The following is a 57,671-nucleotide window of genomic DNA, read 5'->3' on the forward strand; positions in this document are numbered from 1 at the left end:
CCGGTTCGCTCTACCATACAAGTAGATGGTGGACAGGGGAGGATTCGAACCTCCGTAACTCGCAAGGAGTGGCAGATTTACAGTCTGCTGCCATTAACCACTCGGCCACCTGTCCGTAACCGTGTTGTCGCTGCCGGACGGCAACCCTCCCAATATAACGCATCAGCGGTCATTTTGCATCAAACAATCGTGCGTGAATTTGTTCTAATCCACCTCCTTGCGTCCCGCCGCGAAGGATGGTACCAACAGTAGTTCAGGACCCTGCCGCACACCACCCATGCGCCGCCATAAGAGCCTCCACCCGCTGTCCCACCAGCACCACAACGGACTCGCCCTCTGTGTGCTCATTGAACGCGGTCTCGCCAGGGATTCTTCCGACGCCAACATCCAACGCCTCGCCGCCAAATGCGCCGACCGCTTCGATCTTGAACTCGTGAACCACTTTGAACTCGAGGAACAGGACCTCTTCTCGGCCATCCTCTCCGAGCTCGGCCCCAACGCCCAGGTCGACGCGCTGGTCGCCGAACACCGCCGCATGGAGCAACAGATCGCCCAGCTCCGCGTCGAACCCACCATCGAGCGCCTCCAGGCCTTCGGTGCCCTTCTGCGGGCCCACATCCGGAGCGAGGAGAATGAACTCTTCGAGAGCGTCCAGGACCGCCTCAGTGACGCCACCATGCAGCGCCTCGGCGACACCTTCGAAGCCCGCGCCGTTCGCGTCTGCCTCGAGCCCTGATTTCAATCAATATTCCGATGAGCACCCTACTTCAAACCAACATCCCCAGCCTCCCGTTGATCGCCCGTGGCAAGGTCCGCGATGTCTATGCCGTCGGCGACGACAAACTGCTGATGATCGCCACCGATCGCATCTCCGCGTTCGATTGCGTCCTCGGCTCACCCATTCCAGACAAGGGCCGGGTTCTCACCCAGCTCTCTCTTTTCTGGTTCGATTTCCTGAAGGACGTCGTACCCAACCACCTGATCTCGGCCAACGTCAGCGACTACCCGGCCGACCTGCACCAGTACAGCGACCAGCTCGAAAGCCGCTCCATGCTCGTTAAACGCGCAGAGATGGTGCAGATTGAATGCGTCGCCCGCGGCTACATCTCCGGCTCCGGCTGGAAGGAGTACAAGGCGGATGGCACCGTCTGCGGAATCCAGCTCCCCTCCGGACTCAAGGAGAGCGACCGCCTGCCCGAGCCCATCTTCACGCCCGCTTTCAAGGCCCAGTCGGGCCACGACGAGAACATCAGCTTCGAGAAGGCCGCTCAAATCGCGGGCCAGGACGTTGTCACGCGCCTGCGCGACCTCACCTTGGGCATCTACTCCAAGGCCGCCGGCTACGCGCTCACCCGCGGCATCATCCTCGCCGATACCAAGTTCGAGTTCGGCTTCATCGGCGACACGCTCACCCTCGGCGACGAAGTCCTCACGCCCGACTCCTCGCGCTTCTGGCCGGCCGCCGATTACAAGTCCGGCGGCGCGCAGCCCTCTTTCGACAAGCAGTTCGTACGCGACTACCTCGAAACGCTCTCCTGGAACAAGCAGCCCCCCGCTCCATCGCTGCCGGCCGACGTAATCGAGAAAACGTCCGACAAGTACCGGGAGGCGTACGAAAAGATCACTGGTAGCAAACTGTGAACTGGCTCGACATCTTCTTCCTGGTTCTGCTCGGGATCTTCGTGACGCAAGGCATTCGCCGGGGCTTCACGCGGTTGGCAATCGGCCTGGCATCCACGATGCTGGGCCTTTTCCTCGCAACCTGGTTCTATGGCTCCGCCGGAGCCTACTTCCAGCCCTACCTGAGCTCCCGTGCGCTCTGCAACATCGTAGGCTTTATGCTCGTCTTTGTTGGCGTTCAGGCGGTGGGAGGCCTTTTGGGCTGGGGCCTCTCCCGCATCTTTAAGTGGACCGGCCTCAGTTGGCTCGACCGCATGCTGGGCGCCCTCTTCGGCCTCATCAAGGCCACCCTGATCGGCGTGGTCTTCATCATGATGCTGCTGGCCTTCCCCATCAAGCCGGTGCCCGACTCCGTGGCCGATTCCACCGTCGCCCCCTACCTCGTCGAAGCCTCACACGTCCTCGTCTACCTCGCCCCGCGAGATCTCAAGGACGGTTTCCTGGCGACCTACGAGCGGGTGAAGAAGCTCTGGACCGGCGTCCGGCATGACGCCGAACACGAAACTCCACCCAAGGCGAGCAACTAGCGCGCCGTGATGCCCACCAGGCAGACGCCGCCAGCCGCGCCGATTCGTCTTCGCCAAAGTCATAACTGCTTGAAACTAAAAGCGATCTGAGCCCCTCTTGCCTGCCCCTGCGCCAGCTGCCTAAAATCCTCCAAGAAAATACTTGACGTGTCAACTAATGTCGTGTAATTTAAAGTCATGGCACGCAAGACAAGCCGCCTCCAAGAGGAACTGAAGCAGACGAAACCCTTCAGCTCCATCTACCAGGAGGCGTCTCTGTCCATCCTGAAGACCGCGGACGTCTTCCGGCGTGACACAGCACGCTTCCTGGAACCACACGAGATTACGCCGCAGCAGTACAACGTATTGCGCATCCTGCGCGGCGCAGGTGCCGAGGGCATTCCGACCTTGGCCATCGGCGAGCGTCTCCTCGAAGAGACGCCGGGCATGACCCGGTTGCTCGACCGAATGGAATTCAAAAGCCTCGTACGCCGGGTTCGCTGCGAAAAAGACCGCCGCCAGGTGCTCTGCTACCTCACCGAAGAAGGTGCGCGCCTGCTGGCCAGCCTCGACCCGTTGGTCGCGGAAATCGATCAGAAGATGGCCGCGGGGCTCACCCCCGATGAGGCCGAAACCCTGGTGGAACTACTGGAAAAGATACGGGAGACAAGACAATGACTATCGCTGAACTCGACGCCAAACTGAACGACGCCATCCTCACCGGCAAGGCACTGGAAGCCTTCGAAGAACTCTACGACGAGAACGTCGTCATGCAGGAAAACTCGAACGAGCCGTTCGTCGGCAAGGCGGTCAACCGCCAGCGCGAAATCGACTTCTTCTCGAGCATCGAAGCCTTCCACGGCGCCTTCGTCCTCTCATCCGCTGTGAACGGCGACGTATCCCTCTCTGAGTGGCTTTACGACGTCACCTTCAAGGGTGGGGTTCGAATCCAACTCGCCCAGGTCGCGGTCCGCCGCTGGAAAGACGGCAAGATCGTCAACGAGCGCTTCTACTACTCCAAGTAAGCCGGCTCATCCCCAGCAACAGAGACCAAGAACCAAATCCAAGAAGGAACAAGAATCATGAACTGGAAATCCGTCCTCGCCCTGTCCCTGCTCACCGTGCCTGTTGTCCTGGCTGATGAGTACAAGATCGACACCTCACACTCCAAGGCCGCCTTCACCGTCAAGCACCTCATGGTCAGCAACGTTCGCGGCGAGTTCAGCAAGGTCACCGGCACCATCGTCTACGACGAAAAGAACCCCACCGCCATCCGCATCGACGCCACCATCGACGCCACTACGGTAAACACCAGCGAACCCAAGCGTGACGAGCACCTGCGCAGCGCCGACTTCTTCGACGTCGCGAAGTACCCGACCATGACCTTTAAGTCCAAGAGCGCCAAAAAGACCGCCAACGGCCTGGCCGTCACCGGCGACTTCACCCTCCACGGCGTCACCCGGCAGATCGTCCTGAATGTCGATAACTCTGGTCCGGAAGTGAAGGATCCGTGGGGACTGCTGCGCCGCGGCGCTTCCGCCACCGTCACCATCAACCGCGCCGATTACGGCCTCACCTGGAACAAGGCCGTCGAAACAGGCGGAGTGGTCGTGAGCGACGAAGTGAAAATCACCATTGACGTGGAAGGCACCCGCACGGCCACCGCGCCCGCCACCAAGTAACCAGCGCCCACTCAAACTACAATCTTCGTTCAGAGCAGTCGCAACAGGGGCCCCCTAAAAAGGGCCCCCTCCTTCATTTCACCCTCCACGCTTTAGTACCCTGCAAAGTACGCCTGCAAGGTATTCCCACGATGCTTCTCTCCCGACGTTCTCTCCTGGCCTCCTCCGCCGCCCTAGCCTCCGCCCAAGGCCAATCCTCCACCCCCGCCCTCTCGAACATCAGCCTCACGCCCGAGTACTACTGCGGCTGGCCGACTCTCGCCCGCCGCGCCAACGGAGAGTTGCTCGTCGCCTACTCCGGAGGCCGCGAAACCCACGTCTGCCCCTTCGGCCGCGTGGAACTCATGCGCTCCACCGACGACGGCCAATCCTGGAGTTGGCCCGAAGTCCTGCTGGACACGGTCATCGACGATCGTGACGCCGGACTCTGCATCACGCCCACCGGAGCCATCCTTGTCACCACATTCACGTCCCTGGCGTACGAAGCCACCCTGCAGCGCGCCAAGGACTGGCCAGACGACCGCATGGCCCGCTGGCAGGCCGTCCAGCGCCGCTCCACCCAGGCGCAACGCAACGCCCTTCTCGGCACCTGGATGCTGCGCTCCGCCGACGGTGGCATGACCTGGTCCGCGCCCTACCGCGTCCCCGTCAATTCTCCGCACGGTCCGGTCGCCATCTCGGGCAACCGGCTCATCTATCCCGGCAAGGAACTGTGGGAGCCCGGGCAGAAGGCGCGCGTCGCCGAATCGACGGACGACGGCCAGACCTGGCGGATCCTCTCTGACATCCCCCTCCGCCCGGGCGACCGCTACGAGGACTATCACGAACTCCACGCGGTGGAAACGTCCGGCCACAACCTGATCGTGCACATTCGCAATCACAGCAAGGTCAACGAAGGCGAAACGCTCCAGTCCGAATCCAAAGACGGCGGAAGAACCTGGTCCGGACCCCATGCGATTGGAGTCTGGGGTCTTCCCTCCCATCTTCTGCGCCTGCGCGACGGCCGCCTCCTGATGTCCTACGGCTACCGCCGCGCGCCCTTCGGCAACCAGGCCCGAGTCAGCGAGGATCAAGGCCGGACGTGGTCGCAGCCCATCCCGATTTCGTCAGACGGGGTAAGAGGCGACCTGGGCTACCCCTCCACAGTCGAGCTGGCCGGAGGAGCCTTGCTGACTGTCTGGTACGAGCAGCAGGTCGGCAACCCCAAAGCAGTCCTCCGCCAGGCCCACTGGCGCCTATAGAGGAACCGGGATTGGTGGGGCGAGCCACCAGGCTTGCGGGCCGGCTCTCGAGCCGGCCATCTTCCGGCCTTACTCTCCTTCCGCTGGATACGCCGACGACCATCGGTACTCCTCAGGTCTGCGAGCCAACCCCGCCCGCACCGGATTCCGCTCCACATACCGCGCGATCCGCTGAAACTCCTCTTCGTTACGGACCCAATGATCGTACGATTCCCTCTCCCAGAATGGCTGGCCCGTCCGCCCGAGCATCAGATTCGCTTGACGTGCAGTGAATCCCTTGAGGGATTGCGCTAAACGGCGAAGCTCAATCATCGGGGTGATCAGAAGATGCACGTGGTTCGGCATGACACTCCAGGCATGCAACCGATACTGTCTCAACTCGCGTTCACCCAACCGGATCGCCTCGGACACGAATTCGGCAATGTCGTGGCGGCTCAGCCATAAGGGGCCGCACTCGGCCCGATCCAGATACCGGTCGATACAGGCAAAGGACTGACCGCTGGTCAGCCCTGCTGGATCAACATAACGGTGAGGCGGCAAAGATCCAAAGTTCCTCCACGTGATAAACAGGGAAGCCCCTTCTGGATGCCAATGCGGAAGCCTGCGCCGGTAAAAGCTCACAACAACTGAAGTGCCGGTGAAACCAGGATTCCTCTCAGCGCCGGCCTGGAAATCTGCCTGCAAAGTCCAACTCCAGACCTGCAGCCAAGCGCCCCATCCCTGGCCCAGATTCGATCCTCACTGCCCCAATCCAGCACAGCCTGCCGCCCGGTGCCCCTTCGGCCGGAAGCTCCGAGCCATGAATTCAATCGCCTGCCCATCCTCTGGTCTCGCCGATTCCATATAGAAATTCGCGCACCCGGAGTCGGGGAAAGTCACCGCGAAGTTCGAAACCCGGCCAGCCGGCCCGCCGGACAGGTCCCGCCGGACCACCCAGACCCGTGCGCCGTCCACCACAGTCTCCCGGAAGGCGATCGCCTGCTGGTCCCGCCTCGCCCAAGTGTCGGCATGACGCCCGATATCGTGCGAAATCACTACCTGCCCATCTCGCGATGTGAAGCGGCCCACAAAGGTGTCAGTACCCCAGTCCGGCAGGTAGCTGAAGCCGGGAGGCACCGCCAACTCTCCCTCCGCCCAGGAGAACTTGCCCGACGCGGCGTCCCAACTCGCGTCCTTTGGCATCGGCGGACTGCTGGCACAGGAAGAGCACAGCATGGCACACGCAGCCAACAGCGTAGTCAGTATCCAACTCGAAGTAATTCTGGTACCCATCGCAAACTGGAAAACGAGCCGGCTTCGTGAATCGGAGCCCACAACAAGGTGGACGCCACCAGAGGCGAAAAGTTCCACCAGGCCAGCCGCAAACGGAGCCGCGAACGTAAGTGCGCGGATAGCCGCCGAAAGGTTCCACTCAGCGCAGCATCCGCCCCCTACCCCGCCAACCCCTCAATCTGCGCCCGCAACTGCACCAGCAGCACCCCCGGCGCCGCCGCGGGATCCAATGGCACTCGCAAAATCCCCGCCGGAGTAAACTGCGCCCCCGCCGTCTCACTCACCAGCCGCATCAGCGCATGCGGATCCACGGCCGATCCCGGATGGAACTTGATGTTCACGCCGCCGCCGCGCCGGTCGATCGCCTCGATCCCACACCGCGCCGCCATCGTCTTCAACTGAGAGAACTCCACCAGGTGCCGCACGCTCTCCGGCGCCGCGCCATACCGGTCTTCCAGCTCCTGCAGCAGCGCCACCGCCTTCGCCGGATCGCCCGCATCCGCAATCCGCTTGTACGCCTTCAACCGCTGCTGTTCATCGGCGATGTAATCAGTTGGAATCCGGATATCCAAACCAAGATTCAACGACGAGTGCACCTCAGGAGCCACCGTTTCGCCCCTCAGCTCCCGCGCCGTTTCATCCAGCAGCTTCACGTACGTCTCATACCCGACCACCGCCAGATGCCCGTGCTGCTCACCGCCCAGCAGGTTCCCGGCCCCGCGCAGTTCCAGATCCAGAGCCGCAATCTTGAAACCGGCGCCCAGATCCGAGAACTCCTTCAGCGCCGCCAGGCGCTTCCGCGCCACCTCGGTCAAATCCACATCGGTCGGCACCATCAGGTACGCATACGCCCGCCGGTTGCTGCGGCCCACACGCCCGCGCAACTGGTACAACTCCGACAACCCGTAGTTCTGCGCGTTCTCGATGATAATCGTGTTCGCCAGCGGAATGTCCAGGCCGTTCTCCACAATCGTCGTACAGACAAAGACATCCGCCCCGCGATGCATGAAGCTCAGCAGGACCTTCTCGAGCTCGGTTTCGCCCATCTGCCCGTGACCCACCGTCACCCGCGCGCCCGGCACAAGCTCCTGAATCGTCGCCGCCCTCGTCCAGATCGAATCCACGCGATTGTGTACGAAATACACTTGGCCGCCGCGTTGCACTTCCTGCTCAATCGCGGTCTTGATCAGGTCCGGATTGTACTTCGCCACCACCGTCTGGACTGCCAGCCGGTCCTTGGGCGGAGTCTCGATCACACTCATGTCCCGCAGGCCCAACAGCGACATGTGCAACGTGCGAGGAATCGGCGTGGCCGACATTGTCAGCACATCCACACTCTTCTTCATCTGCTTCAGCCGCTCTTTGTGCGCGACGCCGAAGCGCTGCTCTTCGTCCACCACCAGCAGGCCCAGGTCCGGGAACTCCAGGTCCTTCGACAGGATCCGGTGCGTGCCCACCACCACGTCCACCTTGCCGGCTTTCAGATCCGCCAGCACCGCCTTCGTCTCTTTCGGCGACCGGAACCGGCTCAGCATCTCAATCCGCACCGGGAATGCCTGGAACCGCTTCTGGAAGGTCTCGAAATGCTGCAGCGCCAGCACCGTCGTCGGAGCCAGCACGGCCACCTGCTTGCCATCGCCCAGCGCCTTGAACGCCGCCCGCATCGCCACTTCGGTCTTGCCGAAACCCACATCGCCGCACAGCAGCCGGTCCATCGGATGCGGGCTCTCCATGTCCCGCTTGATCTCCGTCACCGCCTGCAACTGGTCGCGCGTGGCTGAGTACTCAAAGGCATCTTCAAACTCGCGCTGCCAATTTGAATCCGCCGAAAACGCGTACCCCTCGCTCATCTTGCGCTCGGCGTAGAGCTTCAACAGCTCCTCCGCCATATCGCGCATCTTCGCCTTCACCCGCGACTTCGTCTTCGCCCAGGTGACGCCGCCCAGCTTGTCCAGCGACGGCTTGCCTTCGTTCGCGCCGCGGTACTTCTGGATCAGGTCCAGCCGCGTCAGCGGAACATACAGCTTCGATTCCGCCGCATACTCCACCACCATGAAATCTTCCATGGTGTCGCCGCCCGAAATCTGCCGCAGCCCCGTAAACCGCCCAATGCCGTGCTGCGCGTGCACCACATAGTCGCCGATCTTCAGATCCAGCGATTCGGGTGTAAACAGCGCCACATGCGACCGCGCCCGGGCAGGCTGCGCCGCATAGTCCGACGCCTCGAACAGATCTTCACTGCCGATCAGCGCAAACTGCGCCTCCGGCAAGGTGACACCGCGCCGCACCTGCCCCTGGATCAGGTAGACGCTCGCCGTCTGCATCGCCATGTAGGCGCGATCGGCCAGGTACTGCGGCGTCGACCCGGTCAGTTCCATGCCCAATTGGAAGGGCAGCGAATACTCGCCCAGGATATCGGCCAGCCGCTCCACTTCGCCCTGCGCCGCCGCGAAGAACGCCACCCGGTAGCCCTTGTCCACGAGGGTGCGTGCTTCACTCACCGCCGCCGGCATGTTGTTCCGGAACGCCATGCCCGGCTGCGACCGGATCTCCAGCGGAGCATCGCCCGCGTGCGTATCGCCTTCCAGCGACAGGTTCCGCAACTCAATCTCACGCCGGTCCGGATGCTGCGCCTGAAACTCACCCCAATGCCGGAATACCTGGTCGGGCGGGCACGGCGACTGCTCAGCCAACCCTTCCAGCCGCTTCCACAACCGCTCCGCCGCCACCTTCAACGCCTCCGGCTCGTCCCAGACGAGAATCGGCTTCTCAATCAGGTTTTCGATGGAATCGTTGCGCGGCCGCAACAGCGGAGCCGCGAACTCCCACCCCGGAAACGTCTCCCCCGGCACCACATCGTCGGCCTGCATTAGTTCGGCCAGCCGCCGCAGGAAGTCGCGCGTCCGCGGAGTCTCCTCCATCGGCAGCAGCGTCACCTCTTCCACCTTCAGGACACTGCGCTGCGTCTCCGGATCGAACCGGCGCAGGCTCTCCACCGTGTCCCCAAAGAACTCAATGCGGATCGGCCGGTGCGCTTCCGCCGGAAAGACATCGAAGATGCCGCCGCGGATGGAGTACTCACCCTCCATCTCCACCGGTTCCCGTTTCTCATAGCCGATGGAATCGAGATGCGACGCCAGGTCGTCCATCGCGATCTCGTCTTCCTGGCGCAGCGCCAGGGCCAGTTGCCGGTAGGCCGCGGCCCCTTCGGTCCGCAGCAGCGCCGACGCGACGGGCGTGACGGCAATCGAGCACTTCCCCGACGCCAGACGGAACAAACCCACGGCGCGCTGAGCTTTGATCTCGGTGTGGGGAGACAGGCCCTGCCCCGGCAGCACATCCAACGCCGGGATGTGAACCGGCGGCCGAGCCCCTCGCCCGGCCAGCAGCAGCCCATGGAACGTTTCCAGCAGCTCGTGCAGAATCTCGGCAGTCCGGTTCGTGTCCGTCACCACCAGGATCGGCTGCTCCAGGTTTTCCCACAGCAGGGTCAGGTACAGGGCTTTGGCAGTGGGCGTAAGCCCGCCCAGCATCGAGCGCGTCGTCGGCTCGTGCGCCAGGCGCCGCACCAGCTCCTGGAAAGCCGGATGTCGCGTGAGGGCCTGGAACTGATCTCGAACCCCAGGGTTGATCACTGCTGGCTCAGGACCTCTTCGACCGTAGCGGTCGTGGAGTATCCGGGCTCCAGCGGCACCAGCACCACCCGGCCCCCGGCGGCTTCCACCTCTTCCCGGCCCGCCACGAAATGCGCCCAGTCGCTGCCCTTCACCAGGATGTCCGGCAGCAGCGCGGCAATCAGCTCCCGCGGAGTGTCTTCCTCGAACAGCGTCACCGCGTTCACGGCTTCCAGCGCCGCGGCCAGCGTGGCGCGCTCCTGCTCCGGCAGGATCGGCCGTGTCGGACCCTTCATGCGCGCCGTGCTCGCGTCCGAATTCAGCGCCAGCACCAGCACATCGCCCAGGTTCCGGCACGACTCCAGCGTCCGGATGTGACCCGGATGCAGGATGTCATAACAGCCGTTTGTGAATACCACGGTCAAACCGGCCTCGCGCCAGCGCGCGCGCTGCGCCACCAGGTCTGCCCGGTTGTAGATGATCGCCATCGAATACGACGCTCCAGGCTCTAGTGTAGCGGTGGTGCGGGATGGAGGCTATTTCAGGAAGCCGCTGCGTCCGCTACCCTCGGCGCACAGCTGATCGTTCAGCGCATCGTCCAACGCCAGCAGATACCGCGTCAGCGACGACAGCCGGGCCTGCGTCTCCGCGCTCAATAGCTTCTTCTGCCATTGCTGCTGTGGCTGGTCGCGCCGGACGTAAAACGCGTGCAGCGCCCGCCGGTGCCGCTCAGTCTGATTCGCCGTCCCGCCATGCCAGATATGGGCGTTGTAGATCGCAACCGACCCGGCCGGAGCCAGCACCAGAACCTCCTGCGGATGCGGAGCCTTTGGGTCCTTCAAAACATCCTGCGGCAGCCGCCCCCACAGATGCGATCCCGGAATCAGCCGCGTCGCGCCGTTGTCTTCCGTGAAGTCATCCAGCAGCCACACGGAATTGAAAACACACGGTCCGATCTCGTCCGGCAGTAAACCCATATCGGCGTGCAATGGCTGCGCTTCCGGCGCGTAAGGATTGGTCGACCGCGCATTCAGGCTGCTCAACTTGAAACTACTGTTCAGTACATGATCGAGATAGACGAGAAGCCGCGCGTCCGAAACCACCTGTTCGAAAATCTCGCCTTTGTCGACAAGATTGGCCAGCCGCCGCGCAAAGGGCTCCTGCCGGAACTCGTGTCCGGCGTTCTCGCCCTCTTCTTCAAACAGCTGCTCCACCCGCACGCGCAACTCATGCAGCAGGTACTCATCCATGAACCCGGGCAGGATGATGTAGCCTTGTTCATCCAGTTGCCGCTTCTCGGCTTCCGTCATGCGCCCTATTCTATAAGCTTGGAGAACATTTTAGTAAGAGCGACAAACTGGGTTGGCGACGCGGTGATGAGTTTGCCGGCTTTGGCTGCGGTGCGCGCACGGTTTCCCGCGGCAAAAATTCACGGTGCTGGCCCGGCCGTGGGTCGCCGGCCTTTACCGCAAGGAACCCTTTGCCGACGAGATCCTGCCCTATCAGCCGGAATCTGTACTCGATCGTTGGAAAACCGCGTCCGAGCTCCGCAAGCGCAAATTCGACTGCGCCCTGCTCCTCCAGAACGCCTTCGATGCCGCGCTCGTCACCTTTCTGGCCGGCATCCCGCGCCGCATCGGCTACAACCGCGACGGCCGCGGCCTGCTGCTGACGGACGCCGTGCCGGTGCCCGCCAAGGGCTCCATCCCGCCGCACGAAAGCTTTTATTATCTGGAACTTCTGCGGCAAATCGGCTGGCTGGACAAGCTGCCTTCGGAGCCGCTGATCCGCCTCGCCGGCCAGCGCGGCAAAATGCGGCCCGTTATCGGAGTCAGCCCCGGAGCCGCCTATGGCACCGCGAAACAATGGATTCCCCAGCGCTTCGCCGCCGCCGCCTTGCAGATCGCCGGTCAGTTGAACGCCGAAATCGAACTTTTCGGCTCGAAAACCGAGCGTCCGCTCTGCGAAGAGGTCCGCTCAGAGATCCTGCGCCTGGGCGGTTCGGCGGCGAATCTCGCCGGCGATACAACGCTCGAACAGTTCATTGAGCGCGCCGGCACCTGCCGTGTATTCCTTACAAACGATTCGGGTTCCATGCACATCGCCTCGGCCCTGGGCATCCCCACGGTGGCCGTCTTTGGAGCCACCAACCACATCACCACCGGCCCCACCGGCCCGCTGGCCCAGGTGATCCGCCACGACGTCGAGTGTTCGCCCTGCCTTCTGCGCGAATGCCCCATCGACCACCGCTGCATGACCGGGGTCGAAGTCGATCGGGTGGTCCAGTCCGCTTTGGATCTGGTACAAATCTCAACCCTCTGAGAGCGGCCACTCCTGCTACAACAGTATGAGTGGATTCGCGCTCGAAGATCGTTTTACCCGCGGAATTGCCGGCCGGAACGCGGCTGGCATCCGGATATTTTGATCCGTTATTGACCGTCCATGCGGCCTGGCTGGCGGAAGCTCGCGGCGCGTCGGACAAACTGGCAGTCATTATCAAGGATCCACCGGTGCCCATCCTGTCCGCGCGGGCCCGTGCGGAACTCGTGGCGGCGCTCAAGGTAGTCGACTTCGTCGTTCTGGACCAGCCCTCCCTGCCCGCCGCCGATGTCCAATTGGAACAACGGGATGCAGCCGCCGCCGCGGCCTTTGTCGCGCACGTGCGCCAACGGCAGGGCTAATGGCGGCTACGCTCATTTTGGTGGTCCGCCTGGGCGCGATGGGTGATATCCTACATGCCTTGCCCGCCGCCGCCGCCCTCAAACGCTCGTTTCCGGATTGCCGGCTGAGCTGGGCTGTCCATCCCAAATGGCGGGAGCTGTTGGAAACAGGCGGCTTAGCGGACGAATTGATCCTAATCGACAGACGTCGTTTATCTTCCCTGCGCTCCGCCGCGCGCGAACTCCGGAAGCAGGAATTCGACCTCACCGTGGATTTCCAGGGCCTGATCCAGTCCGCCCTGGTGGCGCGCGTGGCCCGCTCCCGTCAAGTGTACGGCTTCGTCAAGGATCAAGTCCGCGAACGCCTCGCCGCAAGTCTATATACGACAACAGTTAGAGCTAAAACAACACATGTCGTCGAACGAAATCTGGACCTGGCGGAGGCAGCCGGAGCGCGCGACCGCACGGTAACTTTCCCGCTACCGCACGGTACACCGGATAGCACCCTGCCCGAAGGCAAGTTCATCCTGGCCGCCCCGTTCGCTGGCTGGGCCTCGAAGCAATGGCCGATGGAGCACTACGCTGTGCTGGCCCGGCGTTTGAGGTCGAATCTGGGTATCCCCTTGGTTTTGAACGGAGCCCCGTGGCAGGCCGAAGCCCTGCGCAGCGTCGAGGCCGCCGAGGTTCACATCTCGTCGATTTCCGGCCTGCTCGACGCCACGCGCCGCGCGACCGCGATCGTTGGCGTCGATAGCGGCCCCATGCACCTGGCGGCGGCGCTCGGCAAGCCGGGTGTCGCGCTGTTTGGCCCGACTGACCCGGCACGCAACGGCCCGTATGGTAAGTCCTTATCGGTGATCCGGATACCGGGCGCCGTCACCAGTTATGAGCGGAGGAAAGAGATAGACGCATCCATGCGGGCGATTCAACCGGAGGCCGTCTTGGATGCACTCGCTACAATGGTAGGGCTGTAATGTCGATCTTTCCGAAACCGTACGCAGACCTGGTCCAAAGGCTGCGAGTGCCTACGGGCCTACTGCTAGCCGCCGCCTTTGTCTGGCTGTCACAACCGGTGCTGCCCACGCTTCTGCTGGGCTGTCCCATCGCGCTGTTGGGGCTGGCGCTGCGCGCCTGGGCCGCCGGCCACCTGAGGAAGAACCAGCAGTTGACCGACTCCGGCCCCTACGCCTGGGTCCGCAACCCTTTGTATATAGGAACCTTATTCACCGCCCTGGGCTGCACCGTCGCCGCCGCCCGCCCCGGCCTGGCCACGATCGTCGGCGTGGTGTTCATCTTTGTGTACCTGCCCGTCATGGAGCAGGAGGAGCAGCACCTGGCCAAGATCTTTCCGGAGTTCGAGGAGTACGCCAGGCGGGTGCCGCAACTGTTCCCCCGGCTGCCTAAGATCTACCCGCCGCAGCGCTTCTCCTTTGAGGTTTATTTGCGCAATCGCGAGTACAAAGCCCTGTACGGCTTCCTGCTCGTCTACGCCTTCCTTATCTTCAAGTCCCTCTAAGTGGAAGACTTAGGGGCGCTCGACAGGCGCGCTTCCAACAGGATCAGGATGATCAGGAACACCACCATGATGGAGCCTGCCAGCGGCAGCCCCATCACGACGCCAACCCCATAGAAGTGAGCGAGATAGCCCAGGGACGCCGGCGCCAGCAGGCTGCCCGTGATGGCGATGGAGAAGATGCCGTTGAAGAAGCCGGGGTGGAAGTAGGGGAACCGGTCGCCGATCTTTTCCACCACCAGCGGCAGGATCACCGAGAATCCGCCCCCAGCCAGCAGTACGCCGACCGTGGCTCCGAACAGGTTGTTCGTGGAGAGCAGGACGAGGCAGGCGAACATCGGCGCCAGGGTAGCCCCGGCCAGCAGGCGGGCATGGCGGACGCGCGGCAAGAGCCACTGCGCTGCGACCCGTCCGATGAGCAAGGCAAACCAGTACAAAGCCAGCAGGAAGAGCGAGGTAGCGGGGCTCGCGCCCAGCCGTTGTGTCAGGAAGAGCGGCAGCCAACCCGCCAGCGCGCCTTCGTTGCCCGACTGGAAGAACAGCAACAGCGCAAACAGAATGGCAGCCGGGCTCTTGAAATCCTTCAGCGCCCGCTCCCAGGTGACTTCCTTGACGACAGGCTCGTCCGGCAGTTTGGCGCGGTAATAGATGATCGCGGCCAGGGCGGGCACGACGGCCAGAATCAGCAGGACGACGGCAACGGTGTAGGCAAAGAAGGTACCGGCGATGAAGAGCGCGCAGGTCATGCTGCCCAGGCCGTAGAGCGCGCCGGCCAGGCTCAGGGTCGCCGCCGGATTCAGGTTATAGACGGGCGTAATGGCGTGGAACACGCTGGTATTCAACAGGCCCGCGCTGAGCCCGATGAGGAAGAGTCCACCCATCCGCCACGCGAAGGGCGAGGGCGGCGAGAATGCGGCCAGCAACACCATGGCGAGAAAGGCGACGGCACACGCGAACGCCATCACAAACCGGATGCCTTTGCGCCTCAGCAGCGGAGCCGCCAGCAGGGGGGCGAGCAGCATGCCCAGGTTTTGCAGCAGGAAGTAGGTCCCAATCAGAAGGTAGTTGGGATCAATGTGGTAGCGCCAGGCGAGCAGGATGGAGCCTAGGAACGCCATCAGGATGCCGGAGAGAAACAGGCCGGAGATGCCGCGGCGGGCCATCGACCCCTGCAGGGAGCCTTGCGTGGTCTCGAGCCCGGGTGGCGTTTGGGAGGCGGCCGGCACCAGCCTATTGTAGCTCCGAAAAGTGGTGAAGCGGATACGCAAGCTGCGCGGCTACCAAAGACCGGAGGAAAAAGACGCCGTTTCTCCCGTTTTTCATATTTCTCGGGGATGGGTTCGTGTAAATACAATGACTTACGTTTGGCCGTCAAACTGCACTATAGACGGTGGGTCACGTTAGTTAGATGCTTTGTGGGTGGTTGCCTCTCTAACCATCCCGCCCCGGTGGTTCCCTCCGATCCCCCGGGGCGTTTTCTTTTTATCAAGCACTTACATTCTTCCTCCGGCGAGCAGCCGGCCCTCCGGCAAGAGCTCCAATGCCTTTGGTCTGCGCCTGCAAATTCCTGCATGCGGACTACCGTATAATCCAGCTTTTGGAATCGCACTACAAAATGTTGTGGTACCCATCTGATTTCCTCTTGACGGATTCGGGAAGGTCGCTTAGGATAAGGCCATCACTGAAGAAAGGAGGTGATCCAGAGAACATGAGTACTGGTAGTTGTCACACGCGTGAGGTGGTCGACTGCTGAAGCTCAAAACTGGTCACGCCTTGGCCCGACCTTCAGTGCAGGGCTAAGATCGTGCGCACCGGCCACTGAGCGCGATTCTAAAGCCATAGGCTTCAGAATCCAGGCTACCGAAGAGCCCGCCGCCGGAGTCCGGCCGCGGGCTCTTTCTGTTTTGCTGCATCTTTTGGCACAGGATGCTTGTCTGCTATACTGAGGAGGTTAAAGGATCAACGATGAAAGCTGGCATCCATCCCGCCTACAATGAACTGAACGTGATCTGCGCATGCGGTCACTCGTTCAAGACCCGCTCGACAAATAAAGGTGACATCCGAGTGGAAATCTGCTCCAGTTGCCATCCCTTCTTCACGGGCCGTCAGAAGCTGATCGACACCGAGGGGCGAGTGGATCGTTTCCAGAAGATGTTGGTTCGTTCGGCCAATCTGAAGGCCAAGCGGGCAGACACCAAGCAGCCGGTCGGTTAACCGATCGCTGCCTACATCTTCCTTACAGGACTGAAAAAGCCCGGCTGCGAAGCCGGGCTTTTTCGCGTTTAGAATCAACTGGCTGGAAAGAGCCTACTTGCCGGACTTTTCCTTGTCCTTCTGCTCTTTCTCTTTCTGCTCCGCCTTGCGCTTGTCGTCCCGTTCCTTGCGGAACTTTTCATACTCCACCTGCTGGGCGGGATTGAGCATGGCGTTGATCTCGGCGGTCTGCGCGTCCTGGATCGCCTTCATCTCGGGCCGGCTGCGTTCGCGCAGCTCGCGGAACTTGACCCGGGTCTCATCGAGGATGGTTTCCAGCTTCTGAACCTGCTCTGTCTGGAGACTGAGCCGGTGTTGCATCTCACCGATGTACTCGCGGCGGTAGTCCTCGGGACTCTTGGGGGGCGGATTCTTGGCGCTCACCGTATTCAGGGAATACGAGCGATAGCCCAGGGCGCCAACCACCGTGCCGCTGGCAAAAACAAGGATGAGAGAAAGAGCGAGAGTAGAGTTCGACCGCATCATTTCACGGGAGGCTCCTGCGACCGCCCGGATTCCGTTCCGACCGGGACAACGGCCACACCGCTCAGCATTTGAGCGTTATCGTGAGCATCGGCCAGAGCTTCCAGGTAGGTAGCAGTGTAGACCACCGCCGGACGCTTCGGCAACATTTGTAACATGACAAAAAACAGACTGGCGGCGGCGGCCGCGGCCACAAAGCCGTTGGACCATTTCCAGAGCTGTTTGGTCCAATGCTGGCCACTCTCGATGCGGTTCCAGAGCTTCGGCATAAAATCCGCGGAGACGTCCGGTTCCACGCAAGCGTCCCGGTAGGCCGCCAGCATCCGGTCGAAGTCCTGTTCCATCCGATTTTGCGATTCGCTCATGGCACCAGCATCCTTTCCAAATCCTTCGATTAATCAAACACGCTTGCCCGCGAGGTGCACTCGCCAGGGCCTTCCAACCTTACGGCCATCAACTGCCTGAATCCGCGGATTTCTCTTTCCGCTCCATGCCTTTGGCGCCCCGCGAAGACTCATACGCTTTTAGGACGCGCTGACGCGCCCGAAAGAGTCGGACTTTCAGAGCGTTCTCGTTGACATGATAGACCTTTTCCAGATCTTTCAGCGACAGCCCTTCCACTTCCTTCAACGTCAGCAGGGCACGGTCTTCTTCCGATACTTCGCTGAGCAGCGAATCGACGAATTCCCGTACCTTGGCCCGATGCAGATCGTCGACCTGCACCTTGGTTCCGGCCGAGGCATCGGCCAGCATGACAGCCTGCTCGCTGAGGTCGGACACCCGTGATTCCAGACGGCGTTTCCGCCGCTTCCGCAAGTAGTCCAGCGCCGCGTTGACTGTCAGCCGGTAGAGCCAAGGCTCGAAAACCTCCGGGCTTCTCAACTGATCCAGCGAATAATACAAACGCAGGAACACTTCCTGCGCCACATCCTCCACATCCTCGGGACGCCCGATCAGACGGGAGACGGTCCCAAAGATCCGGCGCCGGTACGCCGTGACGACCTCGTTGAACGCAGCGGGATCGCCCGCCCGCGCTCGTTCCACAACTTCGAAGTCGACCAGCATTGGAGGCAAGGGAGCTGGCGCGACTCCTTAAATTTTCTAACAATAAGGCGCGCCTAGCCTGCACTCAGGTTACAACAATTCCCTACAAGACCGTTCGTGCCGCTAGATGCATGTTAAAATTGGAACTTAGCCCTTCCCCCATGGATTTTCTCTCCGGCCTGAACCCCCAGCAGCGCGAAGCCGTGGCCCATGTCCAGGGCCCTCTTTTGATCCTCGCCGGCGCGGGCAGCGGTAAGACGAGGGTCATCACCCATCGAATTGCCCACCTGATCGATAGGGAAGGAATTTACGGCCCGTCCATTCTAGCAGTCACCTTCACTAACAAGGCATCCGGAGAGATGCGGGAGCGAGTTCTGAAGCTGTTGAACCACCTGCCGGCCGAGGCCGGTCCGATGGTGGCCACCTTCCACTCGTTCTGCGTACGCCTGCTGCGGCGCGACGGCGCCACCCTGGCCGACCTGCGGCGCAACTTCACCACCGGTTTCCACATCTACGACGACGACGACCAGCTCGCCCTGCTGAAGCAGATTTACAAGAAGCTGGGCCTGGACGACAAGTTCATGCAGCACCGCGCGGCCCTGTCGCGCATCAGCCACTCCAAAAACCAGAAGCAGGGCCCGGCAGACCTCTACAAGATGTCGGCCGACCCGAAAGCGGCCAAGCTGGCCGTGGTTTTCGAGCACTACCAGCAGGGCCTGGAAGCGGCTAACGCCCTGGATTTCGACGACTTACTGCTGGAAGCCGTGCGCCTGCTGCAGTACGACACCGAGGTCCGCCAGTTGTGGAACCGCCGCTTGCAGTTCCTGATGATCGACGAGTACCAGGACACGAACCGCTCGCAGTACGAGTTGATGCGGCTGCTGTCGGAAGCTCATTCAAACGTCGCGGTGGTCGGCGACGAGGACCAGATCGATCTACGGTTGGCGCGGCGCGGACATCCGCAACATTCTTGACTTCGAAAAAGACTATCCCGGCGCCAAGGTGATCCGGCTGGAGCAGAACTACCGCTCCACCAAGGTCATCCTGGAAGCTGCGTCGCGCGTGGTGGAACGCAACAAAGCCCGCAAGGGCAAGACGTTGTGGACCGACGGCGCCGACGGCGACCCCATCTGCTACCTGGAAGCAGCCGACGGCGAGCAGGAGGCCCTGTTCATCGCCGACACCATCGAGAAGATCTTCCGCAAAGAGCGCGATACGCGGGTGGCCATCCTCTACCGCACGAACTCGCAGTCGCGGCAGATTGAAGAGGCGCTGCGGCGCTACATGCGCAAGTACGTCGTGGTGGGCGGCTTCAGCTTCTACCAGCGGGCGGAAGTGAAGGACACGCTCTCCTACGTCAAGTTCCTGATGAATCCGCGCGACAACGTCGCCATGTTGCGGATCCTGAACGTGCCGGCGCGCGGCATCGGCAAAACCACGTCGGAGCAACTGGAGAAGATCGCGGCCGAGCGCGGCGAGACGCTGTGGGAAGCCATCGACACCTCGGAAAAGGAACACCTGCTGGGCGGACGCGCCGAGGCGGCCCTGGCGGCATTCCACCGGCTGATCGAGGAACTGCGCGACGCCATGACCAGGCAGGGTCCGGACGAGACGATCAAGCAGATCCTGGACCGCACCGGTTACCGCAAGATGCTGGAGACCGACTCGTCACCCGAATCCGAGTCGAAGCTGGGCAATCTGGACGAACTCGTATCGGCAGCAGCCGATGCGGCCGAACGGGGCGACACCCTGCAGGACTTCCTGGACTCCGCGGCCCTGGTGGCGGATTCCGACGATATCGAGGAAGAGGCCCAGGTCTCGCTGTTGACGATGCACAACGCCAAGGGGCTCGAGTTTCCCTATGTGTTCATCGCCGGCATGGAAGAGGGCCTGTTCCCGCATTCGCGATCACGCGAAAGCGACGAGCAACTCGAGGAAGAGCGCCGGCTGTGCTACGTCGGCATGACGCGCGCGATGAAGCGGCTGTACCTGACGAGCGCCAAAATGCGGCGTAAGTACGGCGGATCGCCGCCGGAGCCGTGCCAGCCGTCGAGGTTCCTGGAAGAGGTGCCCAGCTCACTGGTGGAAGACCTGAGCGTGCAGCGCCAGCCGGCCGGTTCCATCGACCTTTATGGCGAGCGGGCGTCGGTGCGCGAAGTGGCGCGCCGAAATACGTATACTGGAAAGACATATAATTCGCTCGATCACATCTCGCAGTTCTTCGCCGACCGGGGCGTGCGCCCGCCAGCAATGGTGCCGCCACCCACGGCTCCGAGACCTGCGGGCGCGCCGGATCAGCGGGCGGCAGTAACGCCGCAGCCGCAACCGGCACAGGGGCAAACCGCGATGCGGCCACCAACGGCCGCGCCGGCCAGGCCCGCTCTGAAAAAGGGCGGTCTGCGGGCCGGCATGACGATCGTGCACCCCAAGTATGGCCGTGGCACCGTGCTGCGCAAGGAAGGCGAGGGTGAGGATGCAAAACTCACAGTCAGCTTCCCTGGGCACGGCTTGAAGAAATTGATCGCCAAGTTCGCCGGCCTGTCGGCCAGTGAATGAGGCGGCATCCGGTGCGTCCCCGCGCAGGCGTGGGACGGTCCGTGGGATTTTAAAGTACAGACCGGTAAGCCGGCACGAAGGATTGAACCAAGCATGAATACGAAGACCATTGCCGATAAGACAGAACGCAAAGAAAAGAAGCGGCAGGCGCGCAAGGCAGCCGACGAGAAGAATCCGCTGCAGCCCCGTCCGGCCGGCGTGGACCGCGGCTCGCTGAAGCGCAAAGTGAAGGTCATCGCGCGCGGCCAGCGGAAGCGCTAGCCCAGAGCTGCCAGCGATCAGCTTTCGACTCCCCCAGGCGTCCGGCACGTCCCTCGGTTGCCGCTGCCGGACAGCCACCCCTTGGCCGCTCATAGCCAACGGTGGTATGCTTTCAAATCTTCATTGGCACTCCTGCCGCTCCTGCGTGGTAGTAGCCCGAGGTCCAATCACTGATAGGGGAAAGCTGACAGCTGATCGCTGATCGCTGATCGCTGATCACGATAAACACCCCGGCTGCGAGGAGGCACCCGCCGATGAAACAACTCTTCCGCACCAAGAGCATCGAGGCTCTGGTGGCCGCCTCCAACGTGGAAGGCAAACGGCTGGACAGGACCCTGGGCGCCTGGAGCCTGATGGCCCTGGGCATCGGCGCTGTCATCGGCAGCGGCATCTTCATCCTCACCGGCACGGCGGCGGCCGGCGAAGTGCGCAGTTTCCATTCGATCCTGCACGTCCCCATCCTCGACCTCATCATGAACGGGGCCAATTCCTCGTTCACCATCGGGCGTCCGGGAGCCGGTCCCGGCGTCGCACTCTCCTTCCTGCTGACGGCCATCGCCTGCGGCTTCGCGGCGCTGTGCTATGCGGAGATGGCGTGCTGCATCCCTGTGGCGGGTTCGGCTTACACCTACGCCTACGCCACCATGGGCGAATTCATCGCCTGGCTGATCGGCTGGAATCTGATCCTGGAGTACGCCGTCTCAAACATGGCGGTGGCGGTAGGGTTCTCCGCCTATTTCAACGACATCCTGGAGTCGATATTCGGGTGGCACCTACCCAAACAACTCTCGGAACCGATGATTGTCGGCGGGCAGTTCACAGGCAGTTGGTTCAACCTGCCGGCGTTCCTCATCCTCATGCTGCTGACGTGGGTGCTCACCTACGGCATCAAGGAGAGCGCGCGCACGAACAACATCATGGTGCTGGTGAAACTCGGCGCGATTGCGATCTTCGTCATCGGCGCCGGCCGCGCGGTGAGTACGCACCACTGGCATCCGTTCCTGCCGAACGGCATGTCTGGCGTGCTGACCGGGGCCGCCATTGTCTTCTTCACCTACATCGGGTTCGATTCTGTCTCAACAGCGGCCGAGGAGTGTAAGAACCCGCAGCGCGACCTGCCCATCGGGATCATCGGTACACTGCTGGTCTGCTCCACGCTCTATATCGCCGTGGCCCTGGTGCTGACAGGCATCGCACCGTGGCAGAGCCTGAACAGCGCGGCGCCTGTCGCTGAAGCCTTGAAGAATTTGAATATGAACACCATCCGCGAGTGGGTGGGCGTCGGCGCGATTGTCGGCATGCTCTCCTCGCTGCTGGTGTTCCAGTACGGCCAGGCGCGCGTCTGGTTCGCCATGTCGCGCGACGGCCTGCTGCCGCGCTTCTTCTCCAGGATCCATCCCAAACATCACACGCCGCATGTCTCCACCTGGATCGCGGGCTTTGCCGTGGGCATCCCCTCCGGAGTCTGGGACATCGGCACCTTCGCCGATCTCTCGAATATCGGCACGCTGTTCGCATTCACCGTTGTTTCCGCGGGCGTGCTGGTGTTGCGCAGGACGCAACCGGACCGGCCGCGGAGCTTCCGTGTGCCCTTCGGTCCGCTGTTTCCCTTGCTCTCCATCGCCAGTTGCCTGATCCTCATGATGGCGCTGCCGCTGGAGACCTGGGTGCGCTTCTTTTTCTGGTCGGCCATCGGCATCGCGATATACTTCGCGTTTGGAAAGAAGAACAGCACCCTTGCCAACTCGTAGTTCCTCCATCCTCCGGTTGGCCGCGGCGGTTTCCTTGCTGCCGGCGGCCGGTTTGCACGCACAGGTCCAGCACCAGCATCATCCTCCGCAGAGCAGTGGAGAGTACGCCAAAGTTCTGGAAGATCCCTCCCGTGACGCCTGGCAGAAGCCGCATGAGGTTGTCATGGCGTTGGAGTTGAAAGCGACGGAGACAGTAGCCGACATCGGCGCGGGCTCCGGCTACTTCTCGCGGCGCTTCGCCAACCACGCAGGCAAAGTCTATGCGGTGGATATCGACAAGGACCTGCTGGCGCTGGCAGGGAAGAACGCTCCGGCGAACCTGTCGACGATCCTGGCGGAACCGGACGACCCGAAACTGCCCGCGGGCGGAATCGACACGGTGTTTATTTGCGACGTACTCCATCACATCAGCGACCGGGCAGCGTATTATGGAAAGCTTCGAAGCGCGCTGAAGCCCGGAGGCCGCATTGTGATTGTCGACTTCTTCAAGAAAGAACTGCCGGTGGGACCGCCTCCCGCGATGAAGCTCTCCGACGACGAGGTGAAAAAGGAGTTCGCCGCGGCTGGGTTCCGTCTGGTCAGGAGCCTCGACATCCTGCCTCATCAGTATTTCCTGGTCTTCCAGGCACGCTGAAACCGTCATGAATGCAGGACTCGACTTTCTCCAGCGCCTGGCGCTGCTCGTCTGGCTCGCGGTCCTCCTCCTGTTTCTGTCCTCGCTGACTGCCTTCTTCTTTGCCTCGCGCCGGGTGCGGCTGGACATCACGGTGAGCTGGTTCCGGCACCGGCCGCTGGGCCGGACTACGCTGCGGCCTCTGTTGCTCACGGTTGCGGTGGCGATTGTCTGCGCCCTGCTGGTCCAGATCAGCCCGCTGGAAACGCCGACCATGCGCATCGCGCTCGTCCTGGTGGGCGCGGGCGTGACCTGGGTCTCCTTTGACTGGACGTGGAAGCAGATCACGGCCTGGGTGAACCATCAGGCCGAAGAGAACCTGGCCTGGCGGGAACGCACACAGGCGGCGGTGGAAGAACTGCGCCGGCAATTCGACGCCGAGGCCAGCCGCCAAACGGCCTGCCGGCTGTTGCAGGACGTCCTGGCCGCCAGCCACGTCTACTTTTACGCGCGCTCAGCGGATTCCTTCAGCCTGACCGCCGCGGCGCCGTCGCCGCCGGAAAGCGACGTTTCGTTTTCCCGCGCCTCCCTGCTGCGTCAGGAACTGACGAATGGCCACACTTACCGCTGCCTGAGGGTGATGGAGCCCAACGGGCGCAGCCGGCGCATGTGGTCGAAGGGTATGCCGGCCCGGCTGGAGGCGGAGCAATCGCTGCTGGCCTCGGTGGATGCTCACGTGGTGGTGCCGATGCAGGATGGCGCCGGACTGCCGGGGCTGTTCGTCCTGGGTCCCAGGCGCGGCGGGGAGGGCTACTCCTGCGAACACCTGCGATTCGCCGAAGCCATCGCGCGTCAACTGGTGAGTTCGCTGGCCGTGGCCGAACTAACCCAAGCGGCCACCGCGTCAGCCAGCGAGTCGGCCGTCGAGCAGGCCGCGCGGCGGGCGGCCAAGGCCACACGCACCCATCTGACACCGCCCGACCGTTTTGAACTGCCCGACCTCGACTTCGCGGCCGAATACTGGATGGGCGACATTCCGGGCGGCGCGTTCTATGACATCGTCTCGGTGCCGAACCGCGCGGCTGCCTTCTTCCTGGCCGAAGTACCGGGTCCGGACGAGGAAGCCGCGGTCCGCCTGGTGCAGTTGCAGGCCCTGCTGCGGACCCGTGCCCGGGCTTACACCGAGGACTTGGCGGAGTTGCTGGAATCCACGCAGCGCGCCCTGGGCCCGAACGCCGTGGGCCGCCCGCCGGTGGGGTTGTTCTGCGCCCGCTACGTCGCCGGATCGGGCAAACTGCAGTACCTCAACGCGGGGGTGTATCCGCCGTTGCTCATCCGGCGAACCAGCGAGGGCGCGGAGATCATGCGGCTGTCGTGCGGCGGTCCCCCCATCGGCATCGGGCCGGAGGGACCGAGGCAGGTAGGCGAGGTGGAGATCCACAGTGGAGACCTGGTCGCGATCGGCTCCGCAGGCCTGGCGCAGGCGCCGGGTCCGGAGTGCGAGGTCTGGGGCGAGCCCCGCTATATCGACACCGTGCAGAGCTGGGAGTCACAGCGGGCCCGCGACATCGCGCACCTGACGTTGCACTCGGTCTACGAGTTCACCGGGAAGAACATGCAGGCTCCGCCGCGGATGCTGATTATCCTGCGGCCCTGCTGATTGGCGTGAGGCGAAATAGTGCCGTACGGTCTAGTACTCAAACCCGCGTGCCTGATCGCTGGCAAAGAAGATGTCAATTTCTTCATGAATCCGCTGGGACCCCAGCGCATCTTGCAGAAACCGGTCAATCTGCATGAAGTTGTAGTAAACATGTTTTCCTTTCCATGTAGCGGGGCGTGTGGTAACCTGCCGAAGTCCGGCGGCGACTTTGCCCGCCTAATGAAAACGGGGTATCAGGAGTCTTCCATGAACCGCATCGCTCTCGCTGTGTCCGCCCTGCTCTTGGGCGTCTCCACATTACCGGCGCAGACAACCAATCCGCTCAGCACGGAAATGAAGCAGATGTACACGGGCGTCAAGACCAACCTAACCCGCATGGCGGAGAAGATGCCGGCGGATGCCTACGATTTCAAGGCCTCTCCGGACATCCGTTCGTTCGGGCAACTCATCGCGCACATCGCCGATTCGCAGGCCCGCACGTGCTCCACGCTGGCTGGGGAAGCCAAGCAGTTGGGTGCAGCCTCGAAAACCTCGAAGGCGGATCTGGTGGCGGCACTGCAGGAATCCTTCACCATGTGCGATGCCGTGGTGGACGCGATGACGGACGCCAAGGCGGCTGAGATGGTGAAGCTCGGGCGAGGGGAACGGTCGAGGCTGGGCGCGCTGGCCGGGCTGGTCTCGCACTCAAATGAAGAGTACGGATACTTGAGCGTCTATATGCGATTGAAGGGGATAGTGCCGCCTTCCAGTGAGCCGCGGAAGTAAACAGTATTGTGAATTCACCGTGTCAGGAGCGCCACACATTTGGTCTTGTGAACGCTGCTGATACAATGTATTCTGGCGTAGGGTTTTGGGGGAGTTTTCGTCTTGAGCTTGTCTACTCCGGTCACCGTTCGTTCTTTGCCAACCTTCCTTTCCCGAGCCGGTCAATGGCACCTGCTATCAGGGATCCAGGAACCGGAAGGGGGCGTGGCACGCTATCACTTCATCGCCGAGAATCGCAATGCGCGAGTCTCCACTGAGATCACCGGCTATACGGTTTCGGCGCTCCTGGAACTCTTCGACCGCTCGTGCGACGAGTCCTACCTCGAGGCCGCGGTGCGCGGCGGCGACCTGCTGGTCAACGCCTGGGACAGCCGCTGCTCGGCGATGCCCTTCGAGTGGTCGGCCAACGGCGAACTGCCGGAGCATCACAGCTACTTCTTCGATAACGGCATCATCGCGCGTGCACTGTTGCGCCTGTGGCGGACCACCGGCCTGCAGCAGTATCTCGACATGGCGGTATGCTGCGGCGAATCGATGAGCCGCGACTTCGTGAACCGCCGGGACATCCACCCGATTCTCACCCTGCCGGGCAAAACGCCGGTGGCGCGGGATGCGCGCTGGTCCCGGTCGTCGGATTGCTACCAGTTGAAGTCCGCCCTGGCCTGGCTCGATCTGTACGAAGTGACAGGCAACGAGTCGTTCCGGTCGGAATTTGAGTGGACGCTGGAGCGCTCGCTGCAGACGCATGCCGAGTTCTTCCGCCACGAGCCGCAGAAGCAGCGGATCATGGACCGCCTGCATTCCTACGGCTACTTCCTGGAAGCGATTCTCGCTGTGTCGGAACGGCCGGAAGTCCGGCAGGCGCTGGAAGAAGGCATCGAGCGGGAAGCCGGCTACCTGCGGGCCGTGCGGCACGAATTCGAACGCTCGGACGCGAACGCGCAACTGTTGCGGGTCCGCCTGTGGGCGGATGCGCAGGGCGCCGTTCCGCTAAACGAAGACGCGGCCGCCCAGGAAGCACGCTGGGCCGCGGCCTACCAGATGGAGAGTGACGATCCGCGACTGGATGGCGGGTTCAACTTCGGATGCCGCGAAGGAGTACTCTCAAATTATTCGAATCCAGTATCGACGGCATTCTGTTTACAGGCTCTGGCACTTTGGCACGACTACAAACAAGGGTTACCGCTGGCAGACCGCCGCAGTCTGATCTAGTCAACGAAGTGCGCGTGTTGTGACTCAGCCGGAACGCATCCTCGTGGCATTCGCGTCCGGATCGGAAGACCTGATCCCGACCCTGATCGATCAGTTTGAATGCGTGGCGCCGGGGCTCCCCATCTATGTCGTGGCGGAGTTCCCGCCGCCGCGCGGCAAATGGATTCCCTGGTTCATCGGCCGCACCTTTCAACAGAACCTGGCCCGTGTGCGGGACGCGGTGCGGGGCAAGCAGATCGCCTACACGGCCATGATCCTGCAGCCGCGCATGCCCTACTGGCCCATGCGCTTGGCGGCTACCCTGCTGACCCCCACGCGTCTGCTCTGCTTCAACGAAAACCTCGACCACTTCGCGGTCCACCCCCGCGCCGCCCTGGCGATTCTGCGGCATATGGTCTGGCGCACCAGAAACTACGTCCGCTGGGAGTCGCGCCCCGGCGGCTGGGTCTATACACAGGTCTGGCGTCTCTTTCATCCCTGGGCCTACAAACGGCAGATCCTGTGCAAACTGGCCATGGCGGCCGGAGCACGTGCCACCTGGAAGAAGACGGCGCTGGCGCCAAGACCAGACCCACCGCCGGGTCCCGCCAAACCGCGGGGCATCACGGTCGTGGTGCCGTCCCGCAGCGGGCGCGAACTGCTGCAGCGGCTGCTGCCGGGCCTGCTGCACGAATTGCAGGGCTTCGACCACGAAGTCATCGTTTCGGACAACGGCAGCGACGACGGCACGGCCGCCTGGCTGGCCGCTGAATACCCATTTGTCGCCGTCGAAATAAACGCACAGCCGCTGAGCTTCGCCGAAGCCGTGAACCGCGGCATCCGCCGCGCCCGGTTCTCGCACACCTGCCTGCTCAACAACGACATGGTGCTGGAGCCCGGTTTCTTCGCGCCGCTGCGCGAAGCTTTCGACAAGGTGCCGGATCTGTTCTGCGCCACCGCCCAGATCTTCTTCCCTGAAGGGGTGCGCCGCGAAGAGACAGGCAAAGCGCTGCTCTGGAATCGCGGCGACGCGGTGGATTTCCCCATCTGGTGCGACGTGCCGCTGCCCGGCGAGGACCTGAGCTATGTGCTCTACGGCAGCGGCGGCTGCTCGCTCTACGACACCGCCAAACTGCTGCAGGCCGGGTGTGTGGGCGAGGTGTTCAAGCCCGCCTACGTCGAGGATCTCGATCTTGGCTACCGCGGCTGGGTGCGCGGCTGGCCCACCGTCTTCGTGGCCGCCGCGAAACTGGTGCATCACCACCGCAGTACAACGAAGCGCTATTTTACGGAAGCGCAGATCCAGGCCGTCGTGGAGGTGAACTACCTACGCTTCCTGGCGCGCAGCGTGGCCAACCCGGAGGTCTTCCGCGTCATGTGGCGGCGGGCGATCGATCGCCTGAACCTCTACGCCGCGCAGGAGCCGGCGCAACCCTGGGTCTTCCCTACCCTGCACGCCGCGCGATCCGTCACCGACTGGGTGGAGCCCGGTCCGCCGCAACCGGCCGACGAGTGGCTGGCGCAGGCATTGGGTACGGGCGATGCCGTGAGCTTTCCCGGCAGGGCTCGCGATCCGGGCAAGCCCCTGGTGATCGTGGCCAGTTCCTACATCCCCTTTCCGCTGTCCCATGGCGGCGCGGTGCGGATCTTCAACCTCATGAAGGGCGCTGCCGCGGAATTCGACCAGGTGCTGATCGCGTTCTGTGACAAGCACGAGGCGCCGGCGCCTGAGATTCTTGCCTTGTGCCATGAAGTGATCCTGGTCCGCCGAGAAGGCTCGCACCTGAAGCCGATGACGGAACGGCCCGACGTGGTGGAAGAACACGACACACCCGCGTTCCGGGCTGCCTTGCGGGAGATGATCCGCAAGCACCAGCCGGCGATCGTACAACTGGAGTTCACCCAGATGGCGTTGTATGCCCCCGACTGCGGCTCCGTCCCCAGCATCCTGGTGGAGCACGACGTCACCGTGGATCTCTACATGCAACTGCTGCGCGAACACGCCGATTGGGAGATGGCCCAGCAACTGGAGCGCTGGCAGCGCTTCGAGCGCCAGGCATGGCGTGATGTCACGTGCGTCGTGACGATGTCGGAGAAAGACCGCAGCGTGGTGGAAGGCGCGCGCCGCGTGCAGGTGCTGCCGAACGGCGTCGACCTCCAGAGGTTCCAGCCGTCCGCGCAGGAGCCCGAACCGGGCCGCATCCTCTTCATCGGTTCGTTCGCCCACCTGCCCAACCTGATGGCGCTCGACTTCTTTCTGAGAGAGTCGTGGCCCGCCCTGGAGGCCGCCGGCGCAACGCTCCACGTCATCAGCGGAGCCCGGGCGGAGCATTACCAGGAACTGCACCAGGACCGCGTCAAACTCGATCTGAACCGGCCGGGCATCGAGGTGGAAGGCTTCGTCAGCGACGTCCGCCAGGCGTACAATCGAGCCTCCGTCGTAATCGCCCCACTGCTGGCCAGCGCCGGCACCAACATCAAGATCATGGAGGCCATGGCGATGGCGAAGGCGGTCGTGTCGACGCCGGCCGGCATCAATGGCCTCGATCTCAATCCGGGCCAGGATGTACTGGTGGTTCAAAGTGGAGCGGAAATGGCTGAGGCCGTCAAAACCCTGCTGCTTGATCCTGAACAGCGCCGCCGGATCGAGGGCGCCGCCCGCCGCACCGTGGAGGCCCACTACAGTTGGGACGCCGTGGCCGCGGCGCAAGCCGACCTCTACCGCTCCCTGATGCGGCGGCACTAGCGCGGATAGCCCGCGCTGGCCTTGATCTCCTGGATCTGCAGAATGTGCCGCTGCGAGTGAACCGAGATCATCAGGAACCACTGGTACAGATCGGTTCCGCTCTTCTGGATCTCCCGCCCGCGCAGATCCTCCTGCGTGGACTTGGCCGTCGACAGCATCTCCGCGCGCAGCTTGAGGAACTGGTCCAGGCCCTTCTTCCCATCCTTCAACTCGCCCTTGGACTCGCGCGCCGCCGCGGTCTTGTTGCGCTCCGTGCGGTCGATTCCGTACCAAAGCGTTTCCTCATCGGGATGCTTCGGCCGGACAAAGGCGCCGGCGGGCTGCTTGAGGCAATCCTGGACCCACTGCCAGTACTGCGGCTCAGCGATGGTGAGGTGTTCCACCACGTCGAGGATGCTCCACTTGTCCGGAGCCGCCTTGAACGCCAGTTGGGCCGGAGTGAGTCCCGTCACCTCCTGCGTCAGCCAGCGGTTGGTCATCTCGAAGTGGGCGACCAGCCGTTCACGTTCCATTGCGGGCATGGGCCCCGCCACGGAAGCGCCAGCAAGTAAAGTGGAGAGCGCCAGCGCGGCAAGCGCGCCCGGGCGGCGGACCGGCGGGAAGCATGCAGTCATACTGCCCGGATTGGACGGCCTCGCCGCGGGTTCGTTTGGTGGTTCTAGCCCGGCAACGTCTCCAGCACGCGGTCGATGTCAGCCGGAGAGATATAGAAGTGCGGCGACATACGAACCCAACCCTGGCGGGGCGCCGTGATGACACCGTTCGCCTTCAGGTGGGCGTGCGTGGTCCGGGCGTCGACTCCTGATTTGCGGATGCTGACGATGCCGGCACCGGTGGCGGGTGTCCGCTCGCCCAACACCTCGTAGCCCTTGCGGCGTGCGCCTTCGGCCAGTTGGTCACCCAGGCTTTGCACGTGCGGTGCAATACGATTAACCCCAACCTCCAGAACGAGTTCCGTGGACTTCCAGAGGCCGAAGCAGCCGACCGTGTTCAGCGTCCCGCACTCATACCGGCCCGCATCCTTGCGGACGGTCATGTCCCGCGAGGAGTAGTCCGCGAAGCCGGCGACCGTAGTCCAGCCGAACTCCACCGGCTCGATCCGGTCCTGCCAATCCTGCTGCACGTAGAGGACCCCATTGCCTTCCGGACCCAGCAGCCACTTGTGACCATCGGCGGCCAGCGCCTGGATGTTCATCTTGCGGACGTCCAGCGGGAAGGCGCCCAATCCCTGGATAGCGTCGACGAAGAAGAACACGCCGTGGCGGCGGCAGATCTGCCCAATCGCCTCGAGGTCGGCCCGGTAGCCGCTCAGGTACTGGACAAAGCTGGTGGCCAGCAGCTTGGCTCCGCGCGCCGCGGCTTCGATCTTGTCCAGCGGATCGAGGTAGGACAGCCACTGCACGGTGACGCCGCGCCACTGCTCCAACTTCTTCCATATGTAGAGGTTGGCGGGAAACTCCTCCTGGAAGGCGACGATCTTGTCGCCCGGTTTCCAGTCGAGCCCCAGCGCCACGGTGGCAATGCCTTCGCTGGTGTTTTTGACTATGGCGATCTCGGCCGGATCGGCGTTGATCAGCTTCGCGGTGACTGCCCGCAACCCGTCGTAGGAGGCCAGCCACTTGTCGTAGTGCAGCGACCCGAAGTTCATGCCGTCGTCCGCGAGCCACTTCATGGCGTCCGAAGCCCGGCGCGCCAGCGGAGCTACCGCGGCATGGTTCAGGTAGACTAAGTTGTCTGTGACCGGAAATTCCGACCGGTATTGGGCCCAGATTTCCTGCGACCCTAAATCTATGTAACCCATCAACTCTACTGTACGTTAGTCTGGATGAGGGGATCGACTATGATCAGGCGCCTTCCGTTCACTTTGCCCGTACTGCTGGGCCTCATTGTGCCCACGGTGTGGGCCGACCCGCCCAAGACCGACGACACGAAGACCGATACCACTCAGGCCGACGCCAAGAAACCCGCTAACAAGAACAAAAAGAAGGACCCTGACGCCATCGGTGACCGCGATGTCGGCAAGGGCATGAACTGGTATTCGATCGAAAAAGAGATCGCCATGGGCAAGCAGTACGCCATGGAAATCGAGCGCCAGGCCAAAATCGTCGACGACCCCGTGATCGCCGAGTATGTGAACCGTGTCGGCCAGAACCTTGTCCGGAACTCCGATTGTAAGGTTCCAGTGACGATTAAGGTGATCGATACGGACGAACCCAATGCGATGGCGCTGCCCGGCGGCTTCTTCTTCGTGAACACGGGTCTAATCACCCTCGCGGAGAACGAGAGCGAGATCGCCGGCGTCATGGGCCATGAGATCGCGCACATCGCCGCCCGGCACGGCACGAAGCAGGCCACCCGCGGCCAACTGGTGAACCTGGCGACCATCCCGCTCATTTTCATGGGCGGCTGGACCGGCTACGGCATCCGCCAGGCCGTTTCCCTGGCCATCCCCCTGGGCTTCCTGCAGTTCTCGCGCGCCTTCGAATCCGAGGCTGACATGCTCGGCCTGCAGTATATGTACAAGGCAGGCTACGACCCCAACGGTTTCGTGGACTTCTTCGAACGCCTTGAGTCGTTGAACAAACGCAAACCCGGCGCCGTTTCCAAGATCTTCAGCTCGCACCCGCCCACCGGCGACCGCATTGTCACCGCACAGAAGAACATCTCCGACCTTCTCAAGGAGAAGCCGGAATACGTGGTCACGACCTCCGAATTTGAGGATGTGAAGACCCGCCTGATGTCGATGAACAACCGGCGCCGCGTTGGTTCAACGCCCGAGGACGCGAACCGTCCGACCCTCCGGAAGGCGCCCGGCAGCGGCACCGATCCGATCGACGGCGACGGCAGCGACAAGAAGCCGACCAAGGAAGAATCCGACGAGCGCCCCACCCTCAAGCGCCGCAACTAACCAGGTTTTCCGCCGCTCCCGCGAAGAACGCCATGCCCACCCGGGCGTGGCGTTTTTCTTTTACGTGGGCCTCAATCCCCAGTTTGCGATAGACAAACCCGAATGGCGCGCGGGGGTCGTTTCGCGCATCAATAGAAGTATATGGGTACCGGGGATGGCAATTTACCTCACATCGTGATTGTTGGCGGCGGCTTCGGCGGTCTCGCCGCGGCCCGCTCTTTGCGCCACCTGAACGTCCGCATCACGCTCGTCGACAGAAAGAATCATCATTTGTTCCAGCCGCTGCTCTATCAGGTAGCAACGGCGATGCTAATGCCCGGACAGATCGCCGCACCGATCCGGCAGGTCCTCAAAAACGACCGGCATACGACCGTACTCCTGGGTGAAGTATCGGGCGTCGATGCCGCGGCTCACACCTTAACCGTGGAAACACCGGAGCGCGAACCGCTCCACCTCCACTACGACTTCCTGGTGCTGGCCACCGGAGTCCAACACAGCTACTTCGGCCACGACGAGTTCGAACAGTATGCGCCGGGCATGAAGACGATGGCCGACGCGACCAAGGTTCGGAACAAGGTTCTCTCCGCCTTCGAGGCGGCGGAACATGAAACCGACCCCGCCCTGCGCTCTGCCCTGCTGACATTCGTCCTGGTAGGCGGCGGCCCCACGGGTGTCGAAATGGCAGGAGCCATCGCCGAACTGGCGCGCATGAGCATGAAGTCCGACTTCCGGCGCATCGATCCCCAGGACACGAAGATTCTGCTCGTGGAAGCTTCGCCGCGCGTACTGGGCGGCTTCGATCCGTCGCTCTCAGAAAAGGTGACGCAGCGGCTGACGCACATGGGCGTCCAGGTGCTCACCGGCCACCCCGTGGAGCAGATCGACGACTCGGGCGTCACGGTAGGCGGCGAACACATCGCCAGCAGGACGGTCATCTGGACCGCGGGCGTCACGCCCTCGCCGGTAGCCCGCTGGCTGGGTTGTCCGGCCGATCGGGCCGGCCGGGTGAAGGTCCGTTACGACCTCAGCGTACCCGGGGCACCCGAGATCTTCGTGATCGGCGACGTCGCCAACTACGAGCAGGAAGGCAAGCCCCTGCCCGGCGTCGCGCAGGTGGCGATGCAGATGGGCGCGCACGTCGCGCGGGTGATGGAAGCGCGGCTGATGAACGATGCTCCACCTCCGCCGTTCCACTATGTGAACAAGGGCAATATGGCCGTGGTCGGCCGCAACTACGCCATCCTGGAGCGCGGCAACCTGAAGCTGACCGGTTATGTGGCCTGGCTGGCGTGGTCGTTGATTCACGTCCTCTTCCTGGCGCTGCCGAATCTCAGGGTGAGTGTGTTCCTGCAGTGGGTCTGGTCGTACTTCACTGAGCAGCGCGGCTCGCGGCTCATCGTCGAGCCGGAAATTTCCTCAAGCCCCGCTGAGACTGTCCGATCTGCCTCTTGAGGCAGATCAAATGCACATCCTTTTGCTCGCGTTGGCGTTGACCAGCGGTTCTCCTGATTGGAACCAGCCCTCGGTGGGCCGGCCCTGGTCGATGCCCCTGAAAGCGGAAGGCGGAACCGCGCCCTTCCAATGGGAGATTACGGGAGGGGACCTCCCGCCCGGTGTGCATCTGGTGGATCTGTCGACGGTCGTGTTAGGTTCGGCGTCCGCTCCAGGGCTCTTTGGTGCACCGGCTGAAGCAGGGCAGTGGTTTGTCAGGGTTCAGGTCACTGATGCAGAGGGGCTCATCGCGGAGCAGTGGTTGGATCTGACGGTTTCGCCGCTCAGCTTGTCCCGGGCGTATGTAAACGCGCCCGCCGGTCAGGCGCTGGCATGGCAAGCCGTTGTATCTGAAGGAGCGGCGCCGTTCGAGTACCGTCTCGCACCCCAGGCCTTCCTTCCGCTGGGTTTGGTATTGACCCCGGATGGAATCCTGCGCGGGACGGTGCTCGTACCCGGTCAGTACGAGATTCCCATTGAAGTGACGGATGCCGGAGGCAATCGCCTGCGCACCACGCTCACCGTGAACGCCTACGGCGAGGAGACTTCCCTGCCCGCCCTCGGCGTCCGCCTCAGCGTGCAGGATTGCCATGTGGTGGCCGAATTCCCAACCATGCCCGAGACCATCAAGGGCGAATTGATCGGCGGCGGCCCCGGTGAGGCAGTGGACGTCGTCCTCACCAACCTCGAATCCGGCCAGCAGGCCGTCGCGCACTACGAGGATCAGACCCTGAGTCTCGCCAGCAGTTGCGCGGCTTCTCCATCCACCTTGTCCTTGGGCATCGCCTTGGGACTCTGATAACGTAGCGAGGCCAAATACAACTTTGGCTGCGCCGGCGCGATGAGCATCTGGACCTGATGCTTGGCGAAAAGCACGCTACCCGTCGCCTCTTCGCTCCCCGACTTGACCCAGCCATTCAGGCTCCAGGTCTTCAGGTGTGCATCCGGGTACACAGGGCCTTGAGCAAAGGCGGATCCGCCTTCCACCAACTCGATCCCCTCCAGCGGGCCACCGGAGCACTGCACGTTGTGGATGCGCGCTTCGAACTCGCCCAGGTGCTGGATCTGCGTGCGCACCTGCGCGGTCACCGGACCCAGCTTGATCGAGTACTCGATCTCGATCTTCTCAGTATCCATCTCAGTGGACGTGATGTCGCCGCGGACGGCAGTCTCGCCCGTACTGGTGTTCCGCAGCGCCAGCACGTTATCCAGAGTGGCGTGCGCCGGATCGTGCGTGGCCGCAAAACAGAAGTGCGACGAGTACTCCAGCTTGTTGTACTTGTCGCGATAGTGGGCATCCGGCTTGGTCGACCTGGCGTTGAAGACGCGCACCTGGCCGGAAGACCGCCGCCCGGCCAGCAGCAGGCCCGGCTCCGGCAGGGCAATCGCGTAGTCGCTCTTCTCGATGGGGAGAGGCTCCTCCGGAGCGGTCCAGAACGGATCGCCGTCGGGGATCCGCCAGAACGCGAAAGCCTGCATCCCCCAGTAGGGATGCCCGCCGTCGATATAGCTCTCCTTGATCGCCGGGGAGCCCTCCGGAGTATAAGTCTCCCGCAGCTTCCCGGCCTCGGCATCAAAGCCGCCGATCGACGCGTGATACAGGATGTTCTGCTGCACAATACGCCGCAGCAGGCCCGGAGAATGCGGCCACAGCTTCTGCTGATACGCCAGCACCAGTGGAGTCAGCACACCCCAGCGGTAAATCAGCGACCGTCCAAACAACACATGACCGCCATGCCCCGCGAAGAACATGGGCGCCGTCTCCAGATACCTCGACAGCCGTTCGCTGAAGCGTTTGCTGATCTCGGGATACCGCGCGCCCACCAACTCATTCCAGTACAGGAAATGACTGGCGAAGACCCACGAGTTGTAGTAGTCGTACGCCGCGCCGGTCAGCCCGTCGTTGTACCAGCCGCTGTCGCCCGTCGCCATCGACTCAATCACCTTCATGTCGTCGAGCATGAACTGCTCGTCGGCCTGAAACTCGGGCCACTTCTCCGACAGGCGCAGGCGCGCCGCATGATTGACCGCCGTGAACAGAGCCCAGTTGTTGCCACGCACAGGCTGCTTGGTGCAACTGTCCAGCCACGCGGCCACATTGCGCCGCTCGCCTTCCGTGAGAGCGGGCAGCACCTTGTCGCGCAGCAGCCACAGGCTCCAGGCCACGATGGACGATTCCACCTGGCGTTGATCGCTGCCGCCGGTCTTCGCGGGCTGCCAGTAATCCGGATGCTCGGGATTGCAGCCGTTCCGAAACGCATTCGTCATCGCCGCCGTGAGTTCCAACCCCGGTTCGCGCCCGCCCGCGATCCAGGCCGCCATCGCCGGCATCATGCGCGTGACGCCCGTCACGCTCAGGCCCGACTTCGAGAGAAAGTTCTTCGTGATCGTCGCATTCGGATACTCGACCACCGCCAGGCTGGGTGAGGTCTTCGCGGCATTCTTCAGGTAGCCGCGGGTGATGTCGAGGAAGAAGCTCTTCACCTGTGCCTCAGGCGGAGGAGGAGGCGGAGGCGGCTCGCCCTTCTTCCCGCCGGACTTCTTCTTGCCCTGCGCGGCAGCGGCCGCCGCGGGCACCAGACTCAAAAACTCTCGCCGGTACATGCTGACAGCATTATTTCTCAACCGGACCACTGGGGGCCACGGTCAATTGGCGTTTCACCTTCCGGCCGAAGGTTCCGCTGGCGGTCAATGTATACGTGACAGGTTTCCTGGGCACCGCATAGAAGCAGCCCTGCAGGATCTGCGAGCCGGGAAAGGCCGGCGGATCCACCCCCACCAGCGTCGCGTTCCTGGTGGCGAAGCACAGCAGGTGCACGGTGTCTCCACGATCCACCTTCGACTCCCGCACCCGGAAGTAGCTGATGCTCGGTGCCAGCGCGGGCTCCGGCATCACAATGAGGTCGAACGATTTCGAGAGCGTCCGTCCCTTCGCATCCTCCGTGGTGAGCGTATACCGGGTGGTGCGCTCCGGGCTGACCTCAAAGCAGCGGTTGAACGAGGGCGAGAGCTCGGCGATGGGAGGATCAATTCGCACAGCCTTGGCATTCATCACGCCATAGCAGACGGAGGTCGTCTCGCCCTCGGCGATTGCGCCCGGATACGCATAGAAGTTGATGATGCCCAGCCCCTTGGCCGGATCCACCCAGTCGAAGGCTTCCGGTCTCTTCACCGGTGCCGCCACGCGCGCGGCCCGCCAGCGCAGGATGTTCGGCATGCCGTCGACCAGCAGCCACGCCGTGACGATCAGAATCAGAACATTGCCAAGTTGCAGCCAGTTCTGCCACCGCTTCATTCGGACCCATTAGACATCAACTGCGGTGCGGTTGTTCCCACCGAAAGCATTGCACAGGTGTCGAACAATCCAGCTAGATTCATACGGTTTCGGGAACCGGCACCACCGCTGCCGTGTCAAAGATTGGCACCAAGCCTCGATTCCCGGAATGCGAAGTCAATTTTCTGGTTTTGTTACAACAACCAGCAAACATGAGTCGTATTGCACAGTAGAGTCTGGTGGGAGTGGAATTAAACGCAGTCATCCTGCTTGGAGCTGGCCACCAAGTGCAGTTCATTCTTAACTGAGGAGACGACCCGATGAACGATGACCCGGAAAAGGGGCCGCCGCATCCTCGGAGCAGGCAGTCCTCCAGTACCCCGGTGTACGGAAAGCTGCCATCAGCGTGGATCGATTTCATCCGGTATTGCCAGGATATGCGATACGGCGAAATTGAGCGGTTGTCCATTCAGGACGGACTTCCCGTACTGGCCGAGACGACACGGCAGAAGGTGAAGTTCACGAGCTAGTTCAAATATACGTTGCCGGCTGACCGAAGCACTCGGAGGCCGTCGCTCAGGAACACCAGGTTCCCAGCGGCGGCCTCTTTTGTTTTTGGCCAGCCGGGGATCGGCCAAAGAAAGAGAGGAGCCAATGCGAACAGGATTCGTGTGTCTGATGGTCCAGGTATGCCTGGTGGTCAACGGCCGCCCTGTGAATCCCCAGCCGGACGAGCCCAGCGAGGAAGCCGTCCGGCTCTGGGTGACAACGATGGAGGCAGCCCAGAAACTCCGGCAGCAAGGAGCTTACGAAGCGGCCTATCGAGGATTCGAAGACGCGAGCGCGCTCGCCCGGAGCATGCCCGGCACGCCCGTCCTGCGCGCTCGAAGCTATGAATACCTGGGTAGCATGGCGGCCACCCTGGGCCGGCCCATCGAGGCCGAAGGGCACTACCTGTCCGCCATCCGGCTGTGGGAAGCCATTGACGACCTGGGGACCATCCCACAACTGCAGGCCACGGCCGACCTCGTCAGTCTGTATGTCGAGACAGGCCAGACCGGCAAGGCGGAGCGGCTCGCCAAACGGCTGGCGGCCGACAGCGAAGACAAGCTCGATGCGAATCCTACGGCGGCGGGCCGGGTACAGATTGCCCTGGCCGCGGCCGCGTATCTGAACCAGGATGTGGATCGCGCCGAGTCACTCTGCCGGAAGGCGATCCGGACGAAAGAAGCCAATCGCGAGATCTCGCCGGAGGAGCTGTCCCAGGCCCACAATCAACTCGGCCTCATCCTCTGGAAGCAAGGCCAGCGGGCCTATGCCTTGCAGCAGGCACGGACCGCCGTCGAGATCCTGGAGAAAAACGACCGGACTCATTCCATCGAGTATGCCGCCGCACTCGGGAATACGGCCATGATGTCCGCCATCGACAGCGGAGACCGCAACGCGGCGGACCTGATGTTGCGCGCCATCCAGGTTGTCAGGGCAGGTGTGGGCACAGGCCATGTCTTCCTGGCCGAACTCCTGGTCAACTATGCCGACCTGCTGAAGCGTGCCAAACGCGGCGACGAGTCAAAGGCCGCGCAGCGCGAGGCACAGCAGATCTTCCAGAACACCCTGGTGCGGCAGCCTGGCCATCACACCGTTGACGTGGCGGACCTGGTGCGAGGCAGCAAGCGCCGCTGACACCGGCAAATCCCGAGGGCACGAAGCCCTCCGAGCCAGCGCGCCCCGGCATCCTGCAACACTTGCGAAGTGTCCGTTCCAAGTGTCAATTCTCTGTGGTCGTTGCCACCGGTTCCCGCGATGAGCCGTATTGCAGGCTAGTGCACGCTCCAACATGCGTTGAACACGGCCGGAGCGGGCGCCTGGAGCGAAATCGACCAACCGGGCGTTCAGGTTGGACTCATCGCCCTGGCCAGGACCACGCGGCACAAAGCAATGCTCGCGAATGAGTGAGGACAGCCGCTTCTGGCTGACCGCAGTACGCGGAGTTCGCCGCCTGGGGGCTGTGGTACCCGTGCGGACGGCCTCTTTCTGTGGTTGCGAGCCGGAATCGGCCTTTCAAGAAGGAAGGGAGCTCATGAGACGAGTCCTTGCGCATCTCATCGCCCTTTGTAGTGCGGCAGTCATCGGCTGTGCCGCGAATGGGCTGGACCCCACGCCGGATACGAACCCAACGCGGCGCTGGGCGGATCTCGTGGAAACAGCCCACCAACAGCGGCATGCTGGAGCCTATCAGGCAGCTTTCGAGACCCTCCAGCAGGCCAGCGCCCTGAGCCAACAGATCCCGGGCGCGCTCCAGATGCGAGCACGGAGCTCCGAATATCTCGGCACCTTGGCGGCCTTGCTGGGGCAGCCCGTCGAGGCGGAGTCCATGCTGAAGACGTCCATCCGGCTTTGGGAGCAGACGGGCGAACCGGGCTTTGTCGCCCGCCTGCAGACGGAAGCGGACCTGATCAGCCTCTATGTGGCCACCGGACGGCCCGGCCTCGCTGCGCGATCAGCCAGGACGCTGGCCGCCAAATGCGATGGCAGGCTCGACCAGGATGCGGCGGCGGCCGACCGGGTCTACGGCGCGCTGGCTGCCGCCGCTTACTCAAACCAGGATCTGGTGCGCGCGGAAGCCCTGGCTCGCAAGGCAATTCAATTCCACCAGCTCAACCCCGATGCCATGCCGGAGGACCGGGCCCAGGCGCACACCCAACTCGGACTCATCCTGTGGAAACGAGGACAGAAGGACGCAGCCCGGCAGGAGGTTCGGGCGGCCATCGACATCCTGGAGGCGAATCATCGCGGAGCAGTCGTCGAATACGCGGCCGCACTCAGCAATCTGGCGAAGATGACGGGCGCCGATCGAAACGACCTGCGCGCGTTGGAGATGATGCGCCGCGCGATCGAAGTGGCGCGGTCCAACGTCGGCGCCAGCCATGTCTTCCTGGCCGATCTGTGGTCAGCCTACGCCGAACTGCTGAAGCGGGCCAAGCGCGGCGAGGAGTCGAAAGCCGCCCGCCGCGAGGCACAGGCCATCTATCAGCAAACGCTCGTACAGCAACCCGGCCGCTACAGTGTGGATATCGCGGACTTCGCCCCGGAAGCCGGCAAACGCTGACGGGATGCCGGGTTAGGCCAGCAGCTCCTGGGTCCGGATGAGCCGTTCCTGCACGCGCACCCCGTTGGGGCACTGGATCGTGCAGCGGTCGCAGGACTCGCAGCGGACCTGCTGCAGCTCCGCCGGCATGGTTCGGAAGTTGTCGCGGGCCATCGCAAACTCGCCGTACCCGTCGGCATAGGTCAGATACCGCAGCATGTCGCTCACCGGCAGTCCCTGGGGACACGTCCCGGCGCAGGTCCCGCACATCCTGCAGTACAGCGGCGTGATGCGTTCCAGATGCGCGGCCAGCAGCTTGGCGTCCGCCGCCTGATAGGGCTCGCGCAGCGCCTTGAGATTCTCGTCGAGTTGCTCGTTGTCCTTGATGCTGGGGATCGCCGTATGCACATAGGGCATCCGCAGCGCCCACTTGAGCGCGGAAAGGGCGGCGCCCGGCTTCGCCATGGCGGCTTTGGCCCGATCGAAATCGTAGCTCCGGTCCAGCCGCATGCTGCCGGCCATCACCTTCATCGCCACCACGCCGATCCCGGCGTCGGAGATCGACTTCACCAACGGCTCCATCGTGGCCGCCATGGCGAAGTTATAGGTGGTGAGAATGACGTCGATGGAGCCGGTCTTGATGGCGGCCGGAATCACTTCCGCGTGGCCGTTGTGCAGGCTGAGCCCGGCGAAGCGGATCTTGCCCTGCTTCTTCGCGATCTGCTGCGCCTCGATCAACTCCGGCGTGATCTGATCCGCCCGGTCCTTGGCATGCAGGTACCAGATGTCGATGTGGTCGGTGCCCAGTTCCTTCAGCGTGGTGTCGATGTCGCGCAGGGCGCCGTCCTTGTCCTTCGCAATGGTCTTGGAGGAAAGGACCAGCTTCTGCCGGTGCGGCTTCACCGCCGCGCCCACCATGCGTTCGTTGTTCCCGCCCGAGTAGACACGGGCGGTGTCGAAGTAGGTAATGCCCTGGTCGATCGCGCGCTCGATCACGGTGGGATCGGAGGTCACCATGCAGCCGAAGCCGACACTCGTCACCTTCAAACCGGTCTTGCCCAGCGTCCTGATAGCGGCAGGAGCCGGAGCCCCCGGCGCGGCCAGCAAAGCGGGCGAAATGGCGCCGGCAGCCAGAAAGCCGCGGCGGGAGAAATTCGAACTCACGGGATACTACCTCCGGAATTTGACGTTCAACAACCGGCGCAGCGATCAGCCCAGCTTGGGCGGCAACTCGGTGAGCGGGCCCATCCACTGCATCATGCGGTCGATATCGGTGTGCAGGCGGTACTTCTTCTGAACGTCCTCGATCTTCTCGCCGCGCAACTCAATGCCGGCCCGGTCAAACGTGCCGATGCCCACCTTCGCGCAGTACTGCAGATAGCCCATCCACTCGGGATTCACGCCCATGCACTCGACGCCAATCCGGTCGGCGGCCACAAAATCGGTAGAGGCGATGGCGACCCGCGAAGCAACCGGGGTGCCGGAGCCGGGGCCGTTGCCCTCCATGCCTTCGAAGCCGTCGATCACCGCCACACCCCAATTTGGCTTCAGCCGCTCGGCCGTCCGCATGATGTCGTAATGCGTCTGCCGAACGCCGCCGTGATAGACCCGTTTGTCGTTCCAGCGTTTCGCCTCGCCCTGCTTGTAGTGCAGCGGAGCGCCCAGCGCCATGTTCTTGATGTTCAGCGTCGCAATGACGACGTTGTGGGTCTTCAACAGGCCGGCCGAGATCACGAAAGCGTCCGGATCGAGCAGCCGCTTGGCCAGACGCACCGGCTGGATCTGGAGATTGCCGTCGAGAATCTGCAGCGTCTCGTACTCGGCTTCTTCATTAAGATCCACCAGCTTGATGTTCATCTTCTTGTGATCATCAATGGCCGCCTGGTACTTGAAGTTGTCGAAACCGGCGGTGGTGAAGCCGGCGGAGGATTCGGCAATGTAGACAGGACCCTTGTAACGGTCGGCCAGATAGTCGAGGATGCCGTTCAGCGCGTCCGCGTGTGTGGCCGCCAGCTGGCGCTCAGTGGAGACCATGTTCGGCTTGATAACAACGGACTTACGGCCGCGCAGCTTCGCCGTGATCTCCTTGTCGATCAGGCGCATGGCCGCCGTCACATTCTTGCGGCGATCCTCGCCTTTGAAGAGGCCGGCGGGGACTTGTGTGGCCGCACGAGCGGTGCGGGAAGCGAGCAGCAGTCCGGCGGATGCGCCAAACAGACCCCGGCGGGTGAAAGTAGTGGCCATTGCGAACACCTCAGTCAATATAGTATGTAAAGAGCTGAAACTCTGTAAAGGAGGATTTCGACATGAGCGCGACCCGACGCGGATTCCTGGCCGGTATCGGCCTGGCTGGAACAGTAGGCCTGGAGGCGGCGCCCTCCGCCATCGAGATGCCCAAAAGGACGCTGGGCAAGACCGGCATCAAGGTGACCGTGCTCGGCTTCGGCTGCATGACCACCTCCGACCCCACCGTGATCGAACAGGCTGCCGACGCCGGCATCAACTGGTTCGATACGGCCCGCGGGTATCAGAACGGCAACAACGAGAGGATGGTCGGCGCGGCGCTGAAGAGCCGTCGCGACAAGCTCCACATCACCAGCAAGACCCCCGGCAAGACCAAGGCCGAGGTGCTGGCGAACCTGGACACCACGCTGAAGGAGCTGCAGACCGACCACATCGACGTCTGGTATCTCCACTCGCGCTCCACCCCCGCGGCGGCGCCGGATGAGCTCTTCGATGCGCAGGATGAAGCCGTCAAGGCCGGCAAAGTGCGCTTCAAGGGTGTCAGCTTCCACAGCGGCCACAAAGAGATGATCCCGTTCCTCATCGAGAAGAAGCGCACCGACGTCCTTCTCATGAGCTACAACTTCACGATGGATCCCGAACTCGACACCCTCATCGACAAGGCCAACGCGGCCGGCATGGGCATCGTGGCCATGAAGGTGATGGCCGGCGGCTTCCGCCAGAACAAACAGGGCTCGCCGATGTTCGAGAAGTTGTCGAAGACCGGCACCATGGCCGCCGCCCTCAAGTGGGCCGTGCGCCGTCCGGCGATTCACACCTCCATCCCGGGCATCATGGATGCTGACCAACTGGATGAGAACTTCAAGGCTGTCGCCGCCGGCTATAGGAAGGAAGTCGACGACAAGCTGCTGGCCGCCCAGCTCAAGTTCATCAGCCCGCTGTACTGCCGCTTCTGCGGATCCTGCTCCGGCAAGTGCGCGCAGGGCCTGCCCGTCAGCGACATCATCCGCTATGTCAGCTACGCCGAAGGCTACGGTGAATTCGCCCTGGGCCGGGAGAACTACCAGACCCTGCCCGAAAACCTGCAGCAGGTGAAGTGCGGCGACTGCACCAACTGCAGCATCAACTGCCCGAACGGCGTGCGCGTGGCCGAACGCGTGGCCCGCGCGCAGGAGATGTTTGCGTGAGGGCGTTCCTGCTGTCACTGATCGGAATGGTAGCGATGGGGCAGTCTCCGGACTGCTCCATCTCGCCGGGCTTTGTCCAGGATGGCAAAGTCCGTCAATTTGATACTGAGACGCTCTACGAGTACATGAACGGGAATTCGGAAGGATATTTCCTCTACGGATTCAAGAGCATGACCGGGATCACGTGCAAGAAAGCCGGAGTGACGCTCATCGCGGATATCAGTACGTTCCCTTCACCCGAATTGGCGTACGGAATGTTCACCGGCAATTTGGATCCCCGCCTGCCCACCGAGAAAATCGGAGCCGGCGGCCAGGTCACCGGCCGCAAAGTACTTTTCGTAAAAGGGCAGTTCCTGGGAGAAATTGCAGCCGAACCCGAGGGCGAGTACACCGCTCTTCTGCGCGCGGCCGCCGTCGAGTTCGCCAGGAAGATCACTGGAACCACCGAAACACCAGCGGAGTTGGCGTGGTTCCCGAAAGAACACCTGCAGGCGGGCTCCCCGCGCCTGGTGCCCCAGAGTGTCCTCGGCCTCCGTATCCTCAAGCGCGGCTATCTCGCACAATATGAGGAAGGCAAGTCATTTGTAGTAACAGAAGACTCGCCCGCCTCCGCCACGGCTCTCTTCGCGAAGTTGAAGGAGCGTTTCCCGGGCGGCTCCGCCACCCAGGTCGGCGACGAGGGTTACGTCACGGAAGACCGCTATCTCGGCAAAATGTGTCTATTCCGTAAAGGAATGCGCGTGGCGGGTTTCACCAACGCTCCGCCGTCCGGCGACGCCGCTCAACGCGCCCTGCAATTAGCGGCTCGTATCCCGTAAGTCTGATATTTTTTACGAGCCCTATACAAATTTACTGGACAATGCAGCATAATGGAGCTGCTTACGGTCTTTGTGCGCCTCGCAGCTCCAATGAAAACGATTTTTGCGTTTCTTCTGCCGGCTTTTCTCCTGGCTGGCCCTCCCCTTGATCGCGCTCGTCTCGCGGAAACCACTCAATCCCCGGATCTTCGCGCCGCCTTGCGCGGCTTGCGCACCTCTGAAACAAATCGCAGGGACCGCCTGCGGAATCACGCCGAGTCCCTACCCGGCCGCACACCCCTGGCCTCCGGCACGGGTGTGACTATGGCGCCCGGCTATCTGGGCGGAACGGCCATCGACGATATCTATGGCATGGCCAAAGACGCGGACGGTAATCTGGTCGTCGCTGGCGACTCCACCTCCGCTGAGCTGAAAGCCACAGCCGGCGCCGTCGCGCATGAACGCGGCGATGTATTTGTCCAGAAACTCAAGGCCGACGGCTCGGCGGTTCTCTGGACCGCGCGCCTGGGCGGCACACAATTGGAGAGCGCCACCGCGGTCACAGTAGACGCCAAAGGCGATGTTTATGTCACGGGTTGGACAGCTTCCTCCGATTTCCCCACTTCGTCCAACGCGTTTCAGCGGTTTGGCCAGGGCGGCGACGATGCCTTTGTCGCCAAATTGTCGGGCAAGGATGGCAGTCTCGTCTATTGCACCCTGCTCGGCGGCACGAAGGACGAGAATCCGCAGGCCATCAGTGTCGATGCCGCCGGTATCGTGGCGATCACCGGCCATACGGACTCTACGAATTTCCCCACCCAGGCCGCGGGCTCGCGCGGCGCGTTCTCCGGTGGACCCGGCGCCATGATCGCACGCCTGAATGCGACCGGCTCGGCCCTGGTTTCCAGTACGGTGCTCACCGGCAACGGCTGGGTAAAAGGCTTCGCCATCGCCAGCCTGGCGGACGGCACTTTCCAACTGGCTGGCGCCTCGACCGCCAGCGACCTGCCCATGGTGAAGTCGTTTCAGAAGTCCCATCAAAGCGCCGGAGTCTGGCACTCCGGCAACGCCGGCCGCAGCTGGATCCCTGGCGCTGACGGCATGCGCGGCGTTCAGGGGGAATCGATGGTCATCGACCCCTCGAATCCCCAGATGATCTATGTGGCGACAAAGCGAGGGGTCTACAAATCCTCGGACGGCGGCTTCACCTGGAAGGCCGCCAACTCCGGCCTCACTTCCGCCGCTACGCAGTACCTGGCTGTCGACCCCAAGACGCCCACCACCCTCTACGTGGCCACCTCCACGGTCGGCGTGTTCAAATCCACCGACGGCGGCGCCAACTGGTCCGCGGCCAACTCCGGTCTCGCCAAGAACGCCTGGCAGATCACCCTCGATCCCCAAAACCCCAAAACGCTCTATGCCACCACCAGTTCCAGCGGCATCATGAAGAGCACGGACGGGGGCGACTCCTGGAACAACGCCAACACCGGGATTGACGAGTACTTCCCTTACATCATTCAAATCTCGGTCGATCCGCAGACGCCAGCCAATCTCTATGCCGCCGGCTATCTCTCTGTCTATCGCAGTCGCGACGCCGGCCTGACGTGGACGCCTCTCAACGCCGGCCCCTCCGACGAGATCTACACCTCCGTCCACGTCGACGAGAGCAATCCCAGCACCATTTACGCGTCCTCCTACTTCAGCGGTTCCTACCGCAGCACGGACGGCGGCGCTTCCTGGCAGCCCATGCGGAGCGGGCTCTCGCCATACTTGACGGTCTATGAATTCCGCGCCGGCACCAACGCCCCCGGCGTAGTCTATGCCGCCACTGACTATGGGATCTACAAATCCCTGAACTATGGCCAGACCTGGACCCAGCCCGCCGCGGAACTATCCAACCACTACATCTACGGTTTGGCCTTGAACCCGCTGGACAAGAACATCGTGTACTCCTGCGGACAGCTTGCGCCGGATGGAGTCGTGGTGCACTTCGACAAGGACGGGCAGTCGATTCTCCAGTCCACTTACCTGGGCGGCGACGGCGATGACGAGATCTTCGGAATGGCCATCGGGCCCGACGGTTCGGTCCACGTGACGGGCTTCAGCGAGTCGCCCGATTTCCCCACCACTCCCGGCGCGCCGCAGACAGTCATCGCGGGTGAGATCGACGCCTTCGTCGCCACGTTCGACAACACCCTGGGCACCCTGCCGTTCTCTACCCTGCTGGGCGGCGACGGGGCCGACATCGGCATGTCTCTGGCAATCGAGCCGGGCGGAACCCTCGCCGCCGCCGGCTGGACCGGTTCCCTGCAATTCCCGGTGACCGGCGGTCTCGGCAATGCGCCCCTGGGCGGCTCCACGGACATGTTCCTGGCCCGGGTTTCGCCCACCGCCCCGGGCTTCGCGCTCACCACGCTCCTGGGCGGCAGCGGCCTCGACTCGGCCACCGCCGTCGTGGCCACCGACAGTGGAGCCTGGGTCGGCGGCTACACCACCTCGCGCGACCTCACCGGCACGCTCGCGGGCGCCAGCGCCGGCTATCTCGGCGGCGCCTCCGACGCCCTGCTGGTTCGTGTCGCAGGCCTGTCCGCCGATGCGGCATTCCAGCAGACCAGCCTGACCTTCGACATCCTGCTCGACGGCGGCCCGCTCACCCAGGAAAAGACAGTCACCGTCACCAGCGCCGCCGGAGCCTTGCCGCTCGTGGGCAAAGTCCCCGCCGATGCCGCCTGGCTCAAGGCGGTGCCGAACCCCCAGAAGGCCGGTGAACTACTGATCCGGGTCGACGCAACCGGGCTGGTCGCCGGTGAATACAAGACCGCGATCGAGGTCTCCTCGCCGCTGGCCGGCGTGGCCACCACGCCCGTGGCCGTCACCCTGCGCGTGAAGAACGCCACCCCGCCCGTCCTCACCACCGTCCTCCACCAGGCGGAACGGACCGCGCAGGCCATCGCGCCCGGCCTCCCCATCCTATTGCAGGGAGACGGTTTCCTCTTTGCCAGCGGGAAGCTGACACCGGATCCCGCGGCCGAAGTACTGCCCACCACCCTGGGCCGCGTCTCCGTCACCATCAATGGGACACCCGCCCCGTTGGAGTCGGTGGAAGGCACGCTGATCTCTGCCATCACCCCCTTCGGCCTCACCGGCGACCGCGCCACCATCGTCGTCACCCGCGACGGCCTCGGCAGCGCGCCAATCGACGTCGCCCTCACCCCCACCGCCCCCGGCCTCTTCACCACCGACGGCTCCGGCCAGGGCCAGGCCCGCGCTGAGAACGAGGACGGCACCACCAACACCGTCGACAACGCCGCCGAGCACGGCCACCCCATCATCCTGCACGCCACCGGAGCCGGCATCATGACACCCGCCCTCGCCGATGGCCAACTGGTCACCGACGCCGATCACCACCCAGACGCCAAAGTCGAGGTCTTCATCGGCGGCCTGCCCTGCGACGTCTACTATTCCGGAGCCGCCCCCGGCCGCTTCGCCGGCTACCTGGATCTGAACCTGAAAGTACCAGATGAAGTGACACCCGGACCCGCCGTGCCCGTTGTTCTCAGAATCGGCGGCAAGGACAGCACACAGACTGTAACCATTGCAGTTCGTTAATGGAACCCGCCCGCGAGCCGGGATTCTAGATTGAGTCCCGGCCCCGCGAGGGGACGATTATATAATCAAAGGGTGAAACACCTGAAACTGATCGTCCCCCTGGCCGTACTACTGCTCTCCGCCTGTTCCAAAAACATCCAGACGGATGAAGCCGTAAAGCAGGGCATCATCAAGCACCTGAGCCAGAACAGCGGCTTACAGCTGGCCAGCATGGACATCACCGTCAGCGGTGTGACGTTCAAGGACAATACAGCCGAAGCCTCCGTCTCCTTCAAGCCCAAGGGCGCTGACCCGGCCACCGGCATGCAGATGCGCTATTCCCTGGAACGCCAGGGCTCTGAGTGGGTTGTGAAGAAGAAGGCCGATAGCGGCCACGGCGCGGCCCTGCCCGGTATGAACCCCGGCTCCATGCCTGCCTCCCCTCACGGCGCCACCACACCGCCGGCCATGGGCGAGATGCCGGCCAACCATCCGCCGATGGGTTCCGGAAAGATGCCGGAGAAGAAGTGAAGCGCGTCGCCGTCCTGGGCGGAGGACCGGCGGGCTCCATGGCGGCCGCGGGCATAGCGGCAGCCGGCCTCGACACCATCCTGCTCGACGAGAAGCTCGCCTGGGAAAAGCCCTGCGGCGGCGGCATTACCTTCAAGGCCTACACCCGATACCCGTTTCTGCTCGAGAACGACCGTCCGAAAAAGGTGGTCAGCGACGCCGTGTTGACCGAGCCCAGCAGCGGCTCGGTCCAGATGGGCCTCACCCAGCCCCTGGTCATCTTCTCGCGCTACGACCTGAACGGACTGCTGCTCAAGCGCGCCGAAGACGCGGGCGTCCAAATCGAGCAGGACCGTGTCACGGGCCTGGAACGGAAAGGCAGCGGCTGGTCGATCAAGACCCGCGCGGGCGCACTGGACGCAGATTTCGTCGTCGTCGCCACTGGCGCCCGCAACGCCCTCCGCAATGTCGGCACCGAATGGTCGGCCGCCGACACCATGTACGCCCTCGGCTACTGGGTCCCGGACGAACGCAGCCGCATCGACATCCAGTTCTTCCCCAACTTCGAGGGCTACATCTGGGTCTTCCCGCGCTGCGGCCACCTCTCCGTGGGCATCTGCGGCAAAGGCGAATCCGCTCCCAAAATGCGGGCCCGGCTGGAGCAGTACATGCTCGACAACGGCATCCCCCTCAAGGACGCCAAATTCTACGGCCACATGATCCCCGCCCTCGAGCGCCCCTCCTGGCGCAGCAACCGCGTCAGCGGCGAAGGCTGGATGGCCGTGGGAGACGCCGCCGGCCTGGTCGATCCTGTCACCGGCGAAGGCCTCTACTACGCCTTCCGCTCCGGCGACCTCGCCGCCCAATCGATTCTCAACGAACAGCACGACCCCGCCCAACGGCCCGCCCTCTACCGCTCGCTCATCCACGGCGAGTTCATGGAGGATCTTACCCTCGGCGCCGGCCTCGCCAAGCGCTTCTTCATCCAGCGCATCATGTTCTCCAGCGTGCCTGCCCGGATGATCGAGCTGATGCGCCGCAGCCCGCGCATGATGGAGATCGTACAGGACCTCTTCTCCGGCACCCAGGGCTACCTCGACCTCAAAGCCCGCCTGCTGGCCAATCTGAACGGAACATTTCTGGAAGTCTGCATAGGCTCGATGCTCGGTCATCGGGTCGTCAAGGAAGGACGCTGAGACTTGAACACTGAACGAAGCGCCCAGCTGATGGAGCGTGCCCGGAAACTGATCCCCGGAGGCGTCAACTCGCCCGTCCGCGCCTTTCGCGGCGTCGGCGGCTCGCCCCGTTTTATTGAGAGCGGCGCCGGCTGCCGCATGGTCGATGTGGACGGCAACTCCTACATCGACTACGTCTGCTCGTGGGGCCCGCTGATCCTCGGCCACTGCTTTCCGCCCGTGATGAACGCCATCCGCGCGGTGCTCGAAACCGGCACCAGCTTCGGAGCGCCCACCGAACGCGAAATCGAGCTCGCCGAAGAGATCTCCACCGCCGTCCCCTCCATGGAGATGGTGCGCCTGGTGAACTCGGGCACCGAAGCCACCATGAGCGCCCTGCGCGTGGCCCGCGGCTTCACCGGCCGCGACCTCACCATCAAGTTCGAAGGCTGCTACCACGGCCACGTCGACTCCCTGCTGGTCAAGGCCGGCAGCGGCATGGCCACCCTCGGCATCGCCGACACCGCCGGCGTCCCCCGTGCCTTCGCTGAAACCACGCTCGCCCTGCCCTACAACAGCGTCGAAGCCATCGAGGCCGCCTTCACCGCCCACGGCAGCGAAATCGCCGCCGTTATCGTCGAGCCCGTCGTCGGCAACATGGGCTGCGTCCCGCCCCTGCCCGGCTACCTCCAGGCGATGCAGGCCCTCTGCAACCAGCACGGCGCCCTGCTCATCTTCGACGAAGTCATGACCGGCTTCCGCGTCAGCTTCGGCGGAGCCCAGGAACTCTACGACATCCGCCCGGACCTCTCCACCTTCGGCAAAGTCATCGGCGGCGGACTCCCCATCGCAGCCTACGGCGGGCGCGCCGACATCATGAGCCGCGTCGCCCCCTCCGGCAACATCTACCAGGCCGGCACGCTCTCCGGCAATCCGCTGGCCGTCGCCTCCGGCCTGGCCATGCTCCGCTACCTCAAGGCCCACAAGGACGTCTACCAACAGCTCGACCGCGCCGCCGCCCGCATCGCCGCCGCCGCGCCCGAAGGCGTCACCGTCAACCGCGTCGGCTCCATGTTCACGTTCTTCTTCGGCACCGGCCCGGTCACCAACTGGGACACCGCCAAGACCGCCGACACCGCGCGCTTCAACGCCTTCTTCCACCACATGCTGGAGAACGGCGTCTATCTGCCCCCGTCCCAGTTCGAGGCCGGCTTCGTCAGCGCCGCCCACGACGACGAAGCAATCGAGGCCACCGTGCAGGCCATCCGGTCATTCCGCTAATGTAGCGGAATGACCCGTAGAGAAATCCTGGCCGGCGCGGCCGCCATGAGCCTCAACAACGCGACCAAGCCGCGCAACGTGATCTTCATCCTCAGCGACGATCACCGCTACGACGCCCTGGGCTTCCTCAAAGCCCAGCCCTGGCTGGAGACACCCCAACTCGACCGTCTCGCCTCGGAAGGCGCCCACTTCCGCAACGCCTTTGTCACCACCGCGCTCTGCTCGCCCAGCCGCGCCTCCATCCTCACCGGCGTCTACGCCCACCGTCACAAAATCGTCGACAACAATACCGCCATCCCCCAGGGCACCACGTTCTTCCCGTCCCATCTCCAGAAGGCCGGCTACAAGACCGGTTTCTTCGGCAAATGGCACATGGGCAACTCCGGCGACGCGCCCCAGCCCGGCTTCGACGAATGGGTCAGCTTCCTCGGCCAGGGCACCTATCTGCCCAACCCGAACGGCCTGAACGTCAACGGCCGCAAGGTCCCGCAGAAGGGCTACATCACCGACGAGCTCACCGACTACTCGCTAAATTGGCTCAACTCCCTGCCCAAGCAGCAGCCCTACTTCATGTACCTGTCGCACAAGGCCGTCCACGCTGAGTTCGAACCCGCCGCTCGCCACAAGGGCCGCTACCAGGACGCCAAGTTTATCTATCCGCCCACCATGCAGGAGACGGGCGAGATGGCTCAGAACCGCCCCATGTGGGTCCGCAACCAGCGCAACTCCTGGCACGGCGTCGACTACCCCTACCACTCCCAGCTCGACATCGCCGATTACTACAAGCGCTACGCCGAAACCCTGATGGCCGTCGACGAAAGCGTCGGCCGCGTGCTCGACACCCTCAAATCCCGCGGCGAACTCGACTCCACCCTCGTCGTCTACATGGGCGACAACGGCTTCGCCTTCGGCGAGCACGGCCTCATCGACAAACGCACCGCCTATGAGGAATCCATGCGCGTGCCCCTGCTCGCCCGTTGCCCGGAGCTCTTCCAGGGCGGCAAGACCGTCAATCAGGTGGTCGCCGGCCTCGACATCATGCCCACCGTCCTCGACACCTGCGGAGCCCCCACGCCCGCCGGCCTTGATGGCATGAGCTGGCTGCCGCTCGCGCGCGGCGAATCCACCGGCTGGCGCAAGGAATTGCTCTACGAGTACTACTGGGAGCGCAACTTCCCGCAGACACCCACGGTCCACGCCCTGCGCGGAGACCGCTACAAGTTCATCCGCTGCCAGGGCGTCTGGGATATCGACGAGCTCTACGACCTGCAGGAAGACCCGCTGGAGAGCCGCAACCTCATCAACAGCGAGAACCACAAGGCGATCGCAGCCGGAATGCGCAACCGCCTCTTCGAGGTACTGGAGCAGACCGGCGGCATGAACATCCCGCTGCAGCCCGACGGCGGCAGCCAGCAAAGCCTGCGCAACCCGGACAAAGCCAAACCGGCCGACTTCCCGCCGCAGTTCATCGGCAGGCCCAAAGGCCCGGCCCGACACCAGTAGCGCTTATTCCGCGGGCTTCGGCAGCGCCTTGCGGGGCAGCATCTCAGCGCGGGTGGCTGCGTGGTACACCACCGACGCAATCACCGCGCTGGCCTGCTTCAAATCGTCTGCCGGCACATGGTCGTACACGTCCATGTTCCCGTGATGCGTCACTGACCCGTAGTCCAGCGGATCCTGAATGAACTGGAACCCCGGCAGCCCCACGGCATCGAACGCCAGGTGGTCCGTCCCGCCCGTCGTCCGCAGGGTCACCGTGCTGACGCCCATGTCCCGGAACGGCGCCAGCCACTGCTCGAACACCGGCTTCATCGCGTCGTTGTTCTCCACATAGACGCCGCGGATCTTCCCTGCCCCGTTGTCCAGGTTGAAGTACCCGCTCATCCGCCCGTGCTCCGACGTCAACTGCATCGTCTTCGGATCCGCGAAGTGTTCCTTCACATACGCGATCGAACCCAGCAACCCCTGCTCCTCACCCGTCCACAGCACCAGCCGTACCGTACGGTCCAGCTTCAGGTTGAGCGACTTCAGGATCCGCACCACTTCCATCATCACCGCGCTGCCCGCGCCGTTGTCCGTCGCGCCCGTGCCCGCATGCCACGAATCGAAGTGCGCGCCCACCATCACCAGTTCGTCCTTCTTCGCGCCGCCCGGCAGCTCGCCCACCAGGTTGAAGCTGTCCACCTTCTCCTCGGTCTTCACCTTCAGCATCACCCTTACCTTCGGCGCTGTACCGCTCTCCGCCAGCCGCACCAGCCGGTTGTAATGCTCCGCCGTCACGACAAACGATGGAGGACCCATGGGGAACTCCGCCTCCTGCCGCCCCGCCTGCTCCGCCGCCGTACGCCCATCCCGCGCCCGGCCATCCGCCGTAAACACGGCCACGGCGCCTTCATCCTTCAGGAACTTCGCCCGCTCGCCGCGCAGTCCGTAGAGCTGCGCGATGAACGTCTCAATCCCCTTCACGTTCAGGCTGTTGAAGAACGGCCCCAGCTTTTCGGGCTCTTCGGGCACTTCCGTCTTCGCCGGATCGTAACCCACCTTCGCAGTGGGCCCCACGGCCTTGGCCATGTCAGCCAACTCGGCGTCCGTATACCGCTTCACCAGCCCCTGCGTCGACGGGCTCAGGTCCTGCACCGGATTCAGCAGCACCACCTTGCCGCGCAGCTTGCCCTTGTACTTTTCCTTGAACTTCGCCAGCTCCTCGGCCATCTTCTTCGGGTTGTAGGAGTCGCGGAATACCGCCTGGATCACTTCGCCCGTCACCGCACCGTTCGTCCCCCCACTCCACGCCAGCGGCATCGCCGTCAATAGCGCATAGCGCGGCTCCACCATCTCCACCGCATACTGCTCCACTGACCAGGCCCGGCCAAACGGACCCCATTTCTCCAGATGCACGTTCTGCACGCCCCACGAGATCAGGCGCTTCGACGCCCAATCCGCTGCCTCGCGCGCTTCGGGCGAACCCGTCAACCTCGGCCCGTAGCGGTCCGTCAGCCCCGCCAGCGTCTCCATGACCTTCGATCGTTCATAGGCTTCCGCCTTGATCTGTTGGACAACTTGCAGGTCCACCCGGTCCTGGGCTGAGAGGGAAAGAAGCGCCAGGCCGCACACAGCTAGTCGCAGCAACATCGAAAGACCTCCTCGGTTATGGGGATAGTATAGCCGCCCCACGGAGGATTATTCGCGGTCGAGATTCTGCTTAAACCGAAATGTGAAAGTTGCGGCGATTGCCGCAAACAACAACATACTGCCCCACACCAGCACCTGGCCCCTGCGCGGTTCCGCCGCGCGCACCGGACCGCTGCCCGCTTCGCCATATAGGACCCGCACCAGCAGATGGACCTCCGCCGCCGTGCGGCCCTCCATCCGGTTGTCCAGCACGATCTGGTAATGGTCCGGCTCGGCCGGCTTGTGCGAAAACGCCCCGCCGCGCGCGAACGGAGTGGACGCCTCCACCTCGTGCGCTTCCCCACGCAGCCATCGCTGCGCGTCTTCGCGTTTCAGCAGCACCACTCTTACGCCCGACCCGCCCTGCAGCACCTCAAACGAGCACACGATGCGCGCAGGCTCCACCGGCAAATCAATATCCAGCGTGCGGATCTTCGACGCGCCCACCTTCACCGCATCGTCGATCAGAGTCACGCTGTGTGGAACCGGAGCCGCGCCCTTCGACGCCAACAACAATGCCAGCCACAGGCTCGTCATTTCTGCTCGTACACTACCTTGCCCCCAACCACGGTCAGCCGCACCTTCGTCTTCACAATATCCAAAACCGGAGCCGTCATGATGTCATGATCGAGAATCACGAAATCTGCCAGCTTGCCCACTTCCAGCGAACCCTTGGTCTTTTCTTCAAAGGCGGCATAGGCGCCGGTCAGCGTCCAGCTCTCCAACGCCTGCGCCCGGCTCATCCGCTGGTCCGGAGTCCACCCGCCCGGCGGCTGCCCCGTCACATCCTGCCGAGTGATCGCCGCATACAGCCCCAGCATCGGATTCGGCTCCTCCACCGGGAAGTCGCTGCCATTCGCCACCGGCACACCCGCCTTCAAAAACCGCTGCCACGCATAGGCGCCCGCCACACGGTCCGGGCCCACCCGCTTATCGATCCAGCGCATGTCTGACGTCGCATGCGTGGCCTGCACCGACGCGATCACGGAGTTGTCCGCAAATAGCTGGAAGTCCGGCAGCGAGATCACCTGCGCATGCTCCACCCGGAACCGCTTGTCGTTCTTGCCCTGCAGCGCCGCCGCGTAGGCATCCAGCACCGTCCGGTTCGCACGGTCGCCAATAGCGTGCGTACACACCTGGAATCCGCGCGCCGCCGCCTGTTTGGCCACCCGCTCGATGTCTTCCTTCGTCGTCATCATCAGGCCGGAGTTCGCCTTGTCGTCCGTATACGGCTGCCATAGCGCCGCTCCACGCGACCCCAGCGCCCCGTCCGCATATAGCTTGATCGCCCGCACCGTCAGGTAGCTGCCGATCTCCGGACCCTTCTCCAGATACTGCTTCCACAGCAAGCCCTCGCCGCCGATCATCGCCCACACCCGCATCGGCATCTTGCCCTCGGCGATCAATTCCTTGTAAGCCCGCAGGTCGGCTTCGCTGACGCCTGCATCGTGAACACCCGTCAGGCCCAGCCGAGCACATTCCGCCACCGCCAGTTCCAACTGTTTCTTGATCTGCGCAAAGGTCGGCGGAGGAATCTTCCCCCGCACCAGGCCCTGTGCCCGGTCCACCAGGATGCCGGTCGCTTTCCCCTGGGCGTCCCGCAGAATCTTGCCGCCCGCCGGATCCGGAGTCTTGTCGTCAATCCCCGCCAGCGCCATCGCCTTCGAGTTCGCCCAGCCCGCATGGCCGTCCACCCGAGTCAGGAACACGGGACGGTCCGCCACCACCGCATCCAGATCCTTGGCGCTCGGGAATACCCCGCCCCAATTGGTCTGATCCCAGTTCCGGCCCACCACCCATTCGCCCGCCGGCCGGCCCGTTGCCTGCTGCTTCACATACTCCGCGATCTCCGCCACGGTCTTCACGTGCCGCAGGTCGCGCGACTCCAGCAGGCCGCCCAAACCACGCATATGGCCGTGCGAATCAATCAAACCCGGAATCAGCGCCGCGCCGTGCGCATCGATGCGCCGCGTGTCCGGCCCGGCATACGAGCTCACATCCGCGCCCACCGCCAGGATCTTCTCCCCGGCCACGGCGATCGCCTTCGCTGATGGCATCGCAGGGTTCACGGTGTAAATTCGAGCGTTTTCAACGATCAGATCAGCCTTCTGCGCGACGGCCGGCACAACCAGCACAAGCCCTAACAGGGCTACAATAGGCAGCATGGATGACAGTATGGCACACGGGGATATGACCGCCCCCGCGCTGCAAACCGCGGTTTGGCAGTACTGGGTTGGAACCGTTAGCGCCTTCCTGCTGGCCCTGTTGTTCCTCGTCGCCGGCGTCTGGAAACTCAGCGATCCGTTCGCCACCGAAACCCGCATGGTGCAGGCCCTCATTCCCACACAGCTCGCGATGGCCACCGCCCTGGCCGCCGGTGTCGCCGAGGTGTGGAGCGGCATCATGCTCCTGGTCCCCCGCTGGCGCAGATGGGGCGCCTGGCTCAGCGGCCTCATGCTGGTGGCCTTCCTGGTCTACTTCGCCGTCTTCTACCAGCAACTGCAGGGTGCCGATTGCAGCTGCTTCCCCTGGTTGAAGCGCGTCGTCGGACCCGGTTTCTTCATCAGCGATGCGGCCATGCTCCTTCTGGCTGTCGCTGCCGGGCGCTGGTCCATCGCCTCTTATAGCCTCAAGCAGGCTACCATGGTGCTCTGCGCGATCGTCGTCTTTGCAGGCGCAATCTTCGGCGTCACGGCCGCCCGCCAGACCGGCACCAAGGCTCCGGCCCAGATCACGGTGGATGGTAAGGCCTTCACCACCGCCCAAGGGCGCGTCTTCCTCTTCTTCTTTGATCCGGAATGCATGCACTGCTTCGCCGCCGCCCAGCAGATGTCCAAGTACACCTGGAAGGACGTCAAGGTGGTGGTCGTCCCCACGGTGCATCCCCAATACTCGGAAAGCTTCCTGAAGGACACCGGCCTCAAAGCCGGCATCTCCCCGGACATCAACGTCCTGCGCCAGACCTTTGCGTTTAAGACCGATCCGCCCTACGGCGTCGCCCTCGAACGCGGCCGGCAGGTGGGCGCTTATCCGTTCTTCGACGAAAAGGACCCTGTCGCGGGCCTCAAGAAGATCGGCTGGCTGCCTTAAACCATCCGCTCAACCAACCGGCGGCACGGGCTCCTCAGCCGTCAGCAGCGGTCCCGGCAGTCTCGTCTCCGGCTGCTTCGCCCGGCTCTCCGGCAGTGCCGGCAAGAAGAGCATCAGCGCCGCCGCTCCCACGGTGAGTACCGCCAGCTTCACAATCATCCCGCCGTAGGATGAGGACGAATCGAACGCGCGGCCCATCAGGATCGGTCCAATCGCGCCCGCGATTGCATACGAGGTCCACGTCAGCCCGTACAGCGTCGAAAACGACCGCAGTCCGAAATACCGCGACAGCAGGAACGGAGTGACGTCCGCCTCTCCGCCCATCCCGAACCCAATCAGGACCGCGGCCACGATCCCGGTCTCCAGCGTCCGTGCG

The 57,671-nt window shown here is 63.3% G+C and carries 53 protein-coding genes and 1 tRNA gene (1 of these 54 cut by a window edge); 34 read left to right on the plus strand and 20 right to left on the minus strand.

Translation table 11 applies throughout. The features are described from left to right. Positions 1–26 precede the first annotated feature (26 nt). Positions 27–115: transfer RNA gene (locus tag IRI77_RS11035), tRNA-Tyr, on the minus strand. A 162-nt stretch (positions 116–277) separates the two neighbouring features. On the opposite strand from IRI77_RS11035, the gene IRI77_RS11040 reads away from it, so the two are divergent. From IRI77_RS11040 to IRI77_RS11070, 7 genes are all read left to right on the plus strand, one after another. Beyond that, positions 278–736 carry a hemerythrin domain-containing protein gene (locus IRI77_RS11040; RefSeq protein WP_194452121.1) on the plus strand — a complete coding sequence of 153 codons (459 nt, stop codon included), beginning with the start codon at positions 278–280 and terminating at the stop codon, positions 734–736. A gap of 17 nt (positions 737–753) precedes the next feature. Further along, on the plus strand, positions 754–1,641 hold the full coding sequence (locus IRI77_RS11045; RefSeq protein ID WP_194452122.1) for a phosphoribosylaminoimidazolesuccinocarboxamide synthase: 888 nt from the start codon (positions 754–756) through the stop codon (positions 1,639–1,641). Then, entirely contained in the window at positions 1,638–2,207 is a 570-nt protein-coding gene (locus IRI77_RS11050) for a CvpA family protein (protein ID WP_194452123.1), read from the plus strand. Before IRI77_RS11045 ends, IRI77_RS11050 begins: the two co-directional genes overlap by 4 nt. Positions 2,208–2,384: 177 nt before the next feature. Continuing rightward, positions 2,385–2,864 (plus strand): MarR family winged helix-turn-helix transcriptional regulator, encoded by a 480-nt coding sequence (locus IRI77_RS11055; RefSeq protein WP_194452124.1) that lies wholly within the window; start codon positions 2,385–2,387, stop codon positions 2,862–2,864. Further along, positions 2,861–3,211: a SnoaL-like domain-containing protein gene (locus IRI77_RS11060; RefSeq protein WP_194452125.1), complete on the plus strand. Its 351-nt coding sequence runs from the start codon at positions 2,861–2,863 to the stop codon at positions 3,209–3,211. Before IRI77_RS11055 ends, IRI77_RS11060 begins: the two co-directional genes overlap by 4 nt. Before the next feature lie 57 nt (positions 3,212–3,268). Next, a complete protein-coding gene (locus tag IRI77_RS11065) occupies positions 3,269–3,868 on the plus strand; it encodes a YceI family protein (RefSeq protein WP_194452126.1) in 600 nt (199 codons plus the stop codon). A 131-nt stretch (positions 3,869–3,999) separates the two neighbouring features. Continuing rightward, on the plus strand, positions 4,000–5,109 hold the full coding sequence (locus tag IRI77_RS11070; RefSeq protein WP_194452127.1) for a sialidase family protein: 1,110 nt from the start codon (positions 4,000–4,002) through the stop codon (positions 5,107–5,109). Positions 5,110–5,178: 69 nt separating this feature from the next. Here IRI77_RS11070 and IRI77_RS11075 read toward each other — a convergent pair whose 3' ends face one another. The 5 genes from IRI77_RS11075 to IRI77_RS11095 form a co-directional block, all read right to left on the minus strand. Next, positions 5,179–5,793, minus strand: coding sequence for a transposase (locus IRI77_RS11075; protein ID WP_194452128.1), 615 nt, complete (start codon positions 5,791–5,793; stop codon positions 5,179–5,181). A 54-nt stretch (positions 5,794–5,847) separates the two neighbouring features. Further along, positions 5,848–6,291: a hypothetical protein gene (locus IRI77_RS11080; protein WP_194452129.1), complete on the minus strand. Its 444-nt coding sequence runs from the start codon at positions 6,289–6,291 to the stop codon at positions 5,848–5,850. 248 nt (positions 6,292–6,539) lie between these two features. Further along, the gene (gene mfd, locus IRI77_RS11085) at positions 6,540–10,016 is read right to left on the minus strand and encodes a transcription-repair coupling factor (RefSeq protein WP_228486681.1); all 3,477 of its coding nucleotides are present in this window, start codon (positions 10,014–10,016) and stop codon (positions 6,540–6,542) included. Further along, positions 10,013–10,483, minus strand: coding sequence for an adenylyltransferase/cytidyltransferase family protein (locus tag IRI77_RS11090; protein WP_194452130.1), 471 nt, complete (start codon positions 10,481–10,483; stop codon positions 10,013–10,015). Before IRI77_RS11090 ends, mfd begins: the two co-directional genes overlap by 4 nt. Positions 10,484–10,531: 48 nt before the next feature. Next, positions 10,532–11,305, minus strand: a complete 774-nt coding sequence (locus tag IRI77_RS11095) for a phytanoyl-CoA dioxygenase family protein (RefSeq protein WP_194452131.1) — start codon at positions 11,303–11,305, stop codon at positions 10,532–10,534. A gap of 124 nt (positions 11,306–11,429) precedes the next feature. Here IRI77_RS11095 and waaF point away from each other — a divergent pair, with 124 nt between their 5' ends. From waaF to IRI77_RS11115, 4 genes are read left to right on the plus strand one after another with little or no spacing between them, the layout of a single operon-like run. After that, complete coding sequence (gene waaF / locus IRI77_RS11100) at positions 11,430–12,317, plus strand: lipopolysaccharide heptosyltransferase II (RefSeq protein ID WP_194452132.1); 888 nt, start codon at positions 11,430–11,432, stop codon at positions 12,315–12,317. A gap of 29 nt (positions 12,318–12,346) precedes the next feature. Continuing rightward, positions 12,347–12,676, plus strand: a complete 330-nt coding sequence (locus IRI77_RS11105) for a nucleotidyl transferase family protein (RefSeq protein WP_194452133.1) — start codon at positions 12,347–12,349, stop codon at positions 12,674–12,676. 20 nt (positions 12,677–12,696) lie between these two features. After that, on the plus strand, positions 12,697–13,629 hold the full coding sequence (locus IRI77_RS11110) for a glycosyltransferase family 9 protein (RefSeq protein ID WP_228486827.1): 933 nt from the start codon (positions 12,697–12,699) through the stop codon (positions 13,627–13,629). Continuing rightward, positions 13,629–14,171, plus strand: a complete 543-nt coding sequence (locus IRI77_RS11115; protein ID WP_194452135.1) for a methyltransferase family protein — start codon at positions 13,629–13,631, stop codon at positions 14,169–14,171. The genes IRI77_RS11110 and IRI77_RS11115 overlap by 1 nt, the downstream gene beginning before the upstream one ends. Here IRI77_RS11115 and IRI77_RS11120 read toward each other — a convergent pair. Next, positions 14,168–15,394, minus strand: a complete 1,227-nt coding sequence (locus tag IRI77_RS11120; protein WP_194452136.1) for an MFS transporter — start codon at positions 15,392–15,394, stop codon at positions 14,168–14,170. The two genes, IRI77_RS11115 and IRI77_RS11120, sit on opposite strands and share 4 nt — an antisense overlap. 739 nt (positions 15,395–16,133) lie before the next feature. Here IRI77_RS11120 and rpmE point away from each other — a divergent pair. Then, entirely contained in the window at positions 16,134–16,382 is a 249-nt protein-coding gene (rpmE, locus tag IRI77_RS11125) for a 50S ribosomal protein L31 (protein WP_194452137.1), read from the plus strand. Between the two features lie 93 nt (positions 16,383–16,475). Here the strand turns inward: rpmE and IRI77_RS11130 are convergent, their stop codons facing one another. The 3 genes from IRI77_RS11130 to IRI77_RS11140 form a co-directional block, all read right to left on the minus strand. Continuing rightward, positions 16,476–16,907, minus strand: coding sequence for a hypothetical protein (locus IRI77_RS11130; protein ID WP_194452138.1), 432 nt, complete (start codon positions 16,905–16,907; stop codon positions 16,476–16,478). After that, positions 16,904–17,269 (minus strand): hypothetical protein, encoded by a 366-nt coding sequence (locus IRI77_RS11135; protein ID WP_194452139.1) that lies wholly within the window; start codon positions 17,267–17,269, stop codon positions 16,904–16,906. The genes IRI77_RS11130 and IRI77_RS11135 overlap by 4 nt, the downstream gene beginning before the upstream one ends. 88 nt (positions 17,270–17,357) lie before the next feature. After that, complete coding sequence (locus IRI77_RS11140; RefSeq protein WP_194453625.1) at positions 17,358–17,969, minus strand: RNA polymerase sigma factor; 612 nt, start codon at positions 17,967–17,969, stop codon at positions 17,358–17,360. Between the two features lie 140 nt (positions 17,970–18,109). Here IRI77_RS11140 and IRI77_RS37955 point away from each other — a divergent pair, with 140 nt between their 5' ends. The 9 genes from IRI77_RS37955 (at position 18,110) to IRI77_RS11180 (ending at position 29,491) form a co-directional block, all read left to right on the plus strand. After that, positions 18,110–18,922 (plus strand): ATP-dependent helicase, encoded by an 813-nt coding sequence (locus tag IRI77_RS37955; protein WP_228486682.1) that lies wholly within the window; start codon positions 18,110–18,112, stop codon positions 18,920–18,922. Positions 18,923–18,950: 28 nt separating this feature from the next. Beyond that, entirely contained in the window at positions 18,951–20,504 is a 1,554-nt protein-coding gene (locus tag IRI77_RS37960) for an ATP-dependent helicase (RefSeq protein WP_228486683.1), read from the plus strand. A 93-nt stretch (positions 20,505–20,597) separates the two neighbouring features. Further along, entirely contained in the window at positions 20,598–20,765 is a 168-nt protein-coding gene (locus IRI77_RS11150; RefSeq protein ID WP_194452140.1) for a hypothetical protein, read from the plus strand. Positions 20,766–21,019: 254 nt separating this feature from the next. After that, complete coding sequence (locus tag IRI77_RS11155; protein ID WP_194452141.1) at positions 21,020–22,516, plus strand: amino acid permease; 1,497 nt, start codon at positions 21,020–21,022, stop codon at positions 22,514–22,516. Further along, the gene (locus tag IRI77_RS11160; RefSeq protein ID WP_194452142.1) at positions 22,503–23,150 is read left to right on the plus strand and encodes a class I SAM-dependent methyltransferase; all 648 of its coding nucleotides are present in this window, start codon (positions 22,503–22,505) and stop codon (positions 23,148–23,150) included. The genes IRI77_RS11155 and IRI77_RS11160 overlap by 14 nt, the downstream gene beginning before the upstream one ends. Positions 23,151–23,157: 7 nt before the next feature. Further along, positions 23,158–24,789 carry a PP2C family protein-serine/threonine phosphatase gene (locus IRI77_RS11165; protein ID WP_194452143.1) on the plus strand — a complete coding sequence of 544 codons (1,632 nt, stop codon included), beginning with the start codon at positions 23,158–23,160 and terminating at the stop codon, positions 24,787–24,789. Between the two features lie 246 nt (positions 24,790–25,035). Continuing rightward, positions 25,036–25,554 (plus strand): DinB family protein, encoded by a 519-nt coding sequence (locus IRI77_RS11170; protein WP_194452144.1) that lies wholly within the window; start codon positions 25,036–25,038, stop codon positions 25,552–25,554. 204 nt (positions 25,555–25,758) lie between these two features. Continuing rightward, positions 25,759–26,766, plus strand: a complete 1,008-nt coding sequence (locus tag IRI77_RS11175; protein ID WP_194452145.1) for a hypothetical protein — start codon at positions 25,759–25,761, stop codon at positions 26,764–26,766. A 19-nt stretch (positions 26,767–26,785) separates the two neighbouring features. Then, positions 26,786–29,491, plus strand: coding sequence for a glycosyltransferase (locus IRI77_RS11180; RefSeq protein ID WP_194452146.1), 2,706 nt, complete (start codon positions 26,786–26,788; stop codon positions 29,489–29,491). Here the strand turns inward: IRI77_RS11180 and IRI77_RS11185 are convergent. Together IRI77_RS11185 and IRI77_RS11190 are read right to left on the minus strand one after the other, a co-directional pair. Next, the gene (locus IRI77_RS11185) at positions 29,488–30,012 is read right to left on the minus strand and encodes a DinB family protein (RefSeq protein WP_194452147.1); all 525 of its coding nucleotides are present in this window, start codon (positions 30,010–30,012) and stop codon (positions 29,488–29,490) included. The genes IRI77_RS11180 and IRI77_RS11185 overlap by 4 nt on opposite strands. Before the next feature lie 137 nt (positions 30,013–30,149). Continuing rightward, positions 30,150–31,292 carry an aminotransferase class V-fold PLP-dependent enzyme gene (locus IRI77_RS11190; protein ID WP_194452148.1) on the minus strand — a complete coding sequence of 381 codons (1,143 nt, stop codon included), beginning with the start codon at positions 31,290–31,292 and terminating at the stop codon, positions 30,150–30,152. A gap of 39 nt (positions 31,293–31,331) precedes the next feature. On the opposite strand from IRI77_RS11190, the gene IRI77_RS11195 reads away from it, so the two are divergent. From IRI77_RS11195 to IRI77_RS11205, 3 genes are all read left to right on the plus strand, one after another. Continuing rightward, positions 31,332–32,399 carry a M48 family metallopeptidase gene (locus tag IRI77_RS11195; RefSeq protein WP_194452149.1) on the plus strand — a complete coding sequence of 356 codons (1,068 nt, stop codon included), beginning with the start codon at positions 31,332–31,334 and terminating at the stop codon, positions 32,397–32,399. A 141-nt stretch (positions 32,400–32,540) separates the two neighbouring features. After that, positions 32,541–33,851 (plus strand): NAD(P)/FAD-dependent oxidoreductase, encoded by a 1,311-nt coding sequence (locus IRI77_RS11200; protein WP_194452150.1) that lies wholly within the window; start codon positions 32,541–32,543, stop codon positions 33,849–33,851. Between the two features lie 10 nt (positions 33,852–33,861). Then, entirely contained in the window at positions 33,862–34,689 is an 828-nt protein-coding gene (locus IRI77_RS11205; protein WP_194452151.1) for an Ig domain-containing protein, read from the plus strand. Here the strand turns inward: IRI77_RS11205 and IRI77_RS11210 are convergent. Both IRI77_RS11210 and IRI77_RS11215 read right to left on the minus strand, forming a co-directional pair. Further along, entirely contained in the window at positions 34,614–36,494 is a 1,881-nt protein-coding gene (locus tag IRI77_RS11210) for a DUF2264 domain-containing protein (protein WP_194452152.1), read from the minus strand. The two genes, IRI77_RS11205 and IRI77_RS11210, sit on opposite strands and share 76 nt — an antisense overlap. Positions 36,495–36,504: 10 nt before the next feature. After that, positions 36,505–37,185 carry a hypothetical protein gene (locus tag IRI77_RS11215; RefSeq protein WP_194452153.1) on the minus strand — a complete coding sequence of 227 codons (681 nt, stop codon included), beginning with the start codon at positions 37,183–37,185 and terminating at the stop codon, positions 36,505–36,507. 633 nt (positions 37,186–37,818) lie between these two features. Here IRI77_RS11215 and IRI77_RS11220 point away from each other — a divergent pair. Beyond that, positions 37,819–38,847 (plus strand): tetratricopeptide repeat protein, encoded by a 1,029-nt coding sequence (locus IRI77_RS11220; protein WP_194452154.1) that lies wholly within the window; start codon positions 37,819–37,821, stop codon positions 38,845–38,847. Positions 38,848–39,244: 397 nt separating this feature from the next. After that, positions 39,245–40,273 carry a tetratricopeptide repeat protein gene (locus tag IRI77_RS11225; protein ID WP_194452155.1) on the plus strand — a complete coding sequence of 343 codons (1,029 nt, stop codon included), beginning with the start codon at positions 39,245–39,247 and terminating at the stop codon, positions 40,271–40,273. Positions 40,274–40,285: 12 nt separating this feature from the next. On the opposite strand, the gene IRI77_RS11230 is transcribed toward IRI77_RS11225, so the two are convergent. Both IRI77_RS11230 and IRI77_RS11235 read right to left on the minus strand, forming a co-directional pair. Beyond that, positions 40,286–41,416, minus strand: coding sequence for an aldo/keto reductase (locus tag IRI77_RS11230; protein ID WP_194452156.1), 1,131 nt, complete (start codon positions 41,414–41,416; stop codon positions 40,286–40,288). Positions 41,417–41,461: 45 nt separating this feature from the next. Continuing rightward, on the minus strand, positions 41,462–42,496 hold the full coding sequence (locus IRI77_RS11235; protein ID WP_194452157.1) for a DUF362 domain-containing protein: 1,035 nt from the start codon (positions 42,494–42,496) through the stop codon (positions 41,462–41,464). A 62-nt stretch (positions 42,497–42,558) separates the two neighbouring features. Between IRI77_RS11235 and IRI77_RS11240 the strand changes: the two genes are divergently transcribed. The 7 genes from IRI77_RS11240 (at position 42,559) to IRI77_RS11270 (ending at position 52,537) form a co-directional block, all read left to right on the plus strand. Then, positions 42,559–43,683 carry an aldo/keto reductase gene (locus IRI77_RS11240; RefSeq protein ID WP_194452158.1) on the plus strand — a complete coding sequence of 375 codons (1,125 nt, stop codon included), beginning with the start codon at positions 42,559–42,561 and terminating at the stop codon, positions 43,681–43,683. Further along, positions 43,680–44,501, plus strand: coding sequence for a DUF6599 family protein (locus tag IRI77_RS11245; RefSeq protein ID WP_194452159.1), 822 nt, complete (start codon positions 43,680–43,682; stop codon positions 44,499–44,501). Before IRI77_RS11240 ends, IRI77_RS11245 begins: the two co-directional genes overlap by 4 nt. Before the next feature lie 198 nt (positions 44,502–44,699). After that, positions 44,700–48,089, plus strand: a complete 3,390-nt coding sequence (locus IRI77_RS38340) for an SBBP repeat-containing protein (protein ID WP_194452160.1) — start codon at positions 44,700–44,702, stop codon at positions 48,087–48,089. 72 nt (positions 48,090–48,161) lie between these two features. Continuing rightward, complete coding sequence (locus IRI77_RS11255) at positions 48,162–48,599, plus strand: hypothetical protein (protein WP_194452161.1); 438 nt, start codon at positions 48,162–48,164, stop codon at positions 48,597–48,599. Next, positions 48,596–49,774, plus strand: a complete 1,179-nt coding sequence (locus IRI77_RS11260) for an NAD(P)/FAD-dependent oxidoreductase (RefSeq protein WP_194452162.1) — start codon at positions 48,596–48,598, stop codon at positions 49,772–49,774. Before IRI77_RS11255 ends, IRI77_RS11260 begins: the two co-directional genes overlap by 4 nt. A gap of 3 nt (positions 49,775–49,777) precedes the next feature. Beyond that, complete coding sequence (gene hemL / locus IRI77_RS11265; protein WP_194452163.1) at positions 49,778–51,034, plus strand: glutamate-1-semialdehyde 2,1-aminomutase; 1,257 nt, start codon at positions 49,778–49,780, stop codon at positions 51,032–51,034. A gap of 9 nt (positions 51,035–51,043) precedes the next feature. Beyond that, on the plus strand, positions 51,044–52,537 hold the full coding sequence (locus IRI77_RS11270) for a sulfatase family protein (RefSeq protein ID WP_194452164.1): 1,494 nt from the start codon (positions 51,044–51,046) through the stop codon (positions 52,535–52,537). Positions 52,538–52,540: 3 nt separating this feature from the next. Here the strand turns inward: IRI77_RS11270 and IRI77_RS11275 are convergent, their stop codons facing one another. The 3 genes from IRI77_RS11275 to IRI77_RS11285 are packed head-to-tail and all read right to left on the minus strand — an operon-like array spanning position 52,541 to position 56,370. Further along, positions 52,541–54,166 carry a M20/M25/M40 family metallo-hydrolase gene (locus IRI77_RS11275; RefSeq protein ID WP_194452165.1) on the minus strand — a complete coding sequence of 542 codons (1,626 nt, stop codon included), beginning with the start codon at positions 54,164–54,166 and terminating at the stop codon, positions 52,541–52,543. A 48-nt stretch (positions 54,167–54,214) separates the two neighbouring features. Beyond that, positions 54,215–54,742 carry a hypothetical protein gene (locus IRI77_RS11280; RefSeq protein ID WP_194452166.1) on the minus strand — a complete coding sequence of 176 codons (528 nt, stop codon included), beginning with the start codon at positions 54,740–54,742 and terminating at the stop codon, positions 54,215–54,217. Continuing rightward, positions 54,739–56,370 (minus strand): amidohydrolase, encoded by a 1,632-nt coding sequence (locus tag IRI77_RS11285; RefSeq protein ID WP_194452167.1) that lies wholly within the window; start codon positions 56,368–56,370, stop codon positions 54,739–54,741. The genes IRI77_RS11280 and IRI77_RS11285 overlap by 4 nt, the downstream gene beginning before the upstream one ends. 10 nt (positions 56,371–56,380) lie before the next feature. Here IRI77_RS11285 and IRI77_RS11290 point away from each other — a divergent pair, with 10 nt between their 5' ends. Next, complete coding sequence (locus IRI77_RS11290; RefSeq protein WP_194452168.1) at positions 56,381–57,295, plus strand: MauE/DoxX family redox-associated membrane protein; 915 nt, start codon at positions 56,381–56,383, stop codon at positions 57,293–57,295. Between the two features lie 9 nt (positions 57,296–57,304). Here the strand turns inward: IRI77_RS11290 and IRI77_RS11295 are convergent, their stop codons facing one another. After that, positions 57,305–57,671: the 3' portion of an MFS transporter gene (locus tag IRI77_RS11295; RefSeq protein WP_194452169.1), read on the minus strand. The gene runs 920 nt beyond the window's last position; the window shows 367 of its 1,287 coding nt (coding positions 921–1,287); the start codon falls outside the window, past its right edge; it ends in the stop codon at positions 57,305–57,307.

This window comes from Paludibaculum fermentans, assembly GCF_015277775.1.
In the GTDB taxonomy this organism is placed as follows: Bacteria; Acidobacteriota; Terriglobia; order Bryobacterales; family Bryobacteraceae; genus Paludibaculum; species Paludibaculum fermentans.

Coding starts and splice junctions, on each gene's coding strand:
- IRI77_RS11065 (WP_194452126.1), top strand. CDS start 3,269: ATGAACTGGAAATCCGTCCTCGCCCTGTCCCTGCTCACCGTGCCTGTT.
- IRI77_RS11200 (WP_194452150.1), top strand. CDS start 32,541: ATGGGTACCGGGGATGGCAATTTACCTCACATCGTGATTGTTGGCGGC.
- IRI77_RS11220 (WP_194452154.1), top strand. CDS start 37,819: ATGCGAACAGGATTCGTGTGTCTGATGGTCCAGGTATGCCTGGTGGTC.
- IRI77_RS11070 (WP_194452127.1), top strand. CDS start 4,000: ATGCTTCTCTCCCGACGTTCTCTCCTGGCCTCCTCCGCCGCCCTAGCC.
- IRI77_RS11240 (WP_194452158.1), top strand. CDS start 42,559: ATGAGCGCGACCCGACGCGGATTCCTGGCCGGTATCGGCCTGGCTGGA.
- IRI77_RS11115 (WP_194452135.1), top strand. CDS start 13,629: ATGTCGATCTTTCCGAAACCGTACGCAGACCTGGTCCAAAGGCTGCGA.
- IRI77_RS11270 (WP_194452164.1), top strand. CDS start 51,044: ATGACCCGTAGAGAAATCCTGGCCGGCGCGGCCGCCATGAGCCTCAAC.
- IRI77_RS11275 (WP_194452165.1), bottom strand. CDS start 54,166: ATGTTGCTGCGACTAGCTGTGTGCGGCCTGGCGCTTCTTTCCCTCTCA.
- IRI77_RS11190 (WP_194452148.1), bottom strand. CDS start 31,292: ATGGGTTACATAGATTTAGGGTCGCAGGAAATCTGGGCCCAATACCGG.
- IRI77_RS11185 (WP_194452147.1), bottom strand. CDS start 30,012: ATGCCCGCAATGGAACGTGAACGGCTGGTCGCCCACTTCGAGATGACC.
- IRI77_RS11090 (WP_194452130.1), bottom strand. CDS start 10,483: ATGGCGATCATCTACAACCGGGCAGACCTGGTGGCGCAGCGCGCGCGC.
- IRI77_RS11130 (WP_194452138.1), bottom strand. CDS start 16,907: ATGATGCGGTCGAACTCTACTCTCGCTCTTTCTCTCATCCTTGTTTTT.
- IRI77_RS11045 (WP_194452122.1), top strand. CDS start 754: ATGAGCACCCTACTTCAAACCAACATCCCCAGCCTCCCGTTGATCGCC.
- IRI77_RS11140 (WP_194453625.1), bottom strand. CDS start 17,969: ATGCTGGTCGACTTCGAAGTTGTGGAACGAGCGCGGGCGGGCGATCCC.
- IRI77_RS11135 (WP_194452139.1), bottom strand. CDS start 17,269: ATGAGCGAATCGCAAAATCGGATGGAACAGGACTTCGACCGGATGCTG.
- IRI77_RS11285 (WP_194452167.1), bottom strand. CDS start 56,370: ATGCTGCCTATTGTAGCCCTGTTAGGGCTTGTGCTGGTTGTGCCGGCC.
- IRI77_RS11195 (WP_194452149.1), top strand. CDS start 31,332: ATGATCAGGCGCCTTCCGTTCACTTTGCCCGTACTGCTGGGCCTCATT.
- IRI77_RS11055 (WP_194452124.1), top strand. CDS start 2,385: ATGGCACGCAAGACAAGCCGCCTCCAAGAGGAACTGAAGCAGACGAAA.
- IRI77_RS11080 (WP_194452129.1), bottom strand. CDS start 6,291: ATGCCAAAGGACGCGAGTTGGGACGCCGCGTCGGGCAAGTTCTCCTGG.
- IRI77_RS11060 (WP_194452125.1), top strand. CDS start 2,861: ATGACTATCGCTGAACTCGACGCCAAACTGAACGACGCCATCCTCACC.
- IRI77_RS11150 (WP_194452140.1), top strand. CDS start 20,598: ATGAATACGAAGACCATTGCCGATAAGACAGAACGCAAAGAAAAGAAG.
- IRI77_RS37955 (WP_228486682.1), top strand. CDS start 18,110: ATGGATTTTCTCTCCGGCCTGAACCCCCAGCAGCGCGAAGCCGTGGCC.
- rpmE (WP_194452137.1), top strand. CDS start 16,134: ATGAAAGCTGGCATCCATCCCGCCTACAATGAACTGAACGTGATCTGC.
- IRI77_RS11280 (WP_194452166.1), bottom strand. CDS start 54,742: ATGACGAGCCTGTGGCTGGCATTGTTGTTGGCGTCGAAGGGCGCGGCT.
- IRI77_RS11215 (WP_194452153.1), bottom strand. CDS start 37,185: ATGAAGCGGTGGCAGAACTGGCTGCAACTTGGCAATGTTCTGATTCTG.
- IRI77_RS11165 (WP_194452143.1), top strand. CDS start 23,158: ATGAATGCAGGACTCGACTTTCTCCAGCGCCTGGCGCTGCTCGTCTGG.
- IRI77_RS11095 (WP_194452131.1), bottom strand. CDS start 11,305: ATGACGGAAGCCGAGAAGCGGCAACTGGATGAACAAGGCTACATCATC.
- IRI77_RS11155 (WP_194452141.1), top strand. CDS start 21,020: ATGAAACAACTCTTCCGCACCAAGAGCATCGAGGCTCTGGTGGCCGCC.
- IRI77_RS11290 (WP_194452168.1), top strand. CDS start 56,381: ATGGCACACGGGGATATGACCGCCCCCGCGCTGCAAACCGCGGTTTGG.
- IRI77_RS11040 (WP_194452121.1), top strand. CDS start 278: ATGCGCCGCCATAAGAGCCTCCACCCGCTGTCCCACCAGCACCACAAC.
- IRI77_RS11205 (WP_194452151.1), top strand. CDS start 33,862: ATGCACATCCTTTTGCTCGCGTTGGCGTTGACCAGCGGTTCTCCTGAT.
- IRI77_RS11170 (WP_194452144.1), top strand. CDS start 25,036: ATGAACCGCATCGCTCTCGCTGTGTCCGCCCTGCTCTTGGGCGTCTCC.
- IRI77_RS11210 (WP_194452152.1), bottom strand. CDS start 36,494: ATGTACCGGCGAGAGTTTTTGAGTCTGGTGCCCGCGGCGGCCGCTGCC.
- IRI77_RS11225 (WP_194452155.1), top strand. CDS start 39,245: ATGAGACGAGTCCTTGCGCATCTCATCGCCCTTTGTAGTGCGGCAGTC.
- IRI77_RS11235 (WP_194452157.1), bottom strand. CDS start 42,496: ATGGCCACTACTTTCACCCGCCGGGGTCTGTTTGGCGCATCCGCCGGA.